This window comes from Tsuneonella sp. HG249 (assembly GCF_053819205.1).
The window spans coordinates 1275235-1328820 of sequence record NZ_JBSOQY010000001.1; the positions used below are offsets into that span (position 1 = coordinate 1275235).

Consider the following 53586-nt stretch of genomic DNA (forward strand, 5'->3'; position numbering starts at 1 on the left):
CACCGCGCTGGGGCTGATCCTGCGCGAGAAACTCACTGGCCAGCCGATCCCGCTGCGAGCGGCCGCGGGGGTCGAGATGGTCCGCCAGTGGATCGAGGAACGCGCCGGCGCGGACTTCGAGGCACTCGCCGGTCAGCTCGGCGATCAGAAGGCTTTTCAGGGTCTTGCGCTTGATCTCCTACGCCATCTCGAATTGACTTTGCCTGACGAGACCGACCCGTCCGACAGCACGGACGACGACGGCGACGACCCCGAAGGCGAGGAGGAAGACGAGGGCGAGGACGACAACGAGGGGCAGGGCGACCCGCAATCGACCGAGATGGCCGGCGAGCTTAGCGAAGGCGACGACGACGGCGAGGGCGAGAGCGAGATGTCGTCCGAGGACGACATGTCCGACGGCGAGCCCGCGGATGAGGGCGAAGAGGGCATGATGCCCGTGCGCCCCAACCGCCCGTGGACCGACATTCCAGAAGGCTTCAACTACAAGGCGTGGACCACCAAGTTCGACGAGGTCGTCGAGGCGCCCGAGTTGTGCGATCCCGAAGAGCTCGACCGGCTACGCGCCTATCTCGATAGTCAGCTCACGGGGCTTCAGGGCGTGGTTACCCGCCTTGCCAACCGCCTTCAGCGCCGCCTGATGGCACAGCAGAACCGCAGCTGGGACTTCGACCAGGAGGAAGGGCTGCTCGATGCGGCACGGCTCGCCCGGGTCGTGATCAGCCCGGGTCATTCGCTGAGCTACAAGGTCGAACGCGAGACCGAGTTCAAGGACACCGTCGTCACGCTACTGATCGATAATTCGGGCTCGATGCGTGGGCGGCCGATCAGCATCGCCGCCATCAGCGCCGATATTCTGGGGCGAACGCTCGAGCGGGTCGGGGTCAAGACCGAGGTGCTCGGATTCACCACCCGGGCATGGAAAGGCGGGCAGAGCCGCGAGGCCTGGCTCGCCGAAGGAAAGCCCGCGCAGCCCGGCCGCCTCAACGACTTGCGCCACATCATCTACAAGAAAGCCGACGAGCCCTGGCGGCGCTCGCGGCGCAACCTTGGGCTGATGATGCGCGAGGGTCTGCTCAAGGAAAACATCGACGGCGAGGCGCTGCTCTGGGCGCACGAGCGCCTGCTCGCCCGCACCGAGGACCGCCGCATCCTGATGGTCATTTCCGACGGCGCCCCGGTCGACGACAGCACCTTGAGCGTGAACAGCGCGGGTTACCTCGAGCAGCACCTGCGCAAAGTGATCGACTGGATCGAGAAGCAGTCGCCGGTGCAGCTGGTCGCCATCGGCATCGGCCACGACGTCACCCGCTATTACAAGCGCGCGGTCACGATCATGGATGTCGAGCAACTCGGCGGGACGATCACCGAGCAGTTGGCCGAACTGTTCGAGGCGGATTGATGGAGGTCGCCGAAGCCGTCGCCAGCCGGCGTTCGATCCGCGCGTTCACGGATCGGCCGGTGGACCGCGCCATCCTCGAGCGGGTCCTGACAACGGCGCAGCGCTCTCCCTCCGGAGGCAACACGCAGCCGTGGCACGGGGTGGTGCTGACTGGCGATCCGCTGGCGCGGTTGCTGGCGCGGGTGGCCGAGGATTTACCGCAGGGCCGTGCCGCGTTCGCCCCGGAGTATCACGTTTATCCGCCCGAACTCGACGGCGCCTACGAGACCCGTCGGCGCGGGATCGGCGAGGATATGTACGGCGCGCTCGCGATCCCGCGCGAGGACAAGGCGGCGCGGCTAATGTGGTTCGCGCGCAATTTCGAGGCCTTCGGCGCGCCGGTGCTGATGCTGGTCCACACGCCAAAGTATATGGGTCCGCCGCAGTGGTCCGATATCGGCATGTGGCTGCAGACGATCATGCTGTTGCTGCGCGAGGAGGGGCTCGACAGCTGCCCGCAGGAGGCGTGGGCGGTCTACTCGAAGCAGATCCGCGAGGTCGTGGCGATCCCGGAGGAACACATCTTCTTCTGCGGGATGGCGATCGGCTACCGCGACCCGGACGCGCCGGTGAACTGCTTCCCCGTCGCCCGCGCGCCGCTGGACGAAGCGGTGCGTTGGGAGGGATGGGATTGACCGTTCGCCGGGCTAGGCTAACTCGCCCGCGATGACCGACCTCAAGCTGTTCAACTCGCTCACCCGCACCCTCGAGACATTCGAGGCCATCCACCCGGGCGAGGCGCGGGTCTATTCGTGCGGGCCGACGGTCTACAATTACCAGCACGTCGGCAACATGCGCGCCTATGTGTTCGCCGACACGCTGGGGCGGGCCCTCAGCTACAAGGGCTTTCGGCTGACCCACGTGGTCAACATCACCGACGTCGGCCACCTGACCAGCGACGCCGATGCGGGCGACGACAAGATGGAGAAGGCGGCCGCCAGCCAGGGCAAGTCGGCGTGGGACATCGCGCGGCATTACCAGGAGGTATTCGAGGGCGATCTTAAGCGGCTCAACGTCCGCCCACTGGCCCACCCGCGCGCCACCGAATACGTCGAGGCGATGATCGCGTGGGGACAGGCGATCGAGGCGAAGCACTGCTACCGGCTCGACAGCGGGCTCTATTTCGACGTCTCAACCGTGCCCGGGTACGGCCGGCTCGCGCGCGCTTCTACCGACGAAGGCGAGAGCCGAATCGACAGTGTGGAGGGCAAGCGCCACGCCGCCGACTTCGCGATCTGGCGCACCACCCCGCCTGGCGAGAACCGGCAGATGGAGTGGGATTCGCCGTGGGGCCGCGGCGCGCCAGGATGGCACATCGAGTGCTCGGTAATGAGCGCCGAGCTGCTCGGCCACCCGTTCGACATCCATACCGGCGGGATCGACCACCGCGAGATCCACCACCCCAACGAGATCGCCCAGAACCAGGCGCACGCCTGCGGGCCCGACAGCGGTGCGCGCATCTGGATGCACAACAACTTCCTCGTCGACCGGCGGGGGAAGATGTCGAAATCGACTGGGGAGTTCCTCACCCTTCAGGCCCTGATCGACCGGGGCTACCACCCGCTCGCCTATCGCCTGCTGTGCCTGCAGGCGCACTACCGCAGCGAGCTGGAGTTCACCTGGGAAGGGCTGGGCGCGGCGCTGGTGCGGCTCAAACGGATGGTGATGGCGGTCGACAAGCTTAAGTCCGCTATGGCGTACAGCAAGCAGCCCGAGGGCAGCTTTCCGCTGAGCGAGGAGGAGCGCGGCCTGTTCGACGAGGCGATCTCGAACGACCTCAACACGCCCGAAGTTCTAACCGCGGTCGAGGCGATGCTCGGCAACAAGAAGCTGCCGGCCGCCAAGCGGATACAGCTGGTGCGCGCCGCCGACGATCTGCTGGGACTGAATTTACTGGGGCTGACCCGGCATGACTTGCGCCTCGACCCCGCCGAAGCGCCAATCGAGGTGGCGGAGATCGACCGCCTGATCGCCCGCCGCAAGCAGGCGCGCGCCGACAAGGACTTCGCCGCATCCGACGCAATCCGCGACGAGCTTGCCGCGAAGGGCGTCGAGGTAATGGACGGCGATGCGCTGGGGTGGGAGTGGAAGCTATGACCGTCGCGGTGCTCTCGGGCCTCGTTCGCCCGCTCGTCGAACCGCACCTGCCGCCTGAGATCGAGCCACGCTGGTACGGATCGGTAGAGGAACTGCTGGCGCTCGCACCCGAGGCCGAGATCGGCTGGTTTGATCTCGACAAGAAGGAGCCGATGATCGAGGCGGTGCGCGCGGCCGGCAAGCTCAAGTGGCTCAACTCGATCTATGCCGGGCTCGATTTCCTGCCGATGGACGTGCTGATCGAGCGCGAGGTCACAATCACCAATGGCGCGGGGATCAACGCGATCACCATCGCCGAGTACGTTGTCATGCTGATGCTGACACATGCCAAGGGCTATCGCGACGTCGTTCGCGCGCAGGACCGGCACGAATGGCTGCTCGATTCGCCTGGCAAGCTCGAGCTGGCCGGCAGCCGGGCGCTGCTGCTTGGGATGGGAGCGATCGGGGGGCTGATCAAGACCCGGCTCGAAGCGTTCGATGTCGAGGTGGTGCCGGTCCGGCGCTCGGGCGAGGGGGCGCTCGGCCCCGATCAGTGGCGCGACCAGCTTGGCACATTCGACTGGGTCATTCTCGCGGTGCCAGCGACCCCGGAGACCGACGCGATGATCGGCGCTGCCGAGCTCGCGGCGATGAAGGACAGCGCGGTGCTGGTGAACATCGCCCGCGGCGCGGTGGTCGATCAGGAGGCCCTAGTCGCGGCGCTCGGAGCCAAGGCCATCGGCGGTGCGCTGCTTGACGTGACCACGCCCGAGCCACTGCCGTCCGATCACCCGCTATGGGGCTTCGATAACGCGCAAATTACCATGCACCTCTCGGGCCGCGCGCAATCGAAGATGTTCATGCGCTCGGCGGCCAGGTTCGTCGAGAACTGCCGTTGCTACGTCGCCGGCGAGCCCCTCGCGCCGATCTTCGATCCCCGGCGCGGTTATTGATACAAGACTCCGCCGCTAACGCTTGATAAGTCTCCCGCTTCCGATCCGGGGGGAGTGGGCATGAGCGACGGCAAGCAGAAGGCATCGGACCTCTTCATCGAATGTCTCGAGGCGGAGGGGTGCGAGTACATCTTCGGCGTCCCTGGGGAAGAGAACCTCGACTTCCTCGACTCGCTCAGCCGCTCGAAGCAGATCAAGCTGATCCTGACCCGCCACGAGCAGGGGGCCGGCTTCATGGCGGCGACTTACGGTCGCCACACCGGCAAGACCGGCGTGTGCATCGCCACGCTGGGTCCGGGGGCGACCAACTTCGTCACCGCCGCGGCCTATGCCCAGCTCGGCGGGATGCCGATGATGATGATCACCGGCCAGAAGCCGATCAAGAAATCGAAGCAGGGTCGGTTCCAGATTCTTGATGTGGTCGCGATGATGGGGCCAATCACCAAGTACACCCACCAGCTTGCAGCCGGCGACAACATACCGAGCCGTGTGCGCGAGGCCTACCGACTGGCGGAGGAGGAGAAGCCCGGAGCGGTGCACCTCGAATTCCCCGAGGACATCGCCGAGGAGAAAACCGACTCCCGGCCGATCGCGCGTTCGATCGCGCGCCGTCCCTCGGCCGAGCCCAAGGCGGTGCGCCAGGCGGTCGAGGCGATCGAAAAGGCGAAGGCTCCGGTCCTGGTCATCGGCGCAGGTGCCAATCGCAAGCTTTGCGGGCGGATGCTCGAACAGTTCGTCGAGAAAACCGGCATCCCGTTCCTCACCACCCAGATGGGCAAGGGCGTGATCGACGAGCGGCATCCCAAGTTCCTCGGCTGCGCAGCGCTCTCGGCCGGTGACTTCGTCCACCGCGCGGTGGACGACGCCGATCTCATCATCAACGTCGGCCATGACGTGATCGAGAAGCCGCCGTTTTTCATGAAAAACGGCGGGGCGCGGGTCATCCACGTCTCGACCCGCACCGCCGAGGTCGATCCGGTCTACTTCCCGCAGGTCGAGGTGATCGGCGACATCGCCAACGCCATCTGGCAGATCAAGGAAGACATAACCCCCAACCGCTCGTGGGACTTCGACCACATGCTCGCGTACCGGCGGGCGGAGGTGGAGCACACCGACAAGCTCGCGGCCGATGCACGCTTCCCGATCTTCCCGCCGCACCTGGTGCATCAGGTCCGTGAATGCATGCCCCGCGACGGGATCATCTGCCTCGACAACGGGGTCTACAAGATCTGGTTCGCCCGCGGCTATACCGCGTATCTCCCCAACACCGTGCTGCTCGACAACGCGCTGGCGACGATGGGCGCCGGCCTGCCGAGCGCGATGATGAGCGCGATGCTCTATCCCGAGCGCAAGGTCATGGCGATCTGCGGCGACGGCGGGTTCATGATGAACAGCCAGGAGATGGAGACCTCGGTCCGCCTCGGGCTCAATCTCACGGTGCTCATCCTGCGTGACGACGCCTACGGTATGATCCGCTGGAAGCAGGCCAACATGGGCTTCGAGGACTTCGGCCTCACGTACGGCAACCCCGACTTCGTCAAGTATGCCGAAAGCTACGGTGCTTCCGGGCACCGGGTCGAAAGCAGCGATCACTTGCGCGAGGTCCTCGCCCACTGCCGCGACACGCCGGGAGTGCACCTGATCGACTGCCCGGTGGACTACGCCGAGAACGACCAGATATTGAACAAGGACATCAAGGAGTTGTCGCGGGCTCTTTGACCCTTTTTCGTCATCCCCGCGAAAGCGGGGATCCAGCTCCCGACCGGTTGCGCCGGGTGCGAGCCTCGGAGATGGATTCCCGCTTTCGCGGGAATGACGAGGTTCTTTTGAATCGAGGTTTCGATGGTCCGACTTAGGCAAACCTACCCGCTCTACCTCAACAACAAGGCCGCGCAGCCGAACATCGATCTGGCGGTGACCGACAAGTTCACCGGCGAGGTCGCCTTCCGCACCGCGCTCGCCACGCCCGACGTGATCGACGAGGCGATCGCGGGCGCGGTTCGCGCGGCGGAGCCGATGGCGCGGCTCGCGAGCTATGAGAAGCAGCAGGTGCTGCAGCACTGCGTTGCGCGGTTCCAGGAGCGCTTCGACGAGCTCGCCCATGCGCTGTGCGTGGAAGCCGGAAAGCCGATCAAAGACGCCGAGGGCGAGGTTACCCGGCTGATCGACACTTTTCGCATCGCCAGCGAGGAGGCGACCCGCAACTACGGCGAGGTTCAGCCGCTCGACATCAGCCCCCGCGCCAAGGGCTACATGGGGATGTGGAAGCGAGTGCCGATAGGGCCGTGCAGCTTCATCTCGCCGTTCAACTTCCCGCTGAACCTCGCGGCGCACAAGATCGCCCCGGCGATCGCCATGGGCTGCCCGTTCGTGATGAAGCCCGCCAGCCTCACGCCGCTCGGCGCGATCATCATGGGCGAGGTGCTCGCCGAGTGCGACGTGCTGCCCGAAGGGGCGTTCTCGATCCTCCCCGCCAGCCGGGATGGCGCGGACCTGTTCACCACCGACGAGCGGCTGAAGCTGCTCAGCTTCACCGGCTCACCGGGCGTCGGCTGGGACCTCAAGGCCAAGGCCGGCAAGAAGAAGGTCGTGCTCGAACTCGGCGGCAACGCGGCGGTGATCGTCGACAAGGACGCCGACCTCGATCACGCGCTCGAGCGGGTGATCTTCGGCGCGTTCTACCAGAGCGGGCAGAGCTGCATCGGCGTCCAGCGCATCCTCATCCACGCCGACATCTACGACCGCTTCCGCGACATGCTTGTGGCCAAGGCAAAGACGTTGGTCGCTGGCAACCCGCACGACCGCAACACCTTCATCGGCCCGATGATCTCCGAGAAGGAAGCCACCCGCCTCAAGGGCTGGATCGACGAGGCCGTTTCGGGCGGCGCTACGCTGCTGTGCGGCGGCCAGCGGACCGGCAACATGCTCGAAGCCACGCTGCTGGAAGGCGTGCCGGACAACTGCTCGGCCAACCGCGAGGAAGCCTTCGGCCCGCTCGCCAACCTCGCCAGGTTCACCGAGTGGAACGAGGCGCTCAACGTCGTCAACGACAGCAAGTTCGGCCTCCAGGCCGGCATATTCACGCGCGACATCCACAAGGTGCTCGAGGCTTGGGACATGCTCGACGTCGGCGGGATCGTGGTCAATGACGTGCCCAGCTACCGCGTGGACAACATGCCCTACGGCGGGGTCAAGGACTCCGGCCTGGGGCGTGAGGGCATACGCTTCGCGATGGAAGACATGAGCGAAATCCGGAACCTGGTGATCCGGCGCGAGAGCGCCGGCTAAGCGCCAAAGGTTACACGAAGTATACACCAAAAACTCCAGATCAGGCATCCCTCAGCAGCAGCAGTTCGCACGTCACCGCCATCTTCGGCACCGGCACTAACTGGTGGTCGACTGCGGTGACCGTCGCTTCGGCGACGAGCTGGCCGGGAATGACGAATTCGTGGTCGGGCAGGGCGGCGATGAATATTTCGCCGGTTTCGACCGCCGGAACGCCGCGGAAAACGATGTCAATCGTGTGCCGGGCGCCCTCGAAGGTGATGCTCGCCCATGCCCGTTGGGACATGCGCAAGATTTCGCCTTGTCCGCCCGCCAGGCGGGACAACGCCTCGCGCAACCGCTCAGCTGAACTGCGGACCGCGCGGCGGGGCGGACCTCCCGAATTATCCGGCATGTGCGATCTCCCGATAGGTGTTCATGAAATGTTCCACGCGCGATTTAAGCGCAGGGCGCGGTTCGCGGCCCATCCGTAAGTCGAGCACGAGGCGCGGATCGTTCGCCGCGAGGCGGCCGAACTTGGTGGCGGGCATTTCGGTTTCCCGAAGAAATTTCTCTATGGTGCGAATCAGCATGCGACTCTCTCGACCGGTTCGACTCGTTGGTGCGGGCGAGGTCCATGACGACCATGCGAAATCCTACTTGTCTAGGAAAAATCCTACGCGTAGGAAGGAAATATGATTGACGCTTCCGTAACCGGACCACGCCGCCGCCTGCTCGATCTGGCGCAAGCGCAAGGGGTGAGCCTTGCCGGGTTATCGGAGATGATCGGTCGCAATACCAGTTACTTGCAGCAGTTCATCCGCAAGGGCAGCCCGCGCAAGCTGGAAGAGCGCGACCGGCGCATCCTGGCCCAGTTCCTCGGGGTCGGCGAATCGGTGCTGGGCGCGGAAGAGGAATTTTCTGCCGCTCGCCCGCGGGGCGATTGGGTCGATGTGCCACGGCTCCCGCTCGGCGCGGCGGCGGGGCCGGGTGCACTCGGTGCCGATGAGCGGCCGTTCGATTCATTTCGCTTCTCGCGCACCTGGTTGCGCGAACAAGGTCTCGCCGGCGCGCGGCTTTCTGCCATCCGCGTGCAGGGCGATTCGATGGAGCCGCTGCTCCACGACGGCGACGAGATTCTCGTCGACCGCGCCCAGCGTGCGCTGCGCGACGGCGTGCATGTGGTGCGCCTGGGCGATGCGCTGATGGTAAAGCGTCTCGCACCCGCGGGGGCGGGGCGCGCGCTGCTTCTCAGCCAGAACGCAGCCTACCCGGCGGTCGAGGTTCCGTTGGGAGAGTTGGAGATCGTCGGCCGCGTCGTGTGGAAGAGCGGGCGGATCTAGTTGGCGGCTTCGGGCGGCGGAGTGGAAACCCGCGCGCCCGCCTCGTCCAGGTGCGCCAACCGCAGTTTCTCGCGCACGCTGGCTTGCGATGAGGCGATCACATGGTCGACCCCCGCGATGGTGATGGCCAGGGTTCCCTGCTCGGTAATGTCGACGAAGCCCTTCGCCCTGAGATACCAGATGTGGAAATCGAATTCGTCGTCGGTGCAATTGAGCGTCTCTTGCACCAGCCATCCGGCGATGCCCGCGTCGGTCGCCTTTTCGCGCCGCCGCTTGTAGAGGCCGAGCAGGATCCGGGTGTGGATATCGGCATCGTTGAGGGCGGTGCGCTCGTCGATCCGCTGGCCGTTCTCGAAGGGGACCGCAGAAGGAGCCGAGCCGAAAGCCTCCCGGTGCTTGCGGTCGTACTCGGCGCGTTCCTGCGGATCTCGCAGCGCCTTGTAGGCTTCGATCACCCCTGTGAACTTGTCGACGTCTGCCGTGTCCGGGTTATCGGGGTGATAGAGCTTGGCATAATAATGGTACGCCACTTCGAGCGTCCTGGCGGTGCACCCGGGATCGACCCGCAGCAGGGCGTAATAGTCGACTAGATCCCGAACGCCGTCCATTCATGGCCCCCATCTCGATGCCCGTGCCACCATCGGCGGGCAGGCGCTTCCTACCGCCAAGCTATGTCCCCGGCTTGCAATAATTCGCCTTCGTCGTCACCTCGTCGCCATGGACACTTCCACACCCCCGATGCGCGCGGCCATTATTCCGGTGACTCCTTTGCAGCAGAACTGCTCGCTGATCTGGTGTACCAGGACGATGAAGGGTGCGCTGGTTGATCCCGGCGGCGATCTTGATCGGCTTAAGGCCGGCGTCGCCAAGGCCGGCGTGACGCTCGAAAAGCTGCTGGTGACCCACGGGCACCTCGATCACTGCGGGCAGACGGGCATGCTGGCCAAGGAACTGGGGCTCAAGATCGAAGGCCCGCACGAAGCGGACCGCTTCTGGATCAGCCGGCTCGACGAGGACGGGGGCAAGTACGGCATGCACGCCGAGGTGTTCGAGCCGGACCGCTGGCTGGCCGACGGGGACACGGTCTCCGTCGGCGAACTGACGCTCGAGGTGATCCACTGCCCCGGCCATACGCCAGGACACGTGGTGTTTTTCCACCGGCCTAGCCAGTTCGCGATCGTCGGCGACGTCCTGTTCCAGGGCTCGATCGGGCGGACCGACTTCCCGATGGGCAACCATCAGGACCTGATCGACGCGATCACCCAGAAGCTCTGGCCGCTCGGCAACGACGTCACCTTCATCCCCGGCCACGGTCCGACGAGCACGTTCGGCCGAGAACGCCAGACGAACGCCTTCGTCAGCGACTACGCGCTGAGTTGACGGAAGCGTTTAGCGATGGACTCGCGCATCCATATACGCGGGGCGCGCTCCGATGAACGGGATCTGCTCAAATCCCTGATGCGAACCGCCTCGTTGGCTCTCGAGGACTATCGCGGTGCTCTGCTGGAGCACCCCGACGCGATCGAACTGGCTGAGGGGGAAATTGCGGCGGGGCGGGTCCGCGTTGCAGTGTCGGGCGCCGAGGTGGCGGGTTTCATTGTTCTGCTGCTCCGAGACGGGGGCGAGATCGAACTCGATGGACTGTTCGTTGATCCGGCGTGGTGGCGCCGTGGTGTCGGCACGGCGCTGATCGCGCACGCGATCGAATGGGGCCGGGCCCAACAGGCTCGCGCGATCACGGTGGTAGCCAGCCCCACCGCGCGACAATTCTACGCCGAAAACGGGTTTGATCTCAGGGGTGAGGCAGAGACTCGCTTCGGCCCCGCGCTGGCCATGCGCCTGCCGCTGTAAGTAAGTCTGGCTAGAGTTGTCCGAGCGCGATGAGCACTGCCGCGATCGCGAGCGCAAGTTGGGTCAGCATGGTGATCGCCGTACCGATCGAGCGTCCTTTTCCGAGCGCGCCGCCATCCATGCCTAGCCCGTGCGCCACGCGGCCGAGCATGTAGATCGCCGCCACCCACGCGAGCCACGGTTCGCCTTTGCCGGACAGCTCGATCGCTGCGATCAGGATCAGCACGAACGCGGTGTTCTCGACGAAGTTCAATTGCGCGCGCATCCGGGCGGTCAGCGGGCCGCCGGCGTCGTCGCCGATCGATACTTTATGCTTGATGCGCATCTGCCCTACGCGCAGGCTTAGCCAGATATTGATGATCGCCGCGGCCGCCGCCGCGCACAAAGTTACCGGAAGCAACATTCGCCCACTCTCCCCTGCATTTCAGCCGACTGGCTAGCAGGGCTGCGGCGGGTTGCAACTCCCGCGATTTTCGCTATAGCGCGCGCCTTCCCGCCACGGCTGGGTCTCGTTCGCCGCGCTTTCGGCCCCGCTTTGGGTTGTGCGCTATCGAGGCTTGGCCTAGGGCGCTCGCAATATCGTTGATTTAGATACGGAACAGGTGCCGACATGGCTGTCCCAAAAAGAAAGACTTCGCCTTCCCGCCGGGGCATGCGCCGTGCGCACGACGCGCTCAAGGTAGAAGCGTTCGTCGAATGCTCGAACTGCGGTGAGCTCAAGCGGCCGCACAACCTGTGCATGCCCTGCGGGCATTACAACGGCCGCGAAGTCATCGCCGTCGGCCTCTAACGGCCGTTTAGGATCGTAACGCCCATGAGTCTCCCGCGTATCGCCGTTGATGCGATGGGCGGAGACGAAGGCGTGCAGACGATGGTCTCCGGCGCGGCGCTCGCCCGCCGGCGGCACGACAAGTTCAAGTTCCTGCTGGTGGGCGATGAGCCGCGGATCAAGGCCGCGCTCGAAGCGCACCCGAACTTGCGCGGCGCTTCCGAGATCCTTCACTGCGAAGGCGTGGTGACCGGCGAGGAAAGGCCGACCGCCGCGCTGCGCCGCGCGAAGACGACCAGCATGGGCCTCGCCGTCAACGCCGTGAAAGCGGGCGATGCCGGCGCCGCGGTGAGTGCCGGCAACACCGGCGCGCTGATGGCGATGAGCAAGCTGGCCCTGCGCACGATGCCCGGCATCGACCGGCCGGCGCTTGCCGCGCTGCTCCCGAGCCTGGGCGACAACGACGTGATCATGCTCGACCTCGGCGCCAATACCGAGTGCGACGCCCGCAATCTCGTCCAGTTCGCGGTCATGGGCGCGGCCTATTCGCGTATCGTTACCGGCCGCGAGGAACCGCGCGTGCGACTGCTCAACATCGGCACCGAGGAGCTCAAGGGCACCGACGAGTTGCAGGCCGCCGCGCAGCAGCTCAAGGCTGCCAAAGGCCTCGCGCTCAGCTTCGATGGCTACATCGAGGCGGACAAGATCAATCGCGGCACATGCGACGTGGTCGTGACCGACGGTTTCTCGGGTAACATCGCACTCAAGGCGATAGAAGGCACCGCGCGGTTCGTGACCGATCTTCTGCGCAACGCCTTTACCAGTTCGCTGCGCTCGAAGTTCGGCTTCCTCGTCTCGCGCCCGGCGACCGAGCTCCTGCGGCATCACCTCGATCCGAACAACCATAACGGTGCGGTATTCCTCGGTCTCAACGGGGTCGTCGTGAAGAGCCACGGCAGCGCCACAGCGGCCGGCGTCGCCAACGCGGTGGATGTGGCCGCGCGGCTGCTTGAGGACGACCTTACCCAGCGCATCACCGCCGACCTCGCCAAGATCGGCGGGAAGGGCAAGAAGTCGGGCGCGGAAGGCAAGGCGGCGTGATTCGATCGGTCGTCACCGGAAGCGGCTCCGCCCTTCCGAAGCGCGCGGTGCCGAACTCCGAGCTCGCGAAGATGATCGACACCACCGACGAGTGGATCGTCGAGCGTACCGGCATTCGCAACCGGCACATCGCCGGCGAAGACGAGACGACCGCGACGCTGGCGGCCGAGGCTGCACGGCGAGCGCTCGCCGCGGCGGGCGTCGCCCCGGCCGATATCGGCCTCATCGTGCTGGCGACCGCGACCCCCGATCAGACATTTCCCGCCACCGCGACCAAAGTGCAGGACCTGCTCGGTTGCCACGGCGGCATCGCGTTCGACGTCGCCGCGGTATGCTCGGGCTTTTTGTTCGCGCTCGCCACAGCGGACTCGATGCTGCGTACCGGCATGGCCCAACGCGCGCTGGTGATCGGCGCGGAGACTTTCAGCCGCATTCTCGATTGGGAAGACCGCACGACTTGCGTGCTGTTCGGCGACGGCGCAGGTGCGGTCGTGCTCGAGGCGCGCGAAGTCGCCGAGGACGGGCCGGGAATCATCTATACCCAGCTCCATGCGGATGGCGCGCACAACGAACTGCTTTATGTCGACGGCGGTCCCTCGACCACCGGCACCGTCGGCAAGCTGCGGATGAAGGGCAAGGAGGTGTTCCGCCACGCGGTGGTCAACCTCGCCACCGTGCTCGAGACCGTGCTCAGGGAGACGGGTTTCACCGCCGAGGACATAGACTGGGTGGTACCGCATCAGGCCAACGCGCGGATCCTCGACGCAACGGCGCGCAAGCTGGGCTTGCCTTCAGAAAAAGTGGTGGTGACTGTCGACCGCCATGCCAACACCTCCGCCGCCTCGGTACCGCTCGCGTTCGATACCGCCGTTCGGGACGGGCGGATCAAGCCGGGCGACATGGTGATGTTCGAAGCGATGGGCGGCGGCTTCACCTGGGGCGCCAGCCTCGTGAGAATGTAATCCCAATTCTCGATAATCGACAAGTTTCCGCCATAAGCTGTTGCGGGAGCGCGTAGAATTCCATAGCATAGGTTGCTGAAACGGGTTCGCGAGATTGACAGGAGAACTGGCGCCATGATGCGTTCAGTAGGTACCCTCACTCGGGCGGACCTTGCGGACACCATCAACCGCAAGCTGGGATTCAGCCGCGCGGAATCGCTCGACCTGGTCGAGGCGATCCTCCGCCATATGTGCCAGGCCATGTCGCGCGGCGAGAACGTGAAGATCTCCGGGTTCGGGACGTTCGTCCTGCGTGACAAGAAGGAGCGGATCGGCCGCAATCCCAAGACCGGGGTCGAGGTGCCGATCACGCCGCGGCGGGTGATGACCTTCCGCGCCAGCCAGCTGCTCAAGGAGCGGGTGGCCAAGGATTGAGGACCTAGCGATCGTGGCGAGCTTCGACGACGGCAAGGACGAAGGCGCGCTGCGCACCATCGGCGAGGTCGGCGACGCGCTCGGGATCAAGGCGCATGTGCTGCGTTATTGGGAAGGCCAGTTCCCGATGTTGCAGCCGCTGAAGCGCAGCGGTGGCCGGCGCTACTACCGCTCGGAAGACATCGCGCTGGTGCGGGAGATCGATCGACTAGTGAACCGCGAGGGCTATACCCTGCGCGGTGCCAAAGCGGCTCTCAAGGAGTTCGGCCCCGGAGACCGCCCTGTTCGGCAGGAGACGGCGAAGGAGATTAGCGGTGGATCGCCGGGCGAGGGCGGAGCCTCTCCGGCCGTCCCCCAGGAGACGCTCGACAAGCTTCGCGCGATCCGCGCAAGACTGGCGGACGCGCTCCAGGCCTGACCGACCCCGGGACATGACAGTGAGCGACATGGTCATCTGGACTTACGACTGGGTGCCGGAGGGCCCGCGCGGCTTCGTGCGCGACCTGCGATTGCGTTGGGCGTGCCGGGAAGCCGGTTTGCCTTACACGATCCGCACCGTCCCCTTCGAGGGCCGCGAGACCAATCATCTCGACCGCCAGCCTTTTGGTCAAATTCCCTTCCTGACCGATGGCGAACTCGAGATCTTCGAGAGTGGCGCCTGTCTGCTGCACCTCGCACGCCGGAGCGAGAAGCTGATGCCACGGGATCCGGCGGGTGAGGCGGCGACTGCCCAGTGGCTGTTCGCTGCACTCCATTCGGTCGAGATGGTCGCGGTGCCGTGGTGGTTCTTGGGCCTGTCCAGCGACCGCGAGAACCCTCTGGCACCCTGGGTGGATAAGCGACTTGCACAGCTCGAGGCAGTGCTCGCCCAGCGTGAATGGCTCGTCGACGACCGATTCACAGTCGCTGACCTGTTGATGGCGGATGTCCTGCGTCTACCCGACGTCCGGGCACGAGGCGTGCGGCCGGCGAGCGAGGCCTATGTGGCCCGGGTCACGGGTCGGCCGGCCTTCATCGCAGCCCATGCAGAGCAGCTGGCCCAGTTTTCCGAAGCCGGCGCTGGGCGATAAGCTGGCCGTCAGGTCCCGATCAGCGAACCGACGAATTCACGCCCGTCGGTGTGCGCCACGTTGAACAGGATGACGATCTCTTCGCGCGAAGGCCCGGCTAGGACCCCGGCGAAAGTGCCCTTGAACCCGTTCGCCGTGTCATCGATGTTTCCGGAGAAGGCGTTGTTAGCCGCCACGGTGCCGGAGATCGGCAGGACCGCCCGCAGCGTCTGAGTGCCATTCACGTTCTCGAAGATGCGAATGGTGCCGGTGATCTTCTTGTCGCTGGCCGCGACGGTAAAAGTCGACAGTTCCGCAGTGAATACGCCCGGGGGTGTGGTGCCCGGCTTGCCTCCGACGACCTTGGCCGTGCCGGAATAGCTGAGGTCTGTGGTGATCGCAGCGCTGGTCGTCACTTCGTTGAAGAACAGAGTGACCCGCGTGCTGCGCAAGGTCCCCGGCACGCTCTCGCGGGTGAAAGGATCCTGGCGTTCGTACGATACCATCAGCACGTGCTGAAACGGCAGTTCCATGAGCAGCGCATCGGTGCCGTTGCGATAGGAGCGCGACGTGGCGGTCGCCGTCTGCCGGTCGGCGGCAACGAACGTCCGCAGCGCCGCGGTGTCGGGCCAGGTGAAGGTCACGCTCTCGGGCGAGACAGCATAGTTGATGGTGCTCGTTCCGTCGCGCCGCGAGCCGTCGCTCCACACTTCGGCGCCCCCGCTGGTAGGGCGGAAGTAGGCGTAGACGTACGATGCGCCGGTGATCGAATCGCTGAACGGAGCGTCGAACCCAAACGCCACCGGAGTCGGCGTGGGAGTCGGCGTCGGGGAGGGCGAGGGAGTGGGGGTGCCGGTAGGCGTCGGAGTGGGGGCGGGCGTATCCGACTCCCCGCCACCGAAACAGGCGGTAACCAACGCGCAGCAAGCTGCAGCACTCAGCGAAAGAACGATTTTGCGCGGCAAAGTGACCGACCCTCTTGTCCGGCGCTAAGCCGGCGTCCCTGAAATTGTCCAGAGCGCTTAGCGTCTAAGGCGAAGCTTCCGCAAGTGGGCGAGGGTCGTTTCCCGCCGCGCTAGTGGCAGGTTTAACGGCCGTGAGGCGTTCAACCGGCCTTCTGTCCGCTCTTGCCGGGTCATCTCTTCTTCGATGCCGACTGCGATCCGCGGCCATTGTTGCCGCCGCCACGGCCGGTGCCGGTGCTGCCGGCCGCGCCGTCGCCACCTTTGGCCGTCACTGCACCCGCATTTCCGCCTGCACCTTTTTGTGCCATTTCAATCTCCTCGAGTCTGCGAGAGTTGAACCGGGCGCGCGCGCAGGTGTTCCGATTTTGCGGAATGTTACTCCGCCGCCAGCAGCTCGGCTTCACCAAGGTCGACGCTGACGAGGCGACTGATGCCGCGCTCGACCATGGTCACCCCGAACAACCGATGCATCCGGCTCATCGTCACGGCATTGTGGGTGACGATGAGGTAGCGGGTGTCGGTTTCCGCAACCATCGAATCAAGCAGGTCGCAGAAGCGGTCGATATTCGCGTCGTCGAGCGGCGCGTCGACTTCGTCGAGCACGCAGATCGGCGCGGGATTGGTCAGGAAGAGCGCGAAGATAAGCGCGATCGCTGTCAGCGCTTGTTCGCCGCCCGAGAGCAGCGTGAGAGACTGGAGCCGCTTGCCGGGGGGCTGGGCGAAGATCTCGAGGCCGGCCTCAAGCGGATCGTCGCTATCGATGAGCGCCAGATGCGCCTGGCCACCTTCGAACAGGCGAGTGAACAGACGGCGAAAGTGTCCATCGACCTGTTCGAACGCGACGCGCAAGCGCTCGCGCCCCTCGCGGTTCAGGTTGCCGATCGATCCGCGGAGCCGATTGACCGCCTCGGCGAGCTCGGCTTGCTCGGCCGCGCTGGTGCCGTGTTCCGATTCGATCCGCTCGAGCTCGTCGGCGGCGACGAGGTTGACGGGGCCGATCCGCTCGCGGCCGGCGGTGAGCCGCTCCATCTCCTCGCCCTCGAGGCCCGCGTTCCTGACGGTCTCGATTTCGAACTCGAAGCGGCTACCGAGCAGGGGTGGGGGGCACTGGAAGCGCTCACCGGAAATGCGGGCCATTTCTTCGCGGCGCTGTTCCTCGTTCTCCGCACGGGCGGCGAGACCGGCCCGGGCCTCGCGCGCGGCGGCAAGGGCTTCGGTCGCATCGGCGTGAGCGCGATCGGCGGCCTGCGCGGCAGCCTGGGCTTCGGCGACGGCGGCCTCGGCATTGGCAAGTTCCTTGCCGAGCCGCTGGCGAATTTCGTCACCACGTTCGATCTCGCGCATGAGGCCGTCAGGCTTGGCTGCGACAACCGTGCGCTCTTGTTCGATTTCCTCGAATCGCCGCGTCATGTCGCTCAGCCGCCGCGCGGCCTCGCCCGAGCGCGCTTGCCAGCTTGCGATATCGGCTCGCTGCGATGCCGTGCGCTCGCGGGCGACCGCCAGCCCCTGATCGTGAGCGGCAAGCTCGGCGGTGGCTGCCTGAAGTGCGGTGCGCGCGGCCTCGTGCCGTGCCCGCGCGGCATCGAGCGTCGCACGACCGGCGTCGGGCGACGGTAACACCGCGCGCTTCTTCCGGGCCCCGGCGAGTTCCCCCTCCGCAGCCTTGCGCTGCTCTGCAAGATCACCGGCCGCTGACGACAGTTCCTCGAGCCGGGCAGCATGGCGCTCACGCGCCGTCTCGGCCTGGTCGAGCGCGCGCAAGGCGCGGCGTTCGTGCTCGGCGCTTTCCTGCAAAGCACGCTCGTCGGCAATCAGCTCTCGCTGCAACAACGCTAGGTGATCCTGCGCCAGAGTCTGTTGCGCTTCCGCTTCAGCCACCGCATCGCGGCGCGGGGGCAGCAGGACTTCGAGTTCGGCGAGGCGGTTCTCGGCCTCCAGCCGTGCGGCTTCGGCGGCACCTTCGCCGCGGGCGACGAACCCATCCCACCGGCGGAGTTCGCCGGCTTTTGTGACCAGCCATTCGCCCGGGGCCAGATCGCGCCCATCGTCCGTCTCCGCGACGTGAACCAGCGCCAGCCTGGCCGCTAGTTGGGGGGGGGAGTCCGGGACATGGTGAGCGAGGGCATTGGCGACCGGCGCCGGCGGCTTCGAACCGGTCCAGTACCGGCCCTCGCCATCGACCGGAGGCGCACCCAGGGGTGACCATGCATCGCGGCCCAGGACGGCGGCCACGGCCCGCTCGTAGCCCGGCGCGGCGCGCACGTTGTTCAGCGCAATGGGCAGGCCGTGCTTGCCAGCGGCTTGCTTGGCGCGCGCCTGCCGGTCACGATCGAGCGCGGCGAACTCGCGTTCGAGCCCCGCCAGATCCGCGCGCGCGGCCGAAAGTGCGTCGGCCGCATCGTCGCGCAAGGCTTGTAGCGATTCTTTGCGAGCGCGCTTCGCTTCTAATGCGTCGCGTGCATGGGCCAGCGTCTCCGCAGCACCATCGACGGTTCGTTGCGCCTCGGCCACGGAAGCAACCGGGTCGCCTTGGGCAGACAATGCCGCGCGCAACTCGTCCTGCCGGCGACATTCGCCATCGAGCCGCGCAAGCCGCGCCTCGGCTTGGGCCACTTCGGCTTCGGCTACGCGCCATTCGGCCTCGATCCCGGCGTGGTCCGCCGTCGCCCTGGCCAGCGCCAATTCTGCCGCGCGACCCGCCCGGTCGACGTTTTCCAGCTTGGCCTCGAGAGCCGGGCGCCGTGCTTCGTCCGCCTCGAGCGCCGCCGCGTTGGTGGCCAGTTCCTTCTCGAGTCTGGCCAGCGCCTCGGCGGCATCACGCGTCAGGCGGTCGGCATCCCCACGGTCGTCTTCGAGCCGGGCCTTCTGGCGGTCGAGATCAGCGAGCCGTTGTTCCGCCGCTTCGAGCTGGCTCGTGAGCGCGGCCATCCGGTGGCCGTGGGCCGTCGCATCGTCGCGCCGGTCGGCGAGTTCGTCGCGTGCTTCGGTGTGGGCCCTGGCAGCAGCATGCTGGACTTTTTGGGCGGCGGTTTGGGCAGCTTGCGCGTTGGTGACTCGCTCGTCTGCCGCCTTGGCGTCCGCTCGCGCCGCCTCCGCCGCGGCCGCCGCGTCGCGCCAGCGAGCGAACAACAAACGCGCCTCCGCTACGCGTATCTGGTCCGACAGCGCCTTGTAGCGTTCCGCCTGCTTGGCTTGCCGGCGAAGGGTGGCGATCTGGCTGTCGAGTCCCGCCATGAGGTCTTCCAACCGGGCGAGGTTGGCTTCGGTCTGGCGGAGCTTGCCCTCGGCGTCGCGGCGGCGGACGTGCAAGCCCGCGATGCCCGCGGCCTCTTCCAGCATCATCCGCCGTTCGGCCGGCTTGGCGGCGATCACCTGGGCGATTTTACCCTGGCTGACGAGCGCAGGCGAATGCGCGCCGGTTGCGGCATCGGCGAAGGTCAGCGCCACGTCCTTTGCCCGCACATCTCGCCCGTTGATGCGATAGGCGCTGCCGGCGCCGCGTTCGATACGGCGGACTACCTCCAGCTCCTTGCCGTCGTCACCTTCGCCTGAGATCACGACTTCGGCGAAGTCGCGCTGCGGCCGCTGAGCGGTGCCCGCGAAGATGACGTCGTCCATCCCGCCCGAGCGCATCGACTTGGGCGAATTCTCGCCCATCACCCAGCGGATCGCCTCGAGCAGGTTTGACTTGCCGCAGCCGTTGGGGCCGACAACGCCGGTCAGCCCCCGCTCGATGCGGAGCTCAGACGGCTCTACGAAGCTCTTGAACCCGCTGAGCTTGAGCCGCCTGATGAGCATCCGGCGCTTTCCCCCTCGCGCCGGGCTTTACCTGGCGCCGGCGCGCTGGAGGATGGGTTCTAACGTGGCCCAGGTCTGTGTGCCGAGGTTGCTGCCGTTGATGAAGAACGTCGGGGTGCCGGAGACGTTCAGTTCCTTGGACTGGCTGTCGGAGTTGGCCGCGATCTTGGTCGCGGTGTCGGTCTTGGCGAGGCAAGTGCGCGCCTGGTCGCGCGACACGCCGCGCTGGGCGAAGAAATCGTAGAGACCGGCCGCGTTGGCGATGCCGTCGAACCGTGCCGCGCCCTGGGCGGATGCGGCCGCTTCAAGCGCCGCCTGGTTAGCCTGCATTTGGGCGAACATGGCCTCGAGATTTCCCCAGCCCTGCTCGGCGAACGCGTGGAACGCTTCGGGGCCGGCACACCGCGCGAGCACGGCAAAGGTCAGGTCGATCGGGTCGTGGATCTGGTTGCGGATCTCGTAGCTCACCTTGCCGCTGTCGATGTACTTCGTGCGCAGCGGCTCGGCGGCGGCTTCGGCGAACTCGGCGCAGTGGCCGCAGGTGTGGCTGGCGTACTCGACCAGCTTGATCGGTGCGTTCGGGTTGCCCTGGACGACGCCGCCTTCCGGCGTCACTGCGGCAACCTCGGACCAGACCTGGCCCGTGGGCGCGGCGACCGCGGCGACCGGCTTGCCTTCGGCGATTGTGCCGTCGGCAGGAGCTTCTTCCGACTTGCAGCCGGCAAGGGCCAGTGCGGCGACAAGGGCAAACGAGGCAGTGCGAAGCATGATCATCCTTTCGGGTGGTAGACGAGCCTATATCAGCGCGGGAAGACGGTGAAGCGCCGCCGGGCGCTTTCCACAACTACGGGGCCGGGCTCACAAGCGAGCGTCGAGCTGGACCTGCAGCACATTCCACGTGGAGGTGCCGGCCAGCATCGTGCCGTCGATCGCGAAGCTGGGGGTGCTGGTCACGCCCCACTTCTTGCCGTCGGCGGCGGATTGGTCGGTCAGACGCTTGGCGAGGGCCTCGTCCGACAGGCACCGGTCGAGGGCCACGCGCTCGTAGCCGCGCCCGATCATGGTGTCGTAGAACTTGAGGTCCGCTGCAATCGCGCGCCGGCGCTCGGGGCCGGGGCCGTTGTACCAGCGCGACTTTTGTCCGGCCGTCGCGCGCTGGGCGACCGGCAGCCATTTAGGTTGCGACAGGATAAGCGCGGCGTGATTGCGCGGGAACTTGGCGGCGGGACCACAATTGGCGAGCATGGCGGCCGTCAGATCCACCGGATCGCGCACGACATGGCGGACGTCGAGTTGAACCTTGCCCGTGGCGACATAGACGTCGAGCGCGTTCGATCCCTCTTGCGCGAATTCGCCGCAGTGAGTGCAGGTGTAGCTGACGAACTCGGTCAGCTTCACTTTTGCGGCCGGATTGCCGATGCGATGCCCGCCGCCAGCCGTATCTACGGTGGTGAGCCAGTTGGACGCCGCGAGCGCGGTGGTCGCGGCGATTGCGGCAATGCCGGCCAGGGCCAGCTTGGCGAACTTCACTTGGTTTCCTCCTGTCCGCCCAGCGTGCGGGCGAGCGATTCCAGCACTGTGCGCAGCTCCGGATCACCGATGTCGCGCAAGCTGTCGCCCAGCTCGAGCGGGATCGGTTTCAACGAAGGCGGCGCCGCGGGCCGCGCCTCAGCACGTGGCGGCTGAACGTTTCCTTGCCGCAGCTTGACGCGGGCGACCGCCTTGTAGCCGAAGAAGCGGTTCACCCGCTCCATGATCTCCGGAACGACGTGCTGGATCAGCGGCGCATGCGCGGGCAGCACGACGAGTTGGAGGATGCCGTCGGCTTTCTCCCCGGGGGGGAAGCGGATCGCCTCTGGCGTACAGACCTTCGCGTGATGCGCGCCGACGATCTCGGGCCAGCGGGTCACCACGCTCGACTGGACGAAGCCGTAGCGGCGGAAAGCGGTGCGGCCCACTTGCGGAGTGAGTTCCGCGATCGATTTCGCGGGTCCCCCGCGCGGCCGCTCGTAGGCGCGTGCCTTGGCCTTGTTCGGTGGTGGTGGCGCGTCCCGTTCCATCGTCGCGGCGGCCATGCCATAGGCGCGCCATGAGCGCCAGCGAGGAGACCGTCGGAGAGCGCCTGCTCGCGTGGTACGACCGGCACGCCCGCGCGCTACCCTGGCGCAGCCCTCCCGGGAAACCACCGCCGGACCCGTACCGTGTGTGGCTGTCCGAGGTCATGTTGCAGCAGACGACCACCGCGATGGCCGCGCCCTACTACGCGAAGTTCCTCGCGCTATGGCCGACGGTGGAAGCGCTGGCTGCGGCCGACGAGGCCGACGTGATGGCCGCCTGGGCCGGGCTCGGCTACTACTCGCGCGCCCGCAATCTGGTCGCCGCAGCACGAGCGACGGCGGCACGCGGCGGGTTCCCCGATACCGAGGCTGGCTTGCGCGCGTTGCCCGGCGTGGGCGCCTATATCGCGGCGGCCGTCGCCGCGATCGCCTTCGGCCGGCGCGCCGTGGTGGTCGATGCCAACGTCGAACGGGTGGTCGCGCGATTGTTCGCCATAGCCGAGCCGCTTCCGGGTGCGCGCAAGCCCATTCGCGCAGCTACCGACGCTATCACGCCGGCGAGGCGTGCGGGCGACTTCGCGCAAGCGATGATGGACCTCGGCGCAACCGTTTGCACGCCGCGTCAGCCGCGCTGCCTGCTGTGCCCCTTGGCCGCAGATTGCCGCGCCCGCGCCGAGAGTGATCCGGCGTTCTATCCGGTGAAAGCCCCGAAGAGGGCCAAGCCGCAGCGCAAGGGAACGGCACTGTGGATCGAGCGCGAGGGATCGGTCTGGATAGTCCGCCGCCCTCCATCCGGCATGCTCGGCGGCATGCGCGCGCTGCCGGACGACGGCTGGTCGGCACAGGGAAACGGCTCGGGCGCGCCCGCGGGCGACTGGCGAGATGCCGGGTCGATCCGCCATGGCTTCACGCACTTCGACCTCGAGCTCGCTGTCAAGGCCAGCGGAAATGCAGCGCCGACCGAAGAAGGGGAATGGTGGCCGATTGCGCGCCTCGACGAGGCCGGGCTACCGACCGTGTTCGCCAAGGCCGCGGCGAGGGCGTTGGCCTAGATCAGGCCGCCGCCGAGGCTGAGGCGCACAACGGCGACCAGCAGCACGACCAGGCAGAAGTTCCGGCCCGCCTTGCTGGTCGAGGACAGCTGCCCCACGATCACGCCGACAATAATCAGCGGAAGCGCGAGCCAGTTGGCCCAGCCGAGGAAAGGGATCGTCGCGGGGATAACGATCACCAGCGAGATGAGACCGAGGAGGAATGCGATTGCGTTGCCCATGTGTCCTATATGGATAGCACACCATTCGAACGCAAGCCCGATTGACCGCGCGGCCGGCATGCCGCAAATCCCGATTTGCAACTGAAATGGGAGTGGCCGATGGCTTTCAGGGATTTCGAGACGCCTCAGATGTCGCGGCGCTCTCTGTTGCGGTCCAGCGCGTGGCTGGGTGCCGGCGCCGCGCTTGGCGGCTTGCCCTTGCGCGCGGCTTGGGCGCAGGATTCCGCCAGTTGGCCGAGTGTGGCCAAGCTGATCGAGGGCTACACTGGGCCGCGCAAGCTGGCCAACATCGTCGCCGCGCTCGGCTGGGGCCAGCGCGACGCGGAAGTCATTTCGGGTGGCAACCTGGCGATCGGCGTCGACGCGCCCGCCGGAATCGACAGCCTGTACCGCATCTATTCGATGACCAAGCCGGTGACCGGCATGGCGGCGATGATTCTCATCGACGAAGGCAAGCTCGGGCTGGATCAGCCGCTGGCCGAAATCTTGCCCAAGTATGCCAAGGTGCAAGTGCAGAAGACCTACGACGGTTCGCTCACCGACCTCGTGCCCGCCGAGCGGCCGATTACGATCCGGCACTTGCTCACGCACACAGCCGGCCTAGGCTACGGCATTATCCAGAAGGGTCCGATCAAGACCGCTTACGAGGACGCGGGGTTGATCCCGGGACAGGTGACCAAGCTGCCGATCGGCGCGATGTTCGGCCGCGGCACACCCGTTCGCAGCCTCGAGACGTTCGCGGACCGGCTGGCCGATATCCCCCTGGTCGCGCAGCCCGGCACGCGCTGGTCGTATTCGGTCAGCCTCGACCTGCTCGGCAGGGTGATCGAGGTCGCTTCGGGCCAGCCGTTCGACGCCTTCCTCAAGCAGCGCATCTTCGATCCGGCGGGCATGACGAGCACCTTCTTCGAAGTGCCCGATAGTGAGATCGGCCGCCTAACCACGAACTATGGCATTCTCCAGGGGAACCTGGTGCCCATCGATCCGGCCAACCAGTCGGTCTATACCGATCCACCGGCGTTTCCGTTCGGCGGGGCGGGGCTGGTTTCGTCCACTCGTGACTACGACCGCTTCCTCCGCATGTTGCTGGGGTACGGCAAGATCGACGGGAAGCGCGTGATGAGCGAACTGGCCGTTCGGGTCGGCACGTCCAACCTGCTTCCGGAAGGCGTTCAGACCGGGGGCACTTTCGCCGAGGGTTCGGGCTTCGGCGCAGGCGGCCGGGTCGGCCTGGGCGATCAGGCAGGTACCTACGGCTGGGGCGGCGCTGCGGGCACGGTGGCTTTTGTGGACATGAAACGTGGCCTGCGCGCCACCATGATGACTCAGTACATGCCGTCCGACACGTACCCGCTCACCGCGGAGTTCACGAAGGCCGTGCTGGCCGACCTGGCGGCGATGGCGGGCAAAGCGGCGGCGTGATCGCCTTCAGCGGTTCGCCGCTCGATCGCGCCGATCACGTGCGCACCGATCCGGACGCGTTGGCGTCCGCGATGGACTGGCGCGCGCGGCTGTTGCGGCTCGACGGCCTGCTGCCCTCGTACGATCCGGCGAGCGGCACGCTGGCATGGGGTAGTCTTGCCGAGGCGCCGGAGAACGCGGACCTGGTGTTCCTCGGCCTGCTCGATGGCAAAGCCTGCTTCGCCGCCGTGCCCGACCAGGGGGCAGAGGGCCCCGCCTACGCCCAGCCTCAGGTGTGGCAGGCGATGCAGGTCCTCTCGCCGCAGGATCTCGCGCTTTACGGTGGCGCGCGCAGCCTGGTGGACTGGCACGCGCGCCACCGCTTCTGCGCGCGCTGCGGCAGTCCCACCCGCCTGGCGAAAGGCGGGTGGCAGCGCGACTGCGCTTCCTGCAGCGCCCAACACTTCCCGCGCACCGATCCGGTGACGATCATGCTCGTCGAACACGAAGACAAGCTGCTGCTCGGGCGGCAGCCCCGCTTTCCGCCGCGCATCTTCTCGGCGCTCGCCGGGTTCGTCGAGCCGGGCGAGACGATCGAGGAAGCCGTCGCGCGCGAGGTGTTCGAGGAGGCCGGGGTGCGCGTCCGCGATGTCAGCTACATCGCCAGCCAGCCGTGGCCGTTCCCGAGCCAGCTGATGATCGGCTGTCATTCGATCGCCGAAGGAGACGAGATCACCATCGACCGCACCGAGCTCGAAGAAGCCCGCTGGTTCACACGCGCCGAGATGGAGGAAGCTCGCGCCGCCGGACCTGACGGAACAGGCGACCTGATCTTCCCCCGATCGTGGGCGATCGCGCACCATCTCGTGACGTGGTGGCTCGACCGGTGACCGAGCGGGTAACGATCGACATCTGGTCCGATGTAATGTGCCCCTGGTGCGTCATCGGCTACAAGCACCTCGAGACCGCGCTCGAGGAGCTGAAGGGCGAGATTGAAGCCGAAGTTCGCTGGTTGCCGTTCGAGCTCAATCCCGACATGCCGCCCGGGGGCGAGGAGAGCGTCGCGCATATCGCGCGCAAGTACGGCCGCACGCCCCAGCAGGCGGCCGAAGGACGGACTATGATGGCCGAACGGGCTCGCGCGGCCGGATTCCCGTTCGACTACACCGGCGATGGCGACCCGCCGCCATCGATGCTGTGGAACACGTTCGGCGCGCACAAGCTGCTGCGCTGGGCACTCGATGTGGATGGTCCCAATGCGCAGACGCGGCTCAAGCTCGCGCTATTCTCGGCCCATTTTCAGCAGCGCCGCAACGTTGGGCAGCGGGAAGTGCTGCTCGACGTCGCCGAGGAGCAGGGTTTCGACCGGCAAGCTGCGGAAAGGGCGCTCGACGATCCGGCCATTGCCACTGCGGTACGAGCCGAGGAAAGGCTGGCGTGGGAAAACAACGTATCCGGCGTCCCGGCGATGGTGATCGACCGCCAGTTCATCGTGCCGGGTGCGCAGGAACCGGAGACGTACGTCAACGTCCTGCGCAAGGTGGTCGCCCGCCGAGCCTAACCGCCGGTCGTCGGCATGGCATTGATGGTGTCATCGCCTTTCAAGGTATCCGTTTCCTTGTCGGAAGCCCTGACGCGATCGACCTCTTCGCCTTCGAGGTGACCTTCGATTCTCTTCTGCCCGGCGCGGGTGCCGACATCGCGAGCGAGGTTGCCTCCCGACCGGTCATTCTGGGCGGTCGACCCGCCGGCCTCCTCCTGCATCGCATCGATCAGCTCGTTATCGGAATGGGGGGATCGCGCTTGGTCATCTCAACTCTCCTCTGGAGAGCCAACGGGCACGCCGCGATGCGGGTTCCGGCTAGATCAGGCCAAGCTTCGTGAGCCGCCCGGCGAGCCGGCCCGGGATCGCGTCTCCGGCGATTTCGCCTTCCTCGAGGTCGCGGGGCGCCTTCTTCTCGTCAAGGTAGCGCCAGCCCTGGTGCGCGCGCTTGTGCTTGGGCTCGACCAGGATCAGCTTGGGCACCAAGCGGATCGTCCAGTGACCGTCGGGGCGCTGTTCGAACCCGATGATCTCGCTGCGGGCGACGATCGCATGTTCCATGATCCAGTAGAGCGATCCGCCAATCATCTCGGCATGCCGCGTCGGGCGGTAGCGGGTCTGCATGTGCGCCTCGTCGCCCGCCTCGACCCACTCGCGTAGCGTGTCGATGCTCTTGGAGCGGAACGCGATTTTGGTCATGCTCAACGGCATGGATCAGCCCGCCAAGCCGGCCGCCACCGCCAGCCCGAGGAATGCGAAGAAGCCCATCGAATCGGTGATCATCGTGACGAACACGCTCGAAGCGACCGCCGGGTCCTGGTCGAGCCGCTCGAAGATCACCGGCACCGCCACGCCCGCCAGCCCGGCGACCACGATGTTGATCACCATGGCGGCAGCGATCACCATGCCGAGCTGCGGCGTGAACAGCATTGCGACGGCGACACCGATGAGCAACGCGATCGTGGCGCCATTGAGCAGCGCGACCCTCAGCTCGCGCCAGATCATCCGACGGGTGTTCGCGCGGGTCAGCTGGTTCATGGCGATCGCGCGGACCGTCACCGCCATCGTCTGGGTGCCGGCGTTGCCACCGATGCTGGCGACGATCGGCATCAGCACCGCGAGCGCGACGAGTTGCTCGATTGCCGCGCCGAACATGGCGATGATAGTGCTAGCGACGACCGCCGTGCCGAGGTTCGCCACCAGCCAGCGGACACGGGCGGCGTAAGCCTCCCGGATCGGTTCGTTGATGTCGCCGTCGCCCGCGCCGGACAGCAGGAGTACGTCCTCGCTCGCCTCTTCCGAGATGATGTGGACGACGTCGTCGACGGTCATCTGCCCGACCAGCCGGCCGTTCTCGTCCACGACGGCGGCCGAGATCAGGGCGTACTTCTGGAACATGTTGCCGACCTCTTCCTGGTCCATCGTGACCGGGATCAGGGTCTGGTCGCGCTTCATCACGTCGGCGAGGGCGATGTGCCGCGGCGTCCGGACGATCCAGCTCAGCAGGCAGGTACCCACCGGATGATGCGCCGGATCAACCACGAACACTTCCCAGAACTCGGTCGGCAATTCGCCGGGTCCGGCATCGCGGAGGAAGTCGATCAGGTCACCGACGGTGAGGTGCTCCGGGACCGCGACGAATTCGCGGCTCATCAGCCGGCCGGCGGTCTCCTCCGGGTAAGCCAGCGCCCTTTCGATGGCGGCGCGGTCTTCCGGCTCCATCTCCGCGAGCACCGCGGCCTGCTCGGCGGGTTCGAGGTCCTCGATCAGCTGGACCGCGTCGTCGGTGTCGAGCTGTTCGGCGATTTCGGCGACAGCTTCGGGCGCCAGCGCGTCGATCATTACCTCGCGAACGTGGTCGTTGAGTTCGGCGATCACCTCACCGCTAAGGAGGTCGCTGATTGCGGCGGCGAGGCGAGGGCGGTCGTCGGCGTCGAGCAATTCGAACAGATCGGCGACGTCGGCCGGATGCAGCGGTTCTACGAGTTCATAAACGAGCGCCTTATCGTTCCGATCAAGCGCTTCATTGACACTGCGGACGTAGCCCGGCTTGAGGCGATTGTCCTCGTCGTGCCGCTCGTCGTCGACGCGATCGTCAGGTCGCCCGGCCTCTTCGCCGGGGCGCAGATCGTCTTCGATGAACTGCTCGTCCGCCATTGGCCCGGCCTTAGGCGCGCGCGGTTGAAACGCAAGCAGGCGCGCCCTATCGACCCACGACTCGCTTACAGGAGATTACCATGGCCGCCGAAACGCTTACCCTCACTCTCGACACCGGCAACGGGGAGGGCGGCGACGTCGTCATTCGGCTCCGCTCCGATCTGGCGCCAGGGCACGTCGAACGCATCAGCGAACTCGCGCAGGAAGGGTTCTACGACGGCGTGGTGTTTCACCGGGTCATCCCGGGCTTCATGGCCCAGGGCGGCGACCCCACTGGCACCGGCATGAGCGGCAGCAAGAAGCCAGATCTCAAGCAGGAGTTCAACGCCGAGCCGCATGTGCGTGGCACCTGCTCGATGGCTCGTACCAACGACCCGAACAGCGCCAACAGCCAATTCTTCATCTGCTTCGACGATGCCCGCTTCCTCGACCGCCAGTATACTGTGTGGGGTAACGTCGAGAGCGGCATGGAACATGTCGATGCGCTGCCCAAGGGCGAGCCGCCGCGCCAGCCGGGCAAGATCGTCAAGGCCACCGTCGCCTGACTTGAGCGGCGCCGGTTCAATGTCAGGGAACCGCTTCACGCGGCTCCCGAGCGAGCCGCGCATGCGGTACTGGCGACCCGATCCCGAGTTAGCGGGGTTGGTCAGCGGGTATCACCTCTACGCCGTGCGGCCGCCCGAGGAGGAGCGGCAGCGCGACGTCTTCCAGCCGGCGTGGCCAATCCTTCGCATTACCTTCGGCGAGGCAGGCGCATGGCGTGTGCGAGCACCGGGCCAGGATTGGCAAGCGGTGCCACACGTCGCGCTGTTCGGCCCGACCAGCGGTGTCACGTGGTCCGATAGCGGCCGGGGCCTGACGATCGGAATCGGCATTCTCCCGCGGGGCTGGGCCCGTCTGGCGACACAACAGGTGGCGGACTGGACCAACCGCGTCGGCGATCCCGGGCGGGCGCTGCGCGGGAACCTGGCGCACCTTACGCAATCGCTTGCGATCATCGAATCCGACGATGGCATACCCGCTTTGCTCGATCGGTTCTTACGCGATACGCTCGCGTCCGCGCGCCCCGAGGACCCGCGTATCGGGGATATTCGAGACGGCGTTGCTCGATCCCCAAATGCGCACCGTCGGCGCGATGGCCGAGAGGGTGGGCGTGTCCGTCCGCTCGCTGGAAAGGCTGGCGCGTAGCGCGTTCGGGTTTAACCCCAAGCTGCTAATACGCCGGGCGCGGTTTCTCCGCTCGCTCCACGCCGTCGCAAGCGCACAAGCCAACGAGCGCTCGGCGGCGATCGACCCCGCCTACACCGACTACTCGCACTTCGTGCGCGACGCGCAGGAGTTTTTGGGCATGAGCCCGCAAGCGTTCCTCAAGCTCGACAATCCGATGCTCAAGCAGTCCCTTGCCTTGCGTAAGGCGGTGCTCGGCGCGCCGGCCCAGGCGCTCGCGCGCTAAAGGCCGGCGTTGACCAGCCAGTCGTGAAAAAGGCGTACCGGTCGCTGCTCGAGATCGCGAGGGCGGCACACGAACCAATAGGAGTACGGGCTTTCGACATCGACGTCGAATAGCCGGGCGAGCCTCCCGTCGCCGGCGCGCTTGAAGTGATCGTCATGCATGATGGCGATGCCGAGGCCTTGGGCGGCCGCCTCCAGAATGAGCTGGCCGGAATCGTAGTGGTCGATCGCCGCCGGCTCGAACCGCTTGAGCCCCATCGCCTCGCGCCAGGTCACGAAGCTGTCGGGCAGTTCGTTGTGTACCAGAAAGGTCTGTGTCGCGAGCTTCTTCGGGTCGGGCTTGGGACCGATCTGCGCGGCCAGTTCGGGCGAGGCAATCGCATAGACATGATTGTGGTCGAGGCGCACCGCGTGAAGCGAAGAATCCGGCTTGTGATGGAGAATTATCGCCGCATCGAGCGTGTCCCCGACACGGTCCAGTAGATGGGGTCCGGTGTCGATGTCGATGTGCAGGCGGGGGTGCAGCTTGCGTAGCTCGGGCAGACGCGGAAACAGCCGCTGCCCCCCGAAAAGCGGCAGAACCCCGAGGTGCAGTCGCATGAGCCCAAGGGTGTCCGACTGTGATTCGACCGCGGCGGCCAGCGCCTCAATGTGCGGCGCTACCGCGTCGTAGAACGAACGCCCGTCGTCGGTAAGCTGCATCGCCTGGTGCGCGCGGGTAAACAGCTTCTTGCCGACGAACTCTTCTAGCGTCCCTATCCGGCGTGACAGCGCCGATGGGCTTAGACCGAGTTCCGCCGCCGCAGCCCGCGCCGAACCGAGGCGGACGACGCGCAGGAATGCTTCCAGCGCGCGCAGAGGAGGAAGGCGGCGGGTCATGGCGTGTTGATGCTAAGGTGCGGGTGCGTTGTCGAGCGGATTTCTACCGCACTTGCGAAATAACTAGTCTTCGAGCGCTTGTGGTGGATGCAACCGAAGCCGCTTCACGTGGGTCTCGTCGGCGTCGGTCACCTCGATTTTCCAACCGCTCTCGTGGGTTAGGATCGTGCCGACCGCCGGAACCGACTCCGCCAAAACGAATGCGAGCCCCCCGAGCGTATCCACCGCTTCCTCGACTTCTGCCAAGCGAGGATCGATCTGCTCGGCAATATCGTCGAGTTCGGCGCGCGCGTCGCAATCCCACATGCCGTCCGGCAGCGCGACGATCCATTCTTCCGCCTCGTCGTCGTGCTCGTCCTCGATCTCGCCGACGATTTCCTCGACGAGGTCCTCGATAGTGATAAGCCCATCGGTGCCCGAGTACTCGTCGACCACCACGGCCAGGTGGATGCGTTGCTGGCGCATGTCGGCCAGGACGTCGAGCGCATTGCGGGCCTGTGGCACATAGAGCGGCTGGCGCATCAGGCTGGTCCAGTCGGCCGGCGGCTCGGCGCCGGTGGCGATGATCGGGAACACGTCCTTGATGTGCATCATGCCGATTACCGTATCGAGGGTGTCGCGGTAGACGAGCAGCCGCGAATGACCGTGCTCGGCAAAGGCGGCGACCACTTCGTCCCAAGTCGCAGCGGCACTGAGCGCGACGATTTCACCGCGCGGGATTGCGACGTCGTCGGCATCGTGTTCGGAGAAATGGAGCAGGTTGCGCACCATCTGGCGTTCGACGCTCGAGAGGTCGCCGTTGGCGCCGGGCGACTCGCCCTCGGCTTCTTGCGCGGCATCGTGCTCGTCAATCGCTTCCTCGAGCTGTTCGCGCAAGGAGCGTTCGCCGTCATCGGTGTCGAAGAACTTGCGGACCGCGAGCCACAGCCCGCGTTTACTGTCCGATTCTCCCGATTGGGAATCGTTGTCGGGCATGGCCCCTGAAAAAGTCCCCTGTGGTTCAGGCGTTCCCATATGGGTCGGCAACACCCATGCTGGCAAGGGCTCTGATCTCGAGCGTTTCCATTGCCTCGGCCTCACCGGCATCGACATGATCCCGCCCCGACAGATGCAGCAGCCCGTGCACCAGGAGATGCGCGGCATGGTCGTCGACCGGAATCCCCTTCTCCTCGGCTTCGCGCAGGCAGGTTTCGCGCGCCAGCGCGATGTCGCCGAGCATCTCAGGACCGCCATCCTCGGCGAGTGCCAGCAGTTCGGCGCGCGTCATCATCGGGAATGACAGCACGTTTGTCGGGGCGTCCTTGAGCCGCCATTCGCGGTTCAGCGTCCGGACTTCCTCGTCGACGGTAAACAGCACGCTCGCAGTGAGCCGCTGGTTGGCAAGTTCCGGCGCGACCGCTTCGGCCGCTTCGACCGCACGCTCGGCCAGGTCCGCCCAATCGGTCGGCCCGGGCCACCCGTCGATGTCGATATCGAGGTTCATGTCAGGCGGTCGGCCCCTCGTAGGCCTCCACGATCCGCCCGACGATCGGATGGCGGACGACATCGGCAGCGGTGAACCGGCTGACGGCGATGCCTTCCACGCCTTCGAGCTTGTCGACCGCGTCGGCCAAGCCGCTCATGCGATCTCCGCCAGGAATATCGACCTGCCGCGGATCGCCGCAGACCACCATCCGGCTGTTCTGGCCGAAGCGGGTGAGGAACATTTTCATCTGCTCGCGTGTGGTGTTCTGCGCCTCGTCGAGGATGATGAAGCTGTCGGCCAGCGTGCGCCCACGCATGAAAGCGATCGGGGCGACTTCGATCACCCCGCTCGCGAGATGACGCTCGACCTGCTCCGGAGGGAGGCAATCGTAGAGCGCATCGTAGAGCGGGCGGAGGTAGGGATCGACTTTCTCTTTCATGTCGCCGGGCAGGAAGCCGAGCTTCTCGCCGGCCTCGACGGCGGGCCGCGACAGGATCAGGCGCTGAACGCTCCCGGATATGAGCTGGCTCACCGCCTGGGCGACCGCCAGGTAGGTCTTGCCGGTGCCGGCCGGGCCGAGGGCGAAGATGATGTCGTCGCTCGCCAGCTGCTGCATGTAGGGGATCTGGCCCGCGCTGCGCGGGACGATCGTCTTGCGCCGGGTGCGGATCATGATCGGCGGGGCGTCGCCGCCGCCACGGACGATCCCCTCCAGGGTGGGCTCGACCGACATCGCGATCAGCCCCTCGATCGCCCCGCTATCGAGCTCGTGGCCCGCAGCCAGGCGATCGTACATGGCTTTCAGCGTATCCCGTGCGCGAGCAACCGCATCTTCGCTGCCCTCGATCTGCACCCGGTCGCCCCGGGCAGAGATGAACACGCCGAGGCGATTCTCAACTTGAACCAGATTGGCGTCGAACTGGCCGAATAGCGGCCCCAGCAGGCGCTGTTCTTCGAAGTTGATCTCGCTTCGCGCGCGCCGGGGGGCTGCTGCGGAGGGAAACGGGGTGGCGCCATCGGCGCGGGCAGGTTTGCGAGCCATGCGCTCCTTTCTTTCGAGCGAGTCGGAAGATGTGCCTCGCTAAACGCTCGCGCAAGCGGGGAGGGTCCGCGCTGCGGTGGATAATCCTCAGGAGAGGGCGGGCTGCAACACCTTGCCCGCCAGCGAGTTCGGCCCTGCCTCGATCAGTTCGACCTCGACGGTATCGCCGATCGCGTGGTTGCCTTCGAACCAGATCGACTGGAGCCAGGGCGACTTGCCGAGCCATTGGCCGGGCTTCTTGCCGGCGCGTTCGATGAGAACGCTGCAGCGCTTGCCGACCGACGCCGAATTGAAAGCCATCTGGTCGCGGTTGAGCGCGGCCTGCAGGCGTTGGAGGCGCTCGTGCATCACCACGGGCGCCACCTGATCTTCCATCGCCGCGGCGGGCGTGCCGGGGCGCGGCGAGTACTTGAAGCTGAACGCCTGGGCGTACCCGACCGCGTCCACAAGGCGGAGCGTTTCGGCGAACTCCGCTTCGGTCTCGCCGGGGAAGCCGACGATGAAATCGCCCGATAGCGCGATGTCGGGCCGCACCGCGCGGACGCTGTCGAGCAGGCGCAAGTAACTGTCGACCGTGTGGCTGCGGTTCATCGCCTTGAGCACACGGTCCGATCCGCTCTGCACAGGCACGTGCAGGAACGGCATCAGTTTGTGCTCTTCCGCGTGACACTGAAGCAGCCCTTGAGAAAAATCGTTCGGATGGCTCGTGGTGTACCGAATTCGCTGCAGTTCCGGTATCTTGGCAATCGCCTTTATCACTCCCTCGAGCCCGCAATCGTGACCTTTCGCATCCGTCCCGGTCCAGGCGTTAACGTTCTGTCCCAGCAGCGTGATCTCGCGGGCGCCTTGGTCGACGAGGCGCTGCGCTTCTTGGACCAGATCCGCGAATGGACGGGATATCTCGGCGCCCCGGGTGTAGGGAACGACGCAATACGTGCAGAACTTGTCGCACCCCTCCTGCACCGTCAGGAACGCTGTAGGAAAGCGCTTTTGGCGCTGAGGCAGTTCGGCGAACTTGGCGATCGCCGGCATGTCGGTGTCAGTCGCGCGTTCGCCTCTCAGCGCCTTGTCGAGCATTTCCGGTAGGTGGTGGTACGCTTGCGGTCCGACGACCATGCTCACCGCTGGGGCGCGGGCGATGATTTCCTCGCCCTCGGCCTGCGCCACGCAACCGGCGACCGCGATCAGCGGCGTCCGGCCGGCCTGCTCGCCGGCCTTCACCAGCCGGCCGATGTCCGAGTAGACTTTTTCTGCTGCCTTTTCGCGAATGTGGCACGTGTTGAGCACGACGAGGTCCGCAGCCTGCCCCTCAGCGGCCGGCGCGATCCCCTGCGCGCCGAGGAGCTCGGCCATGCGCTCGCCGTCGTAGACGTTCATCTGGCAGCCGAAGCTCTTGACCCGGTAGGTCTGCGGACGCGTTATCGAGGGCATGGGCGGGGGCGGTTAGCCGAATTCGCCGCCCGAGGCTAGCGGGCCAGCGCCGCCGCGATTTCACTGCGCGCGGCCGCCGAGATCGCCTTGCGGTCGGCGAGCGCGGCACCTTGCAACGGCTCGAGGAACACCAGCGTCAGCCGGACCGGCCGCAACCGGGCGAGGATGCGCTTGAAGTTGTCGAGCCCGTGCTCCTCCCCGACCCAGGCGATGCGCGCGGCGTCTTCATAGGCGAGCAGCACCGGTTGGACCACGATTCCCGTCGGTAGGGGATCGAGCGCGGACAGCAGCGACGACTTGAAGGGCAGCAGCCCCGTGCCATCGCTCGTCGTCCCCTCGGGAAAGAGCGTCAGGCAGCCGCGCTGGTCCATCGCGGCGCGAATTTGCTGGACCTGCAGGGCAACGCTGGCGCGGTCGTGGCGGGCGATGAACACGGTGTCGTTCATCTCGCACAGCCACTTGAGGAAAGGGTAAGCCGCCAGCCCGTCGTGGGCCACGAACGCACTGCCGGTGACGTGGGCCAGCGCCGGTATGTCCAGCCAGCTCACGTGGTTCGAAATCAGCAGCGCGCCTTTGAGCGGCTTGCCCTCCACCGTGACATGCAACCCGGCGATGTGGCCGATGGCAGACAGGAACACACGCGGCCACCAGCGGCCCGCGCGTGCCGCGCGCCACAGAAGGTGCAGCGGGGTGCACAGCACCAGCACCAGAATCATCAGTATCAGGCGGAATACGATCAGCCCCCAGCCGAGGGGCTTGATACGGGGCGCCGGAAGCGCTTGCGCCATCAGGTCTCGCGGTCGAGCCGCACGCCGTAGAGTTCCATGCGGTGATCCACGAGACGATATCCGAGCTTCTCGGCAATCTGCCGCTGAAGCGCCTCGAGCTCCGGATCGACGAACTCGACCACCTTACCGCTCTCGACGTCGATCAGATGATCGTGATGCGCCTCGGGCGCCGCCTCGTAGCGGGCGCGGCCGTCGCCGAAATCGTGACGGTCGAGGATTCCGGCCTCTTCAAACAGGCGCACCGTGCGATAGACCGTGGCGATCGAAATCCTCGGATCGATCGCGGCCGCCCGCTGGTGAAGCATCTCGACGTCGGGATGATCCTCGCTCGCGGAAAGCACTTGTGCGATCACCCGGCGCTGTTCGGTTATGCGCAAGCCCCGTTCGGCACACAGCTGCTCAAGGTCGATGGTCTGGTGCACGGTGCGCTCCGCCTGGATTTCCGCCCCGGAACCTAGGGCTCCGGAGCGTCAGTCTCAAGCCTCAGGCGCCGGTCTTCTTCCGGCGACCGCGCTTTTGGCCAGGTTTGCGGCCGAGGCCGATCTTTACGGCGAGGTCGCGGCGGGTTTCCGCGTATTCCGGCGCGACCATTGGATAGTCGGCGGCAAGTCCCCAGCGCTGGCGATAGTCGTCCGGCGTCATGCCGTGCTCGGTCATCAGGTGGCGCTTGAGCATCTTCATCTTCTTGCCGTCTTCCAGGCAAACGAGATGATCGCGCTTTACCGAAGCCCGCACGGAGACGGCCGGCTCTGGCCTGGCCTCTTCCACCTGCGGCGCACCACCGAGGCTCGCCAGCGCTCCATAGACGGTTGTAATTAAAGAAGGAACGTCTTCGACGGCCACGTTGTTGTTGCTTACGTGAGCAGCGACGATATCCGACGTGAGCGTGATCAACATTTCAGAGGTGTCGGTTTCCAAACTGTCCATTTGATCCTCATGCGTCGCTATTTGATGACAAGGCGGGTTTTATTGTGAGACTGTTCCTAAGCACCATCGCGCAGTGATGACAAGTGCGGTTTCTACTCTCGGGTCTTGCAAGGACCGATACATGCCGGCCGAGAATTGCTTCAAAGAACGTATGCGAATGTAATCGCGTCCAGTTTCGAACCGTCTGCCAGGAGGTAATAGTCCTTGCGCCGCCCGATGGGATGAAATCCCACACGCTCATAAAGCCCGCGTGCGGGGTTGTTGGCGCGCATTTCAAGAAACAGGCGCTCGGCGTGACGAGACTTGGCATCGGCGGCTGCCGCTTTGAGCAGTTTCGCGCCAAGGCCCTTGCCCCGGGCCTCTGGGGCGACGGCCACCAGCAGGAGCTCTTCCTCACCGGGGGCGGCTCGCACGAGTGTAAACCCCACTGCGGGCTCCCCCTCGGCCGGCGCCCGGCCTTCTCGATCGACCAGCCGATAGTGGGTGTTGGCGAAGGCAAGCGAATCCGACACTTGGCGCCGGTTCCATGCTTCGCCCCAGGTTGGATCGAACGCGACGGCCATGACCGCCATGATCCGGTCGAGATCGTCTGTCATCCGGGCAGCCGCGCGTCGGGACCCCGCCCGTAAATGGGGACCGCCGAAGCGATCAGCGCGGTCTGGTCGAGCAGCGTCGCGAAGCGCGCCTCCGGCAAAAGCTGGATCGCTTCAGCCCCGACGAGCCGGGCCAGATCTTCGGCCCGACTGCCAGCGATGAGGCTGGCGGACGGTCGCTCGGCCGCCGCAGCGGGTGTCAGCGAGACGAGATCGCCCTGCGCCATGCCGCCGGGCCCAAAATCCTGGATGAACCATTCCCCGTGCCCACCGACCATGCACACGGTCGCGCGGTCCTCCGTGCGATCCTTCAGCGCCATGGCCGCGACGAGCGCCAGTGTCGGGTATCCGGCGACTTTGGCCTTCCACGCAATGGCGAGGGCGCCGGCCACGGCGACGCCGATCCGCACCCCGGTAAAACTGCCAGGGCCGAGCGACACGAGAATTGTCTCGGCTCTCCCCCTGTCCGGCAACTCGGCGATCATCGGTACGAGGTGTTCCGCGTGGCCGCGACCCAGTATGCGATGGTCCGCGGCGACCACCGTGCCGCTATCGATGAGCGCGATGGAGCATGCCTCGGTGGCGCATTCGATGACCAGGGTCCGCTCGGACGTTCGCATCCGATGCTCCCAAGCCTATCGCGGTCACCGGCGCAAGCGGGAGGGGGTCACACTATGCGATTGAAGCGGGCAAAGTCCGGCCGCGGGCTGCGCTCGAAGATCGACGCGGGATCGCCGTAGCCTACCGAGCAAATGAAGTTGGAGCGCACGCGCGGCTGGTCGGCGAAGAAATGCGCATCGACCGCCGCGTTGTCGAACCCGGACATCGGCCCGGTATCGAGACCAAGCGCGCGCGCCGCGATGATGAAATAGGCTCCTTGCAGAGAGGAATTGCGGAACGCGCCTTCCTGGCGAAGCGTCTCGTTGCCCTCGAACCAGCTCTTGGCGTCGGTGTGGGGGAACAGCCACGGCAATTCTTCGTGGAAGTCCAGGTGATAGCCGATGATCGCGGTAACGGGCGCGGAAAGAATCTTGGCCTTGTTGCCTTCTCCGGCTCGCTCGGCGAGCGCGGCCTTGGCCTCCTCCGACTTCGCCCAGACGATTCGCGCGGGCTGCATGTTGGCCGATGTCGGGCCCATTTTTACCAGGTCCCAGATCGCCTCGATCTGCTCGTCGGTGACTGGCCTATCGAGCCAGCCGTTATAGGTGCGCGCCTCGCGGAATATCTGGTCGAGTGCTTGGTCCGCGAGCGGGCGGCCATGATATTGGCGGTTCACTGGCATGCCTCAGGCGGCGCGAACTTCGGTCACTTCAGGAATGTAGTGCTTCAGCAGCCCTTCGATCCCGTGCTTGAGAGTGGCGGTGGACGAAGGGCAGCCCGAGCAGGCGCCTTGCATCTGCAGGTGCACCACCCCGTCGCGGTAGCCGCGATAGACGATATCGCCGCCGTCGTTGGCGACGGCCGGCCGGATCCGGCTTTCGAGCAGTTCGCGGATCTGCGCGACGATGTCGGCGTCCTCCGGTTTCTCCTCGACCGTCATTTCATCGTCGGCGGGGACCGCGAACCCGCTCGCGTCGCCGCCGAAGAACAACGGCGTTTCGCTGACGAAGTGGTCGAGCAGGACGGCGACCACTTGCGGCTTCAGTTGCGACCAATCGGCGCCGGGAGCCGCGGTCACCGAGACGAAGTCGCCGCCGAAGAATACCCCGGTGACCTCGCCGGTGTCGAACAGCGCCTCCGCCAGCGGGCTTGCCTCCGCTGCCTCCGGCGAGGCAAACTCGCGCGTACCGGCGGGCATGACCTGCCGGCCTGGCAGGAACTTCAGTGTGGCGGGATTGGGCGTGGTTTCGGTCTCGATGAACATGGTCCCGATGTAGGGAAGCTGCCCATCAGCGGCAAGCGGGCGGCTCGGAGCGATTCTTGCCGCACATTCACTATCCCTTCAGTCGGGCTCTCCCTATAGGTGTTCCCATGAGCTTCCTCCCGCGTGCCGCCTGGCACCTCGCGCCGCTTCTCCCGCTCGCCCTGCTTGCTTCGCCCGTCCCGGCGCAGGATGCCGCGCCCGCTTCGCCGCAGCATCTCCAGACTGGCGCCGAAACGCCGTGGATCTATCGGGGCAGCGATGTCCCGCGCGATAAGGAGTGGCAGTTCGGCGAGATGCCCAACGGCCTGCGCTATGCCGTGCGCAGGAACGGTGTTCCGCCGGAGCAGGTTTCCATCCGGGTGCGGGTCGATGCGGGATCGATCCATGAGGAAGACAGCGAGCAGGGCTTCGCCCACCTGCTGGAGCACATGACCTTCCGCGAGAGCAAGTACCTTGCCGATGGCGCGGCGATCCCGACGTTCCAGCGCCTCGGCGCCACGTTCGGCAGCGATACCAACGCCGAGACCACGCCCACGCAGACGGTCTACAAGCTCGACGTACCGGAGGCCAATCCGGCGAAGCTGGAGGAAGTGTTCAAGCTGCTTTCGGGGATGGTGCGCGAGCCGGCGCTGTCGGCGAAAGGGCTGGCGGAGGACCTGCCCATCGTGCTCGCCGAAAAGCGCGAGCAGGCCGCCGCCGCGAAGCGCGTGGCCGAAGAAAGCCGCAAGACCCTGTTCGCCGGGCAACGCCTTGCCAACCGGCTGCCGATCGGCACCGAGGCGGCGCTGAAAGCCGCCACCCCGCAGTCGGTCCGCGCATTCCACGAACGCTGGTACCGGCCGGAGAATACCGTGGTGGTGGTCGCCGGCGATGCGGATCCGCGCACGCTGGCGTTGCTCGTCGAGCGCTATTTCGGCGACTGGCAGGGCAAGGGTCCGCATGTCGAGCCGCCCGCGTTCGGCGATCCCGTAGCTCCCGCTGGAGCCGACAAGGCCAACCCGGTGGGAGAAACGCAGGTGCTGGTCGAGCCTGACCTACCCCGCACCCTGACGTATGCGGTCATGCGCCCCTGGCGCCCGGTGAACGACACGATCAAGTACAACGAGGGCTTGCTGCTCGACTCGCTGGCCCAGGCGATCATCAACCGCCGCCTGGAATCGCGGGCGCGGGCGGGAGGCTCGTTCCTCTACGCCCAGGTCAACCAGGACGATGTCAGCCGCACGGCCGACGCGACTTTCGTCAGCTTCGCCCCCCTGACCGACGACTGGCAGTCCGCGCTCGCCGACGTGCGCGGCGTGATCGCGGACGCCGTGGCAACGCCGCCGACGCAGGAAGAGATCGATCGCGAGATGGCCGAGTTCGAGGTGGCGTTCGCCAGTTCGGTGGAGCAACGCGCGGTTCTCGCCGGATCGAAACTCGCCGACGACATCGTCCAGGCGGTCGATATCCGCGAGACCGTCGCCGCGCCCGAAACCGTGCTGCTGGTTTTCAATGGCATGCGCGATCAGTTCACCCCGGCGAACGTGCTCAAGCATACCAGGGCGCTCTTTACCGGGGCGGTGACCCGTTCGGTGTACGTCACACCCAATGCCGCCGAAGCGAATGCAGCCGCCCTGCGCACGGCGCTTGCCGCCCCGGCCAAGGCCAACGGAGGAGCGCGCCTCGCCGCGAAATCGGTCTCCTTTGCCGACCTGCCCGCTATTGGCGCTCCCGGCGCGGTCGTCGAGCAGGCGCCCCTTGGCGTCCTCGAGATCGACCGGCTGAAGTTCGCCAACGGCACAAGCGCGCTGCTGTGGAGCAATAATGCCGAGCCCGGGCGGGTGACGGTCAAGGTGCGGTTCGGATCGGGACGCCGCGGGTTCGCGCCGCAGGACGCCGTCTACGCCTCGCTCGCCCAATCCGCGCTGGTCGGTTCCGGCGTCGGAGAACTGGGCCAGGAAGAGCTCGACCGGATTTCGACCGGCCGCAAGATGGGCTTCGACTTCGCCATCGACGACGGGGTGTTCACCTTCACCGCGCAAACCCGGTCGGCCGATCTGGCCGACCAGCTTTACCTGTTTGCCGCGAAGCTTGGCATGCCGCGGTGGGATGCCAATCCGGTCTTGCGTGCCAAGGCGGCGGCTAAGCTGGCATATGAAAGCTACGCAACCAGCCCGAATGGCGTGCTCGAGCGGGATTTCGACTACGAGCTTTACGGTCGCGATCCACGCTTTGCGACACCGACCCCGGCGGCGCTCGACGCCGCGACGCCGGAGGGTTTTCGCAGGGTCTGGGAACCGCTGCTCAAGCAAGGCCCTGTCGAAGTGCTGGTGTTCGGTGATTTCGACAAACCGGCGGCGATCGAGGCAATGCGCAAGACCTTCGGTGCATTGCCCAACCGGGCTGCTTTGCCGGCCGATGCGCTGGCCCGCTCGACCAACCTCGCTTCGGCGGCTGCACCGCGCGTGCTGTTCCATCGGGGCGATGCATCCCAGGCGGCAGCAGTGGTCGCCTGGCCGACCGGCGGCGGGGTCGAGGGCCTGCGCGAATCGCGTCAACTGCAGATTCTGAGCGACTTGTTCAACAACCGGCTCCTGGATGAGATGCGCGAGCGAACGGGCGCGAGCTACTCGCCCCAGGTGGTCAACGAATGGCCCGAAGATGTCGCCTCGGGCGGCTCCATCAAAGCCCTCGCCATGGTACGGCCGCAAGATGTGCCGGCCTACTTTGCCGCCACCGACGAGATCGTTCGCGATCTCACCACGACGCTTGTGACGCCGGACGAACTGTCCCGCGTGCTGGAGCCGCTCAAGCAGTCGATTAGCCGTGCCTCCACGGGCAACACCTTTTGGCTGTGGCAGCTCGAGGGCGCGAGCACCGATGCTCGCCGCGTCGCGCTCCTGCGGAGCCTGCTTATCGACTATACCCAAACGACGCCGGAGGCGATGCAGGCGCTGGCCCGGAAATATCTGCTGGGCCGCGAGCCGTTCAAGCTGGCGATCATTCCCGAGGGGCAGCAGCTTGCAACCAAAGTGGCGCCGAGCCCGTCGGGCTCGTGGGCCGCCTCCGGTCGCTGAGCGGGCGCGACACGCGGGCTTGGCGCGGGCGAAGATTATCGCGCTTCCCCTTGCGCGGCGTTTGCGGTTCGGATGAGGGTGAGATCGTAAACCGGACGGACTGACAGTGGCAAAAGAGTGGACCCCCGATAGCTGGCAGGCAGCCGAGGCGCGTCACCTGCCGCGATACGAGGACCCGGCCGCCCTCGCCGAGGCCGAGAACGTACTCGCCGGCTACCCCCCCCTGGTGTTTGCCGGTGAGGCGCGCGCGCTGAAGGCTGACCTGGCGGACGTAGCCAACGGGCACGGGTTCCTGCTTCAGGGCGGGGACTGCGCCGAAAGTTTCGCCGAGTTCCACCCCAACAACATTCGCGACACCTTCCGCGTACTCCTGCAAATGGCGGTGGTGCTGACTTTTGCCAGCAAACGACCCGTGGTGAAAGTGGGCCGCATGGCGGGCCAGTTCGCCAAGCCGCGCAGCTCGGACCTGGAGACGCAGGGCGACGTCACCCTGCCGAGCTATTTCGGCGACAACGTCAACGGGATCGAGTTCTCCGCGGAGAGCCGCACGACCGATCCGCAACGCATGGTCCGCGCCTATTCCCAGGCCGCTGCCACCCTGAACCTCCTGCGCGCGTTCGCGGGCGGGGGGTATGCGAACTTGCGGCAGGTTCACCGCTGGACGCTCGATTTCATGGGGCGCAGCCCTTGGGCGGACAAATTCAAGGATGTGGCCGACCGCATCGGTGAGTCGCTCGACTTCATGGAAGCCTGCGGGGTCAATCCCGAGACGCTGCCCCAGCTCGAGCGGACGACTTTCTATACCAGCCACGAGGCGCTGCTGCTTCCCTATGAGCAGGCTCTCACCCGGCGCGACAGCCTGACGGGCGACTGGTACGACTGCTCGGCCCACATGATCTGGATCGGCGATCGCACGCGCTTTCCCGGCAGCGCGCATGTCGAGTTCTGTCGCGGTGTCGGCAACCCGCTCGGCATGAAATGCGGGCCCAGCCTCGAAACCGACGACCTCCTGCGCCTGCTGGACGTCCTGAATCCGGGCCGCGAGCCGGGCCGCATGACGCTGATCAGCCGCTTTGGTAGCGACAAGGTCGAGGCCGGGTTGCCGCGCCTCGTCCGCGCCGTCGCGCGAGAGGGGCATCCCGTGGTGTGGAGTTGCGACCCGATGCACGGTAACGTCATCAAGTCGGAAAGCGGCTACAAGACCCGCCCCTTCGACCGCATCCTGGGCGAAGTGAAAGGCTTCTTTGCGGTTCACCGGGCGGAGGGCACGCATGCCGGCGGCATTCATATCGAGATGACCGGGCAAGATGTGACCGAGTGCGTGGGCGGCGCGGTGGCGATCACCGACGAAGCGCTGGGCGATCGCTATCATACCCATTGCGACCCGCGACTTAACGCCGCGCAGTCGCTCGAGCTCGCATTCCTGCTCGCCGAAATGCTCAACCTCGAGGCGAGCGCCCGGCCGGCGGCCGCCGCTTAGGGGATCAACACGGTCGAGCCGACGGTCTTGCGGGCCTCGAGGTCGCGATGCGCCCGCTCCGCCTGGTCGAGCGGATAAGTCTGACCGATCTCGACCTTCAGCTTGCCCGAGGAGACCATGCTCCAGAGCTTGGCGCTGCCCGCCGCGCGCTCTTCCGGCTCGCGGTAGTAGTCGAACAAGGTCGGGCGGGTGACGAACAGCGAACCGGACGAGGCGAGGATGCCGAGACTAACGCCGGTCACCGGGCCGCTGGCATTGCCGAAGCTGGCGATGATCCCGCGTCTACCGGTGGCGGCAAGCGAAGCGGCCCAGGTGTCCTTGCCGACCCCGTCGTAACTGGCGCGCACTCCGTCGCCGCCGGTCGCCTCGCTAATCTTGCGGGCGAGCTCGTTGTCCGCGGGATCGAAAGTCAGTTCGGCGCCGAGCGACGAAGCGAGCCGGCGCTTCTCTTCCGAGCCCGCGGTCGCCAGCACCCGCACGCCTCGCGCCACCAGCCATTGCACAAGCAGTTGTCCGACACCTCCCGCAGCCGCGTGGACCAGGGCCCACTCGCCGGCAGCGAGCGGCGCAACGCGTTCCACCAGCATCTCGGTGGTCAGGCCCTTCAGCAGGAGAGCCGCCGCGATCGCCGAATAGATTCCATGAGGTATCGTGAAGAGGTCCCGCTCGTGGGCGATCTGCGCATCAGAATAAGCGGCCCGGTTGGGGCCTATGGTCGCCACCCGGTCACCGGGCCGAAGGGTCTGGACGCCGTGTCCTACCGCTTCCACGATCCCGGCAGCCTCGAGACCCAGCGTGCCCGGCAGATCGACCGGATAGAGCCCGGAGCGGTGATAAGTGTCGATGTAATTGAGCCCCACGGCTTCATGCCGGATCAACGCCTGGCCGGGGCCGGGCGCCGGCAGTTCGATTTCACGCCAGGCGATTACCTCGGGTCCGCCTGTCCGCTCGAAGTATGCCTGCCGTGTACGCATCGTCCGCCTTTCGGTTGCGATTGCCGGAAACCATCGGTTAGACGCATCAGCCGGCGGGAACGCAATGCTTGCGAAAGGGCTTCTCATCTCGACTCGGCACGCGCATTCTCGCCCGGGCACGGCTGGCGGAGGTATGGTGGCGGAGCAGCAACGGCGAGGGACGCCGGATTCGGCCGACCTGGCCGAGACGTTCAGGGCCACGCGGGCCTTGAGCGAGACGCTTGCCGCGCCGCTCTCGGAAGCGGACGCCACCTTGCAGTCGATGGACGATGCGAGCCCCACAAAATGGCACCTCGCTCACACCACCTGGTTCTGGGAAACCTTCCTGCTTCGCGACAAATTGCCGGGCTACCGCCTGTGGCGCGAAGATTGGCCCTATCTCTTCAATTCATATTACGAAGCGGAAGGCGCGCGGCTAGATCGCGGTCGGCGGGGGATGCTCTCTCGGCCGAGTTTGTGCGACATCCTCGATTGGCGTGCACAGGTCTCAGGCGCGATGGAGCAGTTGCTCGACCGCCCGGATCTGGAGCCGCTGATCCGACTCGGCATCGCGCATGAGCAGCAACACCAGGAGCTCCTGCTCACTGACATCAAGCACGCGCTGTGGTACAATCCCCTGGCACCCGCCATGTGGTCCTCGACTGAGCCCAAGCCGGCGCTGGCTGCCACCGCGGGGTGGCACCACTACCCCGGCGGGATTGCCATGATTGGCCACGTCGGCGCCGGGTTCGCTTTCGACAACGAAGGCCCGCGGCACCGCGTATTGCTCGAGCCGTTCTCGCTCGCGGATGGCCTTGTATCCAACGGTGACTGGGAAGCTTTCATCGAGGATGGGGGCTACCGAAATCCGGCATTGTGGCTGGCCGATGGATGGGCCTGGGTCCAGGCCGAGGCCGTCGAAGCGCCGCTGTACTGGCGCGGCGGCGAGCACTTCACGCATAGCGGATGGCAGCCGCGTGACGCCAACGCCCCGGTGGCCCACATTTCGTACTACGAGGCCGATGCGTTCGCGACGTGGGCGGGCGGCCGTCTTCCCACTGAGTTCGAATGGGAGGCGATCGGCCTCGGGCACGACCCGGCGGATGGAAACCAGCTCGACGAGGCCGCGCCACCCTCTCCCCGGGGATCGGAAGGACTATTCGGCGATTGCTGGCAGTTCACGCGCTCCGCCTATCTTCCCTATCCGCGTTTCAAGGCCGGCGAGGGCGCGGTGGGCGAATACAACGGGAAATTCATGAGCGGCCAGGTCGTGCTCAAGGGGGCGAGTTGCGCGACGGTCCGGGGGCACTCCCGACCGAGCTATCGCAACTTCTTCTATCCCCACCAGCGCTGGCAATTCACCGGCCTGCGGCTGGCGAAGGACGCCTGATGGAGGCCGACCAGGGCCTGCGTCTCGTCCGGCAGGATGAGAACGGGGTCGCCCACACCTTCCGGGACGACGTGCTGCGCGGCCTTTCCGAACCGCAAAAGGCTGTGCCGGCGCGGTGGTTTTATGACGAGGCGGGCTCGCGCTTGTTCGAGGACATCACCCGCCTTCCCGAATACTATCCCACCCGCGCCGAAACCGAAATTCTCACCGCTCGCGGCGAAAGCTTCCGGAGCCTGATCGGCGAAGGGCGTGCGGTGGTCGAGTTCGGTTCGGGCAGCTCCGTGAAGACCCCGCTGCTATTGGGGTGCATCTCTCCTGCGGCCTACGTGCCGCTCGACATCTCGGGCGATTTCCTGCGCGATTCGGCGCGCGAGCTCGCGGGCAAATTTCCCGGACTGCCACTTTATCCCGTCGAGGCAGACTTCATGCGGGAGGTGGCGTTGCCGCACGCGGTCGCGACGTTGCCCAAACTCGGGTTCTTTCCCGGTTCGACCATCGGCAACCTGGTCCCACGAACGGCGACCGATCTCCTACGCACGATGAGGGCGACGCTGGGGGAGGGCAGCCAGCTCTTGATCGGCATGGACCTCGTGAAAGATCCTGCGGTGCTCATCGCGGCCTATGACGACGCTGCCGGGGTGACGGCGGCGTTCAATCTCAACCTGGCCCACCGCATCAACCGCGAACTGGACGGCACCGTCCCCGTGGACGACCTCCGCCACCTTGTCCGTTGGAACGACGATTTCGCCCGTATCGAGATGCACCTCAAGGCCGCGCGCGATATCGAGTTCGAAGTGGCCGGCAAGCGCTTCGCAATGCGGCGGGGCGAGACGATCCACACTGAGAACAGCCACAAGTTCTCCCGCCGCAGCGCCCATCTCCTGCTGCTGGCCGGCGGGTGGACGCCGCGCGAGCGCTGGCTCGACAGGGAATCCCGCTTCTCGCTGATCCTTGCGGATGCGACCGTCCCACGTAGCGCGCCGTGATCCGCGATTGGGTCATGGTGGCGAAAGCCGCGATAGCTTAAAGCAACAGCATGGACGTCCAGGCGGCCTGGCAGGCCACTACCGAAATCATTCGCGAAATCCCCCGCTCGGGGCTGCTGATCGCTACCGTCGCCGCCGTGCTTGGCAGCATTCTCGGCACCGGAATCGCGCGCCATTGTCGCGGGTTCGGCCGCTTCATGGCCACCACCAGCACCATGGCGCTGGCCGTTATACTGGTGGTCGTCATGCTCCAGGTCTCGAGGTTTGACCCGCGGCTCGACATCGCAGTGCCGGAGCTGGGCCTGCCCAAGCAGACCGTGTCCGGCGGTGAAACCCAAGTTTCGCTGTCGCCCGACGGGCATTTCTGGATCCAGGCGACCATCAATGGGGAGACGGCGCCGTTCCTGGTCGACACCGGCGCCACGCTCACCGCGGTGTCGGTTCCCCTGGCGGAGCGAGCTGGCTTGAAGCCGCGTACCGGCGGAGTACCGGTGCGTATCTCTACCGCCAACGGCACGGTTTCGGCAGAGCTAACGACCATCGAGACGCTGCGCTTCGGCAACGTCAAGGCCGGCGGTCTGGACGCGGTGATTGCGCCCAATATCGGCGAGACCAACGTGATCGGAATGAACTTCCTCTCTCGGCTCAAGTCCTGGCGGGTAGAGGGCCAGACGCTTATCCTCGTGCCGAACCACCCGCAGCCGGTCGGCTGAGCTTGCCCGCGCGGCGGCCCGCTGGCAGGGGCGCACCATGGCCGAGCAACTGAGCCCGACTTTCGAAGGCATCCACAATTTTCGCGACTATGGCGGCTACGCGGCCGACGGTGGGCGGGTACGGCAGGGCCTTCTCTACCGCTCGGGCCAGCATGTTGGCGCGACAGACGACGATCTGGCTGCACTCGCGCGGCTCGATATCCGCACGGTCATCGACCTGCGTGGTATCACCGAGCGCGAAATGAACCCCTGCCGCCGCCACGAGGGCTGGGCGGGTGAAGTGGTCGCGCACGACGGTGAGACCACGTCGAGCCCACCTCACATGGACATCGGACCGGAAGTGACGACCGCGCAGTACGCGAGGGACCGGATGCTTTCAGTTTACACTCGCATGCCCCGCAATCCGGCGATGCAGGCGATGTTCGGGCGGTACCTTCGCGCGCTCGCCGAGCGGCAAGGGGCCAGCCTCGTCCACTGCTTCGCGGGCAAGGACCGGACGGGAATCGCCGCGACGCTGCTGCTGCATATTCTCGGTGTGTCCGAAGACGACCAGCGCGAGGAATTCCTGCTCACCAACAAGTCGCCGACGCTCCACGTGCTGCGTGCGCAATCGGTGCCGGGGATCGAGGCGCGGCTGGGGCGCTCGCTCGACGAGGAGTCGATCCGCGCGCTGCTCGAAGTCCACGAGGATTATCTCGCGCGCTTCCACGAGGTCGCCGCGGAGATCGACGGGTCGCTCGACGGCTGGCTCGAGCGCACGGTGGGCGCCGACGACCGCTTGCGCGAGCGGCTGCGGGCGAGGTTCATCGCCTGACGGGGATAGCGAGGGCTATCGACTCGATTTCGCGCCCCCGCGCACCTATCTCGCCGCCAGACGGAGGAATTCGATGGCCACTCACCAAACGCGCATGCTCATCATCGGTTCGGGCCCGGCAGGGCTCTCGGCGGCGATCTATGGCGCGCGCGCGATGATGGCGCCGATCGTCGTGCAGGGGCTCCAGCCGGGTGGGCAGCTCACGATCACCACCGACGTAGAGAACTATCCCGGCTTCAAGGACGTGATCCAAGGCCCCTGGCTCATGCAGGAGATGCAGGCGCAGGCCGAGCATGTCGGTACGCGGATGATGTGGGACACGATCGTCTCCGTCGATCTCTCGGGCCCGCCGTTCCGCGCCGTGGGGGACAGCGGCGACGTCTACGAAGGCGATACCTTGGTCATCGCCACGGGCGCACAAGCCAAATGGCTCGGCGTGCCCGGTGAGATGGAGCTGGGCGGCAAGGGCGTGTCGGCATGTGCCACCTGCGATGGGTTCTTCTACCGCGGCAAGAAGGTGGCGGTGATCGGCGGGGGGAATACCGCCGTCGAAGAAGCGCTTTATCTCACCAACCATTCGGATGATGTGACGCTCGTTCACCGCCGGGATTCGTTACGGGCGGAACGCATCCTGCAAGACCGGCTGTTTGCGCACCCCAAGATCAAGGTGCTGTGGAACAAGGCGGTCGAAAGCTTCGCCGGCGATCCCCTCGCCGGCGGTCTGACGCACCTCGAGCTGCGCGACACGGTGACAGGCACGATGAGCCAGCTTCATTGCGACGGCGCTTTCGTCGCTATCGGCCATGCGCCCTCGACCGAGCTGTTCAAGGACAAGCTCGAGATGATCGACGGCGGCTATCTCAAGGTCGAACCCGGCACACCGAAGACGGCCGTGCCCGGCGTCTTTGCCTGCGGCGACGTGATGGATCACGTCTATCGGCAGGCGGTAACCGCCGCCGGCACCGGGTGCATGGCCGCGCTCGATGCGGAGAGGTTCCTCGCCGAGCTCGACTTCGCGCAGGCGCAGGCGACGGAAGCGGCGGTCGCCTGAAACGTCGACTAGGCGAAGACCGCCATCGCCGCGTGGACGATCAGCGCAATCAGAACGACGCTCGACAGAGCAAACAGAGCGAAGCGAACCATCACGCGGTTGACCGTCGCTTGCCACACGGAGTGTAGTATCCGCAGCGCCACGTAGATCCACCCTAAGGTGGCATTGAGGCCGTCGCCCTGTCCGATGATCGCTAGCACGATCGCCACCGCGTAGAAGAGCGTAGGCGCCTCGTGCAGGTGATTGTAGTTGTGCGCTTTCCACTGGATGCTCGGAGCAATCAGGTTGTCGAGTTTGGCGCCCGTCCAGCCCTGATCCGCTCCTGGTTCGTTCGACTTTGGCAACTTGTTGATGGCGGGAATGCGCGTGGCATACATCCACACCCACATGACCATCGTCCATGCCAGCAGCGCGACGACGGGCTTGAGGATTTCCATTCCGATCATGTGATTACCCCCGGTTGTGCGAACAGCGTCAGGATCACGGCGTGGATCGTCAGCACAGCAAGCGCGATGGTCGCGAGCATGAATAGTGCGAAACGGATAGCGACCACGTTGACCGTCGCCTGCCACAGCGAATGAACGATCCGTAAGCCGACATAAATCCACGCGAAAAGCGGGTCGAGGGGATACGGCCCGGCCACGGCCAGAATCAGCGAAACGGCATAAAACAGGGTCGGCTGCTCGACGAGGTGCGAGTAGTTGTGCGACTTCCAGTTGACCCGGTCGTCAAGGACCCCTTCAAGGTCCTGCCCCCGGCCGCCAGGCTTGGCGTTCTTCAGCCCGCCGATCTTGCTAAGCGCCGGCAAACGCGTGGCCGCAGCCCAAACCAGCATCACCAGAGTCCACGCAACCAACACGGCGGCGGGCGCCAGCATTTGAGCCTGCATCGATTATATCCCCCTCATAGACCCCGTCCCCAGAGTGCTCGGCGCCGGACGGGTTGTCAAATGGCTCTAGTCGCTGCCGGCGATTACCTGTGCGAAAGCGGCCGCGTCGGTGTTGCCGCCGGTGACCATGATCACGGTGCTCTCATCGAGCACGATCTTGCCGGCAAGGGCGGCTGCAAGCGCCGCCGCGCCACCTGGCTCAACGACCAGCTTGAGATGCGCGAACGCGAAGCGCTGCGCGACGCGCACTTCATCATCGGTGACGGTCACCCCGGGCTCCGAGCGTCCAGAGAGAACATCGAGGTTGAGCTGCTTAGTCGCCAAGGGTTGGAGAGAATCGCAGATCGTGAAGGGGGCATCCGCCTCTATCGGGCGCACTTCGCCGGCCGCAAGGGATTGGCCGACCGAATCCCATCCCACCGGCTCGACCGGAATGATCGCACTATCCGGACAGGCCAGCGACAGACCGGCCGCGAGGCCGCCACCCCCGCAGGGGGCCGCGATCCGGCTGGGTTCGCGCCCCAGTTGCCGGGTGATCTCGATGCCGGCGCTGCCCTGGCCTTCGATCACCCACGGGTCGCCGAAGGCGTGTACCAGCACGGCCCCGCACTCTTCGACTATTCGGCCAGCCACGGCATCGCGATCTTCGCGCGGACGCTCGTAAAGCACCACTTCCGCCCCCAGTGCGTGGGTGGCCGCGAGTTTCACTTGCGGCGCATTATGCGGCATGACGATCGTCGCGCGGATCCCGAGCCGCCGGGCAGCCCACGCCACCCCTTGCGCATGGTTGCCGCTTGATACCGCGACGACGCCCCTTTCGCGTTCTTCCGGAGTAAGATCGCTGAGGCGGTGCCACCCGCCGCGGATCTTGAAGGCACCGATCGGCTGCAGGTTCTCCGCTTTGGCCCATAGCCGGGTGCCGTCGATCTCGATCGGCAGCAGCGGGGTAGGGGGGAGGATCGCCGCGACCTTATCGGCCGCCGCTAGCACGCCTTCGCGTGTCGGCTTTCGGGGGCTTTCACGAAACATTCGCTCCGACTAGTGCGTTCGGCATTGAGCGCCAATGGGCGCTATCGAAGTTCCCGGAGAAATCATGTCGACAGTCCTGGTAATCGGTGCGGGCGGGGTCAGCTCCGTCTGCGTGCACAAGATGGCGATGAACGCCGAGATCTTCTCCGACATTCACGTCGCGAGTCGTACGAAATCGAAATGCGACGCCATCGCCGCCAGCGTGAAGCAGCGGACCGGGCGCGATGTGACCACATACTCGATCGACGCCGAGGAAGTGCCGGCGATGGTCAACCTGATCCGCAAGGTAAAGCCTTCGCTCGTGGTCAATCTCGCCCTGCCGTACCAGGACCTCCCGATCATGGACGCCTGCCTTGAAGCGGGCGTGAACTATCTCGACACGGCGAATTACGAGCCGAAAGACGAGGCCAAGTTCGAATACAAGTGGCAGTGGGCCTACCACGATCGCTTCAAGGAAGCCGGGCTGATGGCACTGCTCGGCAGCGGCTTCGATCCGGGCGTGACGAGCGTATTCACGATGTGGCTCAAGAAGCATAGGCTGAAGACCATCCGCCAGCTCGACATCCTCGACTGCAACGGCGGCGATCACGGCCAGCACTTCGCGACCAATTTCAACCCGGAAATCAACATCCGCGAAGTCACCGCGCCCGCGCGTCACTGGGAGAACGGTGAGTGGGTCGAGACGCCGGCGATGCAGGTGAGGACCGAGTTCGACTTCGAGGCGGTCGGCAAGAAGAACGCCTACCTGATGTATCACGAGGAGCTGGAAAGCCTCGCACGGTTCGTGCCCGAGCTCGAGCGGGCGCGGTTCTGGATGACCTTCGGCGACGCCTACATCACACATCTGACCGTCCTGCAGAATGTCGGCATGACCTCTATCGAGCCGATCCGCTATCAGGGCAGGGAGATCATCCCGCTGCAGTTCCTCGCCGCGGTGCTCCCCAAGCCGGAAACGCTCGGCGAAACGACCAAGGGCAACACCAACATCGGCGTCATCGCCACCGGCGACGCGCTCGATGGTTCGGGCGAGAAAACCTTCTACATCAAGAATATCTGCAGCCACGAAGCGGCCTATGAGGAAACCGGCAATCAGGCGGTCAGCTATACCACTGGCGTCCCGGCGATGATCGGCAGCGCGATGGTCGTCATCGGCAAGTGGGCAGGGCAGGGTGTGTTCAACATGGAGGAGATGGACCCAGACCCGTTCATGGACATGCTGAACTCCGATGGCTTGCCGTGGACCGTCGAGGAACTGCAGGGTCCGGTGAACTTCTGATGGAGACAAGAGCCGGGGACCCCGGCGCCTTCGCCGAGTTCGATCTTCACAGGGTCGACAGCCCCGCATTCGTGGTGGACGCGGCGAAGCTGCGCGCAAACCTGCAGGTTCTCGCGGACGTTCGCGACGAGGCAGACATCAAGATGCTCGCGGCGCTTAAGGCGTTCAGCATGTGGTCGGTGGCGCCGATCATCGGTGAGTACCTCGATGGGGTCTGCACCAGCGGCCTGTGGGAAGCGCGGCTCGCGAGCGAGTTCTACGATGGCGAGATCGCCACCTACTGCGCGGCGTACAGGCCCGACGAACTGGCGGAGGTATGCCGGCTTTCGGACCACGTGATCTTCAATTCGCCGGGGCAACTCGAGCGCTATCGGCCGATCCTCGACGCCGCGCGCGCGGCCGGCCAGGATTTCGACGTCGGCCTGCGGATCAATCCTCTGTGCCCCTGCGGCGAGGTGCCGCGTTACGATCCTTCGTCGCCGGGTAGCCGGCTCGGCTTCCCGCTCGACCAACTGACGCCGGAAATCATGGGGCAGATTGACGGCATTCACTTCCACAATCTGTGCGAACAGGATTTCGAGCCGCTGAAGCGCACCTGGGACACGGTGTTCGACGCGATCGAGCCCTATTTCGGCGACTTGAAGTGGATCAACATGGGCGGTGGCCATCACATCACCCGCGCCGACTACCAGCGGGAGGAACTGGTCGAATTCCTGAAGGACGCCAAGGAGGATACAGATGCAGCGATCTATCTCGAACCCGGTGAAGCGGTGGCGCTCGACGCCGGCATCCTGGTCGGTACGATCCTCGATTCGCACTGGAACGGCCGACCAGTGGCGATCGTCGATCTTTCGGCAACCTGCCACATGCCCGACGTAATCGAGGCCCCTTATCGTCCTGCCATGCTCGGCGAGAGGCCGGCGCTGGGCGGAGACAGCGGTCTGGGCGACCCCGGCGACTGGTTGGGCGACGGTTCGGCGGGCTCCCCGGAGGTCGTACGGCTTGGGGGGCCATCGTGCCTCGCGGGCGACGTGATCGGCGACTATCGCCTGCCGGTGCCCAACGAACCCGGAGAGCGAATCGCGTTCCTCGAT

Annotated in this window: 61 protein-coding genes (2 of these 61 cut by a window edge); 31 read left to right on the forward strand and 30 right to left on the reverse strand. The window is 66.0% G+C overall.

All coding sequences use genetic code 11. The annotated features are described in order from the left end of the window. The 6 genes from cobT to ACWPM1_RS06420 form a co-directional block, all read left to right on the forward strand. A protein-coding gene (gene cobT, locus ACWPM1_RS06395) for a cobaltochelatase subunit CobT (RefSeq protein WP_455694002.1) crosses the window boundary here: on the forward strand, window positions 1–1399 show its 3' portion. Its footprint begins 422 nt before the window's first position; 1399 of the gene's 1821 nt are visible here — the last part of the coding sequence; the start codon falls outside the window, past its left edge; it ends in the stop codon at window positions 1397–1399. Next, window positions 1399–2073, forward strand: a complete 675-nt coding sequence (locus tag ACWPM1_RS06400; RefSeq protein WP_455694003.1) for a nitroreductase — start codon at window positions 1399–1401, stop codon at window positions 2071–2073. The genes cobT and ACWPM1_RS06400 overlap by 1 nt, the downstream gene beginning before the upstream one ends. A 31-nt stretch (window positions 2074–2104) precedes the next feature. Then, window positions 2105–3535, forward strand: coding sequence for a cysteine--tRNA ligase (cysS, locus tag ACWPM1_RS06405; protein ID WP_455694004.1), 1431 nt, complete (start codon window positions 2105–2107; stop codon window positions 3533–3535). Next, window positions 3532–4467, forward strand: a complete 936-nt coding sequence (locus ACWPM1_RS06410; RefSeq protein WP_455694005.1) for a D-2-hydroxyacid dehydrogenase — start codon at window positions 3532–3534, stop codon at window positions 4465–4467. The genes cysS and ACWPM1_RS06410 overlap by 4 nt, the downstream gene beginning before the upstream one ends. A 60-nt stretch (window positions 4468–4527) precedes the next feature. After that, window positions 4528–6186, forward strand: coding sequence for an acetolactate synthase large subunit (locus ACWPM1_RS06415; protein WP_455694006.1), 1659 nt, complete (start codon window positions 4528–4530; stop codon window positions 6184–6186). A gap of 123 nt (window positions 6187–6309) precedes the next feature. Continuing rightward, window positions 6310–7755 (forward strand): aldehyde dehydrogenase family protein, encoded by a 1446-nt coding sequence (locus tag ACWPM1_RS06420; RefSeq protein WP_455694007.1) that lies wholly within the window; start codon window positions 6310–6312, stop codon window positions 7753–7755. A gap of 40 nt (window positions 7756–7795) precedes the next feature. Here ACWPM1_RS06420 and ACWPM1_RS06425 read toward each other — a convergent pair whose 3' ends face one another. Together ACWPM1_RS06425 and ACWPM1_RS06430 are read right to left on the reverse strand one after the other, a co-directional pair. Next, window positions 7796–8038: a hypothetical protein gene (locus tag ACWPM1_RS06425; protein ID WP_455694008.1), complete on the reverse strand. Its 243-nt coding sequence runs from the start codon at window positions 8036–8038 to the stop codon at window positions 7796–7798. Between the two features lie 97 nt (window positions 8039–8135). Beyond that, window positions 8136–8324, reverse strand: coding sequence for a hypothetical protein (locus tag ACWPM1_RS06430; RefSeq protein ID WP_455694009.1), 189 nt, complete (start codon window positions 8322–8324; stop codon window positions 8136–8138). A gap of 102 nt (window positions 8325–8426) precedes the next feature. Between ACWPM1_RS06430 and ACWPM1_RS06435 the strand changes: the two genes are divergently transcribed. After that, a complete protein-coding gene (locus ACWPM1_RS06435; protein WP_455694010.1) occupies window positions 8427–9074 on the forward strand; it encodes a S24 family peptidase in 648 nt (215 codons plus the stop codon). On the opposite strand, the gene ACWPM1_RS06440 is transcribed toward ACWPM1_RS06435, so the two are convergent. Further along, window positions 9071–9682, reverse strand: coding sequence for a J domain-containing protein (locus tag ACWPM1_RS06440; RefSeq protein WP_455694011.1), 612 nt, complete (start codon window positions 9680–9682; stop codon window positions 9071–9073). The genes ACWPM1_RS06435 and ACWPM1_RS06440 overlap by 4 nt on opposite strands. Window positions 9683–9812: 130 nt before the next feature. Between ACWPM1_RS06440 and ACWPM1_RS06445 the strand changes: the two genes are divergently transcribed. Both ACWPM1_RS06445 and ACWPM1_RS06450 read left to right on the forward strand, forming a co-directional pair. Then, a complete protein-coding gene (locus ACWPM1_RS06445) occupies window positions 9813–10454 on the forward strand; it encodes an MBL fold metallo-hydrolase (protein ID WP_455695134.1) in 642 nt (213 codons plus the stop codon). 15 nt (window positions 10455–10469) lie between these two features. Continuing rightward, entirely contained in the window at window positions 10470–10925 is a 456-nt protein-coding gene (locus ACWPM1_RS06450; protein WP_455694012.1) for a GNAT family N-acetyltransferase, read from the forward strand. Window positions 10926–10935: 10 nt separating this feature from the next. Here ACWPM1_RS06450 and ACWPM1_RS06455 read toward each other — a convergent pair whose 3' ends face one another. After that, window positions 10936–11328 carry an MAPEG family protein gene (locus ACWPM1_RS06455; RefSeq protein WP_455694013.1) on the reverse strand — a complete coding sequence of 131 codons (393 nt, stop codon included), beginning with the start codon at window positions 11326–11328 and terminating at the stop codon, window positions 10936–10938. A gap of 207 nt (window positions 11329–11535) precedes the next feature. Here ACWPM1_RS06455 and rpmF point away from each other — a divergent pair, with 207 nt between their 5' ends. From rpmF to ACWPM1_RS06485, 6 genes are all read left to right on the forward strand, one after another. Further along, window positions 11536–11715, forward strand: a complete 180-nt coding sequence (gene rpmF / locus ACWPM1_RS06460) for a 50S ribosomal protein L32 (RefSeq protein WP_455694014.1) — start codon at window positions 11536–11538, stop codon at window positions 11713–11715. Between the two features lie 24 nt (window positions 11716–11739). After that, window positions 11740–12795: a phosphate acyltransferase PlsX gene (gene plsX / locus ACWPM1_RS06465; RefSeq protein ID WP_455694015.1), complete on the forward strand. Its 1056-nt coding sequence runs from the start codon at window positions 11740–11742 to the stop codon at window positions 12793–12795. Then, window positions 12792–13757, forward strand: coding sequence for a beta-ketoacyl-ACP synthase III (locus tag ACWPM1_RS06470; protein WP_455694016.1), 966 nt, complete (start codon window positions 12792–12794; stop codon window positions 13755–13757). The genes plsX and ACWPM1_RS06470 overlap by 4 nt, the downstream gene beginning before the upstream one ends. Before the next feature lie 114 nt (window positions 13758–13871). Beyond that, on the forward strand, window positions 13872–14171 hold the full coding sequence (locus ACWPM1_RS06475) for an integration host factor subunit alpha (RefSeq protein ID WP_455694017.1): 300 nt from the start codon (window positions 13872–13874) through the stop codon (window positions 14169–14171). Between the two features lie 13 nt (window positions 14172–14184). Then, window positions 14185–14589, forward strand: coding sequence for a MerR family transcriptional regulator (locus ACWPM1_RS06480; protein WP_455694018.1), 405 nt, complete (start codon window positions 14185–14187; stop codon window positions 14587–14589). 13 nt (window positions 14590–14602) lie between these two features. Next, on the forward strand, window positions 14603–15241 hold the full coding sequence (locus ACWPM1_RS06485) for a glutathione S-transferase family protein (protein WP_455694019.1): 639 nt from the start codon (window positions 14603–14605) through the stop codon (window positions 15239–15241). 8 nt (window positions 15242–15249) lie between these two features. On the opposite strand, the gene ACWPM1_RS06490 is transcribed toward ACWPM1_RS06485, so the two are convergent. The 6 genes from ACWPM1_RS06490 to ACWPM1_RS06515 form a co-directional block, all read right to left on the reverse strand. Then, complete coding sequence (locus ACWPM1_RS06490) at window positions 15250–16023, reverse strand: hypothetical protein (protein ID WP_455694020.1); 774 nt, start codon at window positions 16021–16023, stop codon at window positions 15250–15252. 332 nt (window positions 16024–16355) lie between these two features. Beyond that, window positions 16356–16493 carry a hypothetical protein gene (locus tag ACWPM1_RS06495; protein ID WP_455694021.1) on the reverse strand — a complete coding sequence of 46 codons (138 nt, stop codon included), beginning with the start codon at window positions 16491–16493 and terminating at the stop codon, window positions 16356–16358. 67 nt (window positions 16494–16560) lie between these two features. Next, a complete protein-coding gene (locus tag ACWPM1_RS06500; RefSeq protein WP_455694022.1) occupies window positions 16561–19983 on the reverse strand; it encodes a chromosome segregation SMC family protein in 3423 nt (1140 codons plus the stop codon). Between the two features lie 27 nt (window positions 19984–20010). Further along, window positions 20011–20751, reverse strand: coding sequence for a thioredoxin domain-containing protein (locus ACWPM1_RS06505; RefSeq protein WP_455694023.1), 741 nt, complete (start codon window positions 20749–20751; stop codon window positions 20011–20013). Window positions 20752–20841: 90 nt separating this feature from the next. Then, complete coding sequence (locus tag ACWPM1_RS06510; protein ID WP_455694024.1) at window positions 20842–21513, reverse strand: DsbA family protein; 672 nt, start codon at window positions 21511–21513, stop codon at window positions 20842–20844. Continuing rightward, window positions 21510–22058: a DUF721 domain-containing protein gene (locus tag ACWPM1_RS06515; protein ID WP_455694025.1), complete on the reverse strand. Its 549-nt coding sequence runs from the start codon at window positions 22056–22058 to the stop codon at window positions 21510–21512. Before ACWPM1_RS06515 ends, ACWPM1_RS06510 begins: the two co-directional genes overlap by 4 nt. Before the next feature lie 14 nt (window positions 22059–22072). On the opposite strand from ACWPM1_RS06515, the gene ACWPM1_RS06520 reads away from it, so the two are divergent. Further along, complete coding sequence (locus tag ACWPM1_RS06520) at window positions 22073–23092, forward strand: A/G-specific adenine glycosylase (RefSeq protein WP_455694026.1); 1020 nt, start codon at window positions 22073–22075, stop codon at window positions 23090–23092. Here the strand turns inward: ACWPM1_RS06520 and ACWPM1_RS06525 are convergent. Further along, the gene (locus tag ACWPM1_RS06525; protein WP_455694027.1) at window positions 23089–23313 is read right to left on the reverse strand and encodes a hypothetical protein; all 225 of its coding nucleotides are present in this window, start codon (window positions 23311–23313) and stop codon (window positions 23089–23091) included. The genes ACWPM1_RS06520 and ACWPM1_RS06525 overlap by 4 nt on opposite strands. Before the next feature lie 99 nt (window positions 23314–23412). On the opposite strand from ACWPM1_RS06525, the gene ACWPM1_RS06530 reads away from it, so the two are divergent. The 3 genes from ACWPM1_RS06530 to ACWPM1_RS06540 are packed head-to-tail and all read left to right on the forward strand — an operon-like array spanning window position 23413 to window position 26275. Beyond that, a complete protein-coding gene (locus tag ACWPM1_RS06530) occupies window positions 23413–24735 on the forward strand; it encodes a serine hydrolase domain-containing protein (RefSeq protein ID WP_455694028.1) in 1323 nt (440 codons plus the stop codon). Beyond that, window positions 24732–25604, forward strand: a complete 873-nt coding sequence (gene nudC / locus ACWPM1_RS06535; RefSeq protein WP_455694029.1) for an NAD(+) diphosphatase — start codon at window positions 24732–24734, stop codon at window positions 25602–25604. Before ACWPM1_RS06530 ends, nudC begins: the two co-directional genes overlap by 4 nt. Next, complete coding sequence (locus ACWPM1_RS06540; protein WP_455694030.1) at window positions 25601–26275, forward strand: DsbA family oxidoreductase; 675 nt, start codon at window positions 25601–25603, stop codon at window positions 26273–26275. The genes nudC and ACWPM1_RS06540 overlap by 4 nt, the downstream gene beginning before the upstream one ends. On the opposite strand, the gene ACWPM1_RS06545 is transcribed toward ACWPM1_RS06540, so the two are convergent. From ACWPM1_RS06545 to mgtE, 3 genes are all read right to left on the reverse strand, one after another. Then, complete coding sequence (locus tag ACWPM1_RS06545; protein WP_455694031.1) at window positions 26272–26478, reverse strand: hypothetical protein; 207 nt, start codon at window positions 26476–26478, stop codon at window positions 26272–26274. The genes ACWPM1_RS06540 and ACWPM1_RS06545 overlap by 4 nt on opposite strands. A 97-nt stretch (window positions 26479–26575) precedes the next feature. Continuing rightward, entirely contained in the window at window positions 26576–26968 is a 393-nt protein-coding gene (locus tag ACWPM1_RS06550; protein WP_455694032.1) for a DUF1489 family protein, read from the reverse strand. A 3-nt stretch (window positions 26969–26971) separates the two neighbouring features. Then, window positions 26972–28414 carry a magnesium transporter gene (gene mgtE / locus ACWPM1_RS06555; RefSeq protein WP_455694033.1) on the reverse strand — a complete coding sequence of 481 codons (1443 nt, stop codon included), beginning with the start codon at window positions 28412–28414 and terminating at the stop codon, window positions 26972–26974. An 80-nt stretch (window positions 28415–28494) separates the two neighbouring features. On the opposite strand from mgtE, the gene ACWPM1_RS06560 reads away from it, so the two are divergent. The 3 genes from ACWPM1_RS06560 to ACWPM1_RS06570 are packed head-to-tail and all read left to right on the forward strand — an operon-like array spanning window position 28495 to window position 29867. Continuing rightward, on the forward strand, window positions 28495–28959 hold the full coding sequence (locus ACWPM1_RS06560; protein WP_455694034.1) for a peptidylprolyl isomerase: 465 nt from the start codon (window positions 28495–28497) through the stop codon (window positions 28957–28959). 19 nt (window positions 28960–28978) lie between these two features. Beyond that, window positions 28979–29602 carry a hypothetical protein gene (locus tag ACWPM1_RS06565; protein ID WP_455694035.1) on the forward strand — a complete coding sequence of 208 codons (624 nt, stop codon included), beginning with the start codon at window positions 28979–28981 and terminating at the stop codon, window positions 29600–29602. After that, window positions 29568–29867 (forward strand): helix-turn-helix domain-containing protein, encoded by a 300-nt coding sequence (locus tag ACWPM1_RS06570; protein ID WP_455694036.1) that lies wholly within the window; start codon window positions 29568–29570, stop codon window positions 29865–29867. Before ACWPM1_RS06565 ends, ACWPM1_RS06570 begins: the two co-directional genes overlap by 35 nt. Here the strand turns inward: ACWPM1_RS06570 and ACWPM1_RS06575 are convergent. From ACWPM1_RS06575 to ACWPM1_RS06630, 12 genes are all read right to left on the reverse strand, one after another. Next, window positions 29864–30745: a LysR substrate-binding domain-containing protein gene (locus ACWPM1_RS06575; protein WP_455694037.1), complete on the reverse strand. Its 882-nt coding sequence runs from the start codon at window positions 30743–30745 to the stop codon at window positions 29864–29866. The two genes, ACWPM1_RS06570 and ACWPM1_RS06575, sit on opposite strands and share 4 nt — an antisense overlap. Window positions 30746–30808: 63 nt before the next feature. After that, window positions 30809–31720 carry a hemolysin family protein gene (locus tag ACWPM1_RS06580; protein WP_455694038.1) on the reverse strand — a complete coding sequence of 304 codons (912 nt, stop codon included), beginning with the start codon at window positions 31718–31720 and terminating at the stop codon, window positions 30809–30811. 25 nt (window positions 31721–31745) lie between these two features. After that, window positions 31746–32228, reverse strand: a complete 483-nt coding sequence (gene ybeY / locus ACWPM1_RS06585; protein ID WP_455694039.1) for an rRNA maturation RNase YbeY — start codon at window positions 32226–32228, stop codon at window positions 31746–31748. 1 nt (window position 32229) lies between these two features. Further along, window positions 32230–33252 (reverse strand): PhoH family protein, encoded by a 1023-nt coding sequence (locus ACWPM1_RS06590; protein WP_455694040.1) that lies wholly within the window; start codon window positions 33250–33252, stop codon window positions 32230–32232. 87 nt (window positions 33253–33339) lie between these two features. Next, window positions 33340–34683, reverse strand: coding sequence for a tRNA (N6-isopentenyl adenosine(37)-C2)-methylthiotransferase MiaB (gene miaB / locus ACWPM1_RS06595; RefSeq protein WP_455694041.1), 1344 nt, complete (start codon window positions 34681–34683; stop codon window positions 33340–33342). 35 nt (window positions 34684–34718) lie between these two features. Further along, window positions 34719–35471 carry a lysophospholipid acyltransferase family protein gene (locus ACWPM1_RS06600; protein WP_455694042.1) on the reverse strand — a complete coding sequence of 251 codons (753 nt, stop codon included), beginning with the start codon at window positions 35469–35471 and terminating at the stop codon, window positions 34719–34721. Further along, window positions 35471–35893 (reverse strand): Fur family transcriptional regulator, encoded by a 423-nt coding sequence (locus ACWPM1_RS06605; protein WP_455694043.1) that lies wholly within the window; start codon window positions 35891–35893, stop codon window positions 35471–35473. The genes ACWPM1_RS06600 and ACWPM1_RS06605 overlap by 1 nt, the downstream gene beginning before the upstream one ends. A 61-nt stretch (window positions 35894–35954) precedes the next feature. Further along, entirely contained in the window at window positions 35955–36398 is a 444-nt protein-coding gene (locus ACWPM1_RS06610; RefSeq protein ID WP_455694044.1) for a MucR family transcriptional regulator, read from the reverse strand. 140 nt (window positions 36399–36538) lie between these two features. Continuing rightward, window positions 36539–36994, reverse strand: coding sequence for a GNAT family N-acetyltransferase (locus ACWPM1_RS06615; protein ID WP_455694045.1), 456 nt, complete (start codon window positions 36992–36994; stop codon window positions 36539–36541). Next, the gene (gene tsaB, locus ACWPM1_RS06620; RefSeq protein WP_455694046.1) at window positions 36991–37611 is read right to left on the reverse strand and encodes a tRNA (adenosine(37)-N6)-threonylcarbamoyltransferase complex dimerization subunit type 1 TsaB; all 621 of its coding nucleotides are present in this window, start codon (window positions 37609–37611) and stop codon (window positions 36991–36993) included. The genes ACWPM1_RS06615 and tsaB overlap by 4 nt, the downstream gene beginning before the upstream one ends. Before the next feature lie 47 nt (window positions 37612–37658). After that, window positions 37659–38267: a malonic semialdehyde reductase gene (locus tag ACWPM1_RS06625; protein WP_455694047.1), complete on the reverse strand. Its 609-nt coding sequence runs from the start codon at window positions 38265–38267 to the stop codon at window positions 37659–37661. A 9-nt stretch (window positions 38268–38276) separates the two neighbouring features. Further along, window positions 38277–38855: a NifU family protein gene (locus ACWPM1_RS06630; RefSeq protein WP_455694048.1), complete on the reverse strand. Its 579-nt coding sequence runs from the start codon at window positions 38853–38855 to the stop codon at window positions 38277–38279. Window positions 38856–38962: 107 nt separating this feature from the next. Between ACWPM1_RS06630 and ACWPM1_RS06635 the strand changes: the two genes are divergently transcribed. Beyond that, window positions 38963–41911: a M16 family metallopeptidase gene (locus ACWPM1_RS06635; RefSeq protein WP_455694049.1), complete on the forward strand. Its 2949-nt coding sequence runs from the start codon at window positions 38963–38965 to the stop codon at window positions 41909–41911. 106 nt (window positions 41912–42017) lie between these two features. After that, complete coding sequence (locus tag ACWPM1_RS06640; protein ID WP_455694050.1) at window positions 42018–43391, forward strand: class II 3-deoxy-7-phosphoheptulonate synthase; 1374 nt, start codon at window positions 42018–42020, stop codon at window positions 43389–43391. Here ACWPM1_RS06640 and ACWPM1_RS06645 read toward each other — a convergent pair. Next, window positions 43388–44365 carry a quinone oxidoreductase family protein gene (locus ACWPM1_RS06645; protein WP_455694051.1) on the reverse strand — a complete coding sequence of 326 codons (978 nt, stop codon included), beginning with the start codon at window positions 44363–44365 and terminating at the stop codon, window positions 43388–43390. The two genes, ACWPM1_RS06640 and ACWPM1_RS06645, sit on opposite strands and share 4 nt — an antisense overlap. Window positions 44366–44498: 133 nt before the next feature. Here ACWPM1_RS06645 and egtB point away from each other — a divergent pair, with 133 nt between their 5' ends. From egtB to trxB, 5 genes are all read left to right on the forward strand, one after another. After that, window positions 44499–45734 carry an ergothioneine biosynthesis protein EgtB gene (egtB, locus tag ACWPM1_RS06650; protein ID WP_455694052.1) on the forward strand — a complete coding sequence of 412 codons (1236 nt, stop codon included), beginning with the start codon at window positions 44499–44501 and terminating at the stop codon, window positions 45732–45734. Continuing rightward, window positions 45734–46720, forward strand: coding sequence for an L-histidine N(alpha)-methyltransferase (egtD, locus tag ACWPM1_RS06655; protein WP_455694053.1), 987 nt, complete (start codon window positions 45734–45736; stop codon window positions 46718–46720). Before egtB ends, egtD begins: the two co-directional genes overlap by 1 nt. Window positions 46721–46770: 50 nt before the next feature. After that, on the forward strand, window positions 46771–47433 hold the full coding sequence (locus tag ACWPM1_RS06660) for a retropepsin-like aspartic protease family protein (protein ID WP_455694054.1): 663 nt from the start codon (window positions 46771–46773) through the stop codon (window positions 47431–47433). 37 nt (window positions 47434–47470) lie between these two features. Then, a complete protein-coding gene (locus tag ACWPM1_RS06665; protein ID WP_455694055.1) occupies window positions 47471–48247 on the forward strand; it encodes a tyrosine-protein phosphatase in 777 nt (258 codons plus the stop codon). Window positions 48248–48320: 73 nt separating this feature from the next. Next, complete coding sequence (gene trxB, locus ACWPM1_RS06670) at window positions 48321–49298, forward strand: thioredoxin-disulfide reductase (protein ID WP_455694056.1); 978 nt, start codon at window positions 48321–48323, stop codon at window positions 49296–49298. An 8-nt stretch (window positions 49299–49306) separates the two neighbouring features. On the opposite strand, the gene ACWPM1_RS06675 is transcribed toward trxB, so the two are convergent. The 3 genes from ACWPM1_RS06675 to ACWPM1_RS06685 all read right to left on the reverse strand — a co-directional run bounded on the left by ACWPM1_RS06675 (window position 49307) and on the right by ACWPM1_RS06685 (window position 51216). Then, a complete protein-coding gene (locus ACWPM1_RS06675; RefSeq protein ID WP_455694057.1) occupies window positions 49307–49744 on the reverse strand; it encodes an MAPEG family protein in 438 nt (145 codons plus the stop codon). Beyond that, the gene (locus ACWPM1_RS06680; RefSeq protein WP_455694058.1) at window positions 49741–50187 is read right to left on the reverse strand and encodes an MAPEG family protein; all 447 of its coding nucleotides are present in this window, start codon (window positions 50185–50187) and stop codon (window positions 49741–49743) included. Before ACWPM1_RS06680 ends, ACWPM1_RS06675 begins: the two co-directional genes overlap by 4 nt. Window positions 50188–50253: 66 nt before the next feature. Further along, window positions 50254–51216 carry a threonine ammonia-lyase gene (locus ACWPM1_RS06685; protein ID WP_455694059.1) on the reverse strand — a complete coding sequence of 321 codons (963 nt, stop codon included), beginning with the start codon at window positions 51214–51216 and terminating at the stop codon, window positions 50254–50256. A 64-nt stretch (window positions 51217–51280) separates the two neighbouring features. On the opposite strand from ACWPM1_RS06685, the gene ACWPM1_RS06690 reads away from it, so the two are divergent. Both ACWPM1_RS06690 and ACWPM1_RS06695 read left to right on the forward strand, forming a co-directional pair. Then, window positions 51281–52492 carry a saccharopine dehydrogenase family protein gene (locus ACWPM1_RS06690; RefSeq protein ID WP_455694060.1) on the forward strand — a complete coding sequence of 404 codons (1212 nt, stop codon included), beginning with the start codon at window positions 51281–51283 and terminating at the stop codon, window positions 52490–52492. Further along, window positions 52492–53586 carry the 5' portion of a carboxynorspermidine decarboxylase gene (locus ACWPM1_RS06695; RefSeq protein ID WP_455694061.1) on the forward strand. 141 nt of this gene lie beyond the right edge of the window, so only the first 1095 of its 1236 coding nucleotides appear in the window; it begins with the start codon at window positions 52492–52494; the stop codon falls past the right edge of the window. Before ACWPM1_RS06690 ends, ACWPM1_RS06695 begins: the two co-directional genes overlap by 1 nt.

Excerpts from the sequence above, each read along its gene's own strand:
- ACWPM1_RS06495 (WP_455694021.1), bottom strand. The coding sequence starts at position 16,493 with ATGGCACAAAAAGGTGCAGGCGGAAATGCGGGTGCAGTGACGGCCAAA.
- ACWPM1_RS06665 (WP_455694055.1), top strand. The coding sequence starts at position 47,471 with ATGGCCGAGCAACTGAGCCCGACTTTCGAAGGCATCCACAATTTTCGC.
- ACWPM1_RS06575 (WP_455694037.1), bottom strand. The coding sequence starts at position 30,745 with ATGACCCGCCGCCTTCCTCCTCTGCGCGCGCTGGAAGCATTCCTGCGC.
- ACWPM1_RS06690 (WP_455694060.1), top strand. The coding sequence starts at position 51,281 with ATGTCGACAGTCCTGGTAATCGGTGCGGGCGGGGTCAGCTCCGTCTGC.
- ACWPM1_RS06435 (WP_455694010.1), top strand. The coding sequence starts at position 8,427 with ATGATTGACGCTTCCGTAACCGGACCACGCCGCCGCCTGCTCGATCTG.
- ACWPM1_RS06425 (WP_455694008.1), bottom strand. The coding sequence starts at position 8,038 with ATGTCCCAACGGGCATGGGCGAGCATCACCTTCGAGGGCGCCCGGCAC.
- ACWPM1_RS06530 (WP_455694028.1), top strand. The coding sequence starts at position 23,413 with ATGGCTTTCAGGGATTTCGAGACGCCTCAGATGTCGCGGCGCTCTCTG.
- ACWPM1_RS06485 (WP_455694019.1), top strand. The coding sequence starts at position 14,603 with ATGACAGTGAGCGACATGGTCATCTGGACTTACGACTGGGTGCCGGAG.
- ACWPM1_RS06565 (WP_455694035.1), top strand. The coding sequence starts at position 28,979 with ATGTCAGGGAACCGCTTCACGCGGCTCCCGAGCGAGCCGCGCATGCGG.
- ACWPM1_RS06660 (WP_455694054.1), top strand. The coding sequence starts at position 46,771 with ATGGACGTCCAGGCGGCCTGGCAGGCCACTACCGAAATCATTCGCGAA.
- ACWPM1_RS06675 (WP_455694057.1), bottom strand. The coding sequence starts at position 49,744 with ATGATCGGAATGGAAATCCTCAAGCCCGTCGTCGCGCTGCTGGCATGG.
- ACWPM1_RS06550 (WP_455694032.1), bottom strand. The coding sequence starts at position 26,968 with ATGCCGTTGAGCATGACCAAAATCGCGTTCCGCTCCAAGAGCATCGAC.
- ACWPM1_RS06500 (WP_455694022.1), bottom strand. The coding sequence starts at position 19,983 with ATGCTCATCAGGCGGCTCAAGCTCAGCGGGTTCAAGAGCTTCGTAGAG.
- ACWPM1_RS06430 (WP_455694009.1), bottom strand. The coding sequence starts at position 8,324 with ATGCTGATTCGCACCATAGAGAAATTTCTTCGGGAAACCGAAATGCCC.
- ACWPM1_RS06515 (WP_455694025.1), bottom strand. The coding sequence starts at position 22,058 with ATGGCCGCCGCGACGATGGAACGGGACGCGCCACCACCACCGAACAAG.
- ACWPM1_RS06415 (WP_455694006.1), top strand. The coding sequence starts at position 4,528 with ATGAGCGACGGCAAGCAGAAGGCATCGGACCTCTTCATCGAATGTCTC.
- ACWPM1_RS06450 (WP_455694012.1), top strand. The coding sequence starts at position 10,470 with ATGGACTCGCGCATCCATATACGCGGGGCGCGCTCCGATGAACGGGAT.
- ACWPM1_RS06505 (WP_455694023.1), bottom strand. The coding sequence starts at position 20,751 with ATGCTTCGCACTGCCTCGTTTGCCCTTGTCGCCGCACTGGCCCTTGCC.
- ACWPM1_RS06545 (WP_455694031.1), bottom strand. The coding sequence starts at position 26,478 with ATGCAGGAGGAGGCCGGCGGGTCGACCGCCCAGAATGACCGGTCGGGA.
- ACWPM1_RS06475 (WP_455694017.1), top strand. The coding sequence starts at position 13,872 with ATGATGCGTTCAGTAGGTACCCTCACTCGGGCGGACCTTGCGGACACC.
- ACWPM1_RS06685 (WP_455694059.1), bottom strand. The coding sequence starts at position 51,216 with ATGTTTCGTGAAAGCCCCCGAAAGCCGACACGCGAAGGCGTGCTAGCG.
- egtD (WP_455694053.1), top strand. The coding sequence starts at position 45,734 with ATGGAGGCCGACCAGGGCCTGCGTCTCGTCCGGCAGGATGAGAACGGG.
- trxB (WP_455694056.1), top strand. The coding sequence starts at position 48,321 with ATGGCCACTCACCAAACGCGCATGCTCATCATCGGTTCGGGCCCGGCA.
- ACWPM1_RS06455 (WP_455694013.1), bottom strand. The coding sequence starts at position 11,328 with ATGTTGCTTCCGGTAACTTTGTGCGCGGCGGCGGCCGCGGCGATCATC.
- ACWPM1_RS06580 (WP_455694038.1), bottom strand. The coding sequence starts at position 31,720 with ATGCCCGACAACGATTCCCAATCGGGAGAATCGGACAGTAAACGCGGG.
- ACWPM1_RS06630 (WP_455694048.1), bottom strand. The coding sequence starts at position 38,855 with ATGTTCATCGAGACCGAAACCACGCCCAATCCCGCCACACTGAAGTTC.
- ACWPM1_RS06600 (WP_455694042.1), bottom strand. The coding sequence starts at position 35,471 with ATGGCGCAAGCGCTTCCGGCGCCCCGTATCAAGCCCCTCGGCTGGGGG.
- mgtE (WP_455694033.1), bottom strand. The coding sequence starts at position 28,414 with ATGGCGGACGAGCAGTTCATCGAAGACGATCTGCGCCCCGGCGAAGAG.
- ACWPM1_RS06410 (WP_455694005.1), top strand. The coding sequence starts at position 3,532 with ATGACCGTCGCGGTGCTCTCGGGCCTCGTTCGCCCGCTCGTCGAACCG.
- miaB (WP_455694041.1), bottom strand. The coding sequence starts at position 34,683 with ATGCCCTCGATAACGCGTCCGCAGACCTACCGGGTCAAGAGCTTCGGC.
- cysS (WP_455694004.1), top strand. The coding sequence starts at position 2,105 with ATGACCGACCTCAAGCTGTTCAACTCGCTCACCCGCACCCTCGAGACA.
- ACWPM1_RS06590 (WP_455694040.1), bottom strand. The coding sequence starts at position 33,252 with ATGGCTCGCAAACCTGCCCGCGCCGATGGCGCCACCCCGTTTCCCTCC.
- ACWPM1_RS06560 (WP_455694034.1), top strand. The coding sequence starts at position 28,495 with ATGGCCGCCGAAACGCTTACCCTCACTCTCGACACCGGCAACGGGGAG.
- ACWPM1_RS06525 (WP_455694027.1), bottom strand. The coding sequence starts at position 23,313 with ATGGGCAACGCAATCGCATTCCTCCTCGGTCTCATCTCGCTGGTGATC.
- ACWPM1_RS06615 (WP_455694045.1), bottom strand. The coding sequence starts at position 36,994 with ATGACAGACGATCTCGACCGGATCATGGCGGTCATGGCCGTCGCGTTC.
- ACWPM1_RS06635 (WP_455694049.1), top strand. The coding sequence starts at position 38,963 with ATGAGCTTCCTCCCGCGTGCCGCCTGGCACCTCGCGCCGCTTCTCCCG.
- ACWPM1_RS06440 (WP_455694011.1), bottom strand. The coding sequence starts at position 9,682 with ATGGACGGCGTTCGGGATCTAGTCGACTATTACGCCCTGCTGCGGGTC.
- ACWPM1_RS06420 (WP_455694007.1), top strand. The coding sequence starts at position 6,310 with ATGGTCCGACTTAGGCAAACCTACCCGCTCTACCTCAACAACAAGGCC.
- rpmF (WP_455694014.1), top strand. The coding sequence starts at position 11,536 with ATGGCTGTCCCAAAAAGAAAGACTTCGCCTTCCCGCCGGGGCATGCGC.
- ACWPM1_RS06645 (WP_455694051.1), bottom strand. The coding sequence starts at position 44,365 with ATGCGTACACGGCAGGCATACTTCGAGCGGACAGGCGGACCCGAGGTA.
- ACWPM1_RS06680 (WP_455694058.1), bottom strand. The coding sequence starts at position 50,187 with ATGCAGGCTCAAATGCTGGCGCCCGCCGCCGTGTTGGTTGCGTGGACT.
- ACWPM1_RS06520 (WP_455694026.1), top strand. The coding sequence starts at position 22,073 with ATGAGCGCCAGCGAGGAGACCGTCGGAGAGCGCCTGCTCGCGTGGTAC.
- ACWPM1_RS06445 (WP_455695134.1), top strand. The coding sequence starts at position 9,813 with ATGCGCGCGGCCATTATTCCGGTGACTCCTTTGCAGCAGAACTGCTCG.
- tsaB (WP_455694046.1), bottom strand. The coding sequence starts at position 37,611 with ATGCGAACGTCCGAGCGGACCCTGGTCATCGAATGCGCCACCGAGGCA.
- ACWPM1_RS06610 (WP_455694044.1), bottom strand. The coding sequence starts at position 36,398 with ATGGACAGTTTGGAAACCGACACCTCTGAAATGTTGATCACGCTCACG.
- ybeY (WP_455694039.1), bottom strand. The coding sequence starts at position 32,228 with ATGAACCTCGATATCGACATCGACGGGTGGCCCGGGCCGACCGATTGG.
- ACWPM1_RS06400 (WP_455694003.1), top strand. The coding sequence starts at position 1,399 with ATGGAGGTCGCCGAAGCCGTCGCCAGCCGGCGTTCGATCCGCGCGTTC.
- egtB (WP_455694052.1), top strand. The coding sequence starts at position 44,499 with ATGGTGGCGGAGCAGCAACGGCGAGGGACGCCGGATTCGGCCGACCTG.
- plsX (WP_455694015.1), top strand. The coding sequence starts at position 11,740 with ATGAGTCTCCCGCGTATCGCCGTTGATGCGATGGGCGGAGACGAAGGC.